The following is a 46,527-nucleotide window of genomic DNA, read 5'->3' on the forward strand; positions in this document are numbered from 1 at the left end:
ATCGGCACCGGAAAGCGCGTCAGGCCGTCCCAGCAAGGCCGCCGCGAGGTCGACGTTCTCATCGAGCTGGGCCACGACGTTCTCGTACGTGGACACGTCCGCGCTCAGCAGGACATCGGTCAGAGGTCCCACCTCGGGCAGGAGCTCGGCGGCGATGTGGCGATCCGCGAACATCCGCAGGATCAGGTCCGGACGCGACCGGAACGCCACGACGAGCCTGGGGTACCGGAGCATGCCGGGCCGGATTGCGGGATCGGTCTCCAGCGCCTGTAGCAAGGCCGGGCTCGAGGAGATCACCGCGACCATGTCCGCGGATTCGCTCAGTCTCGTCGCGACGATCGTGTACTGCGGGTCCCCCACAGCGCGCAGCAGATCGGGGTAGGAGGAGAGCGTCTCGATCAGTCCGGGGGAGGTGGCCATCAACCGGGCGGCCACGGGGGACCCTGACACCGCGACGAGCACGTCGCGGTGCCGCATGAGGGACTCGATCGTCGATGCGGGGGGTGTGGGAGCACCGCTCGCGTGCAGGGCTACCAGATAGTCGGCGAGATCCACGTCCGGAGCGACGGACAGCGTCTGGTCGTAGGTGAGCAGCCGGCGGGCCAGTTGGTCGACGACTTGTTCGGAGCGATCGCCGATGACGTCTGTCGTCGTGTGCTCTTCCGTCCAGCGCTGAAGGGCGAGAGTGACCAGGTGCCGCGCGTCCGTGCGGCCCAGGCGCGGCCGGCTCGCGGTGAGCTGCCCACTGGAGCTGGAGGGTGCTGCGGCGCGCGAGGTCGAGGGTCCCGGCCGGCTCTCCGTCGAGGGGCCCGGCTGGGCGTCCGTCGACGGGCCCGCCTGGCTCACCGTCGAGGGGCCCGCCTGGTTGTCCGTCGCGGAGCCTGTCGGCGCGGTCGCGTCGTTGCCGCCACCGCCCTTGCGGCGCTTCCTGGTGTTCTTGGGCGCGCCGCCCGGCATCCTGTCCCGGGCAGGCGGCATCTGTGCCACCAGCCGCTCGGCCAGGGCCTGGGCGCCCTCGGTGTCGTTCGCCTGCGTGTACAGGTGGTAGGCGACCCGGCGGACCGCCTTGTCCTCCGGCGTCAGGCGGTCGTACGGATCCTCGTGAGGATTGATCGAGGGCGGGAGCGTGCGCAGGGGACCCACGAGAGACCGTGCGCTGTCGATCGCGGCCGGCAGCGCGTCTCCGGTGGCCCGGGACCACGCACTGGACCAGAGCTGATCGAAGACGGCCTCGTCGAAGTCCGCTTCGTCGGTCGCCGACGGCCGGACCTCGCTGCGGTCCTCGCTGGTCACCAGCGGCCGGATCTCGCCGCGCTCCTCGCTCTCGGCGATCACCCGAGCGGCCACGCCGTCCACGTCGGAGAGGTCGCCCGGATGCCGGAGCAGCTGAGCCGTGACGCGCTGGACCAGCGCGATACGGCGGTCACGGAACACCGTGTCACGGGGCGCGAGCAGCCTGTCGACGGCGGCGGCCGCACGCTGGGTGATGGCCACCGTGCCGCTGAGCGAGTTCCCCGGCGTCGCCGCGGACTCGTCCCCGGTCCCGGACTGCCAGGCGGCGACGTACCCCTCGTCCCATTCCGGGCGGGGATTGGACCAGGCGTCCACCGCGTCGACCACGGAGAGATGCCACGGATTACGGAACGGGGGAATTTCCGACGACATGCGGGCCAGGTATTTGGCCAGGCCGCTCCGAGGGCGCGTGCGCGTCAGGCCCTGCCAGTCGACCCCGTGTGCGGCCGCGACAGCGATCAGCCAACCCCTGCCACGACGGTTCCGGCCGGCCCCCGGGTGGAGGCTGCCGAGTGTCGACGCCACCGTGTTGCGCAGCTGGCCGGCGCGCTCCGGGCCACCGGTGAGCAGCTCCTGGCCGAGGACGACGGCGACGTGCGCGGGGTCGGCACCCAGCTCACGGGAGAGTCTGAGCAGGCTGACCGGCTCGACCCCCAGGTTGGCGGCGATCTCGGGCAGGTCCGTCGGCACACGGCCGATGTCCTCGGCCAGATCGAGAATCGCGTTGGCGCTCTTGAGCTTCAGCACGGTACGCAGCCGATCGACCTCGGACGCGTCGAACCACTCCTGCCGGTTCACGCGCACGAGCTTGTGCCGATCCACGCCCAGGCGCCTCGCGAGTTGCTTGCCCTTGAGCCAGCTGATCTTCCGGCGGTCGTACCCAGGGGCACGCTCCCCATCGTCGTGTTGCGGAAGTGGTCCCTCCTCATAGACCGGAGGTTCTTCCACCACGGACGGGTCGGTCACGGTTTCCGGCACGACGGACGGGTCGGTCACGGTTTCCGGCACGACGGACGGGTCGGTCACGGTCGCCGGCACGACGGACGGGTCGGTCACGGTCGCCGGCGATGCGGCACCCGGATCCGCCGTGGCATCGGCGTCGGGTTCCGCCGTGGCATCGGCGTCGGGTTCCGCCGTGGCATCGGCGTCGGGTTCCGCCGCGGCATGCTCGGCGGAACTCGCGGAGCCGGCGTCCGGGAAGGCGTCCGGACCGAGCAGGGAGACGAGCTGCGGGGCGGGGGCGTCCGCCTCGTCCGCGTCCGCCTCGATGTCACGGAAGGGCAGGTCCCTGGAGCTCAACGGGCTGGCGGGACGGCTGGAGCCGTTGTCCACGGCCACCGTCGCCAGCGGATCCTCCAGCAGCTGGGCCGCCAGGGCGTGCGCCTCGTCCGCCCGCTCCGGGTCGGTGAGACCCGGCGTGGTGTAGAGCAGGTGCGTGAGACGTCGCGCGGCCTGCTCGTCCTGGCCGAGGCCGGCGAAGTCCCGGTCGCTGTGACCGAGGGGATCGGTGACCCGCCCGAACTTCGAGAGCAGGTCCTGCGCACTGGCAGCGGCCCGCGCGACCTCGGGGTTGTCGAGTCCCGTCTTCTCCCAACGGCGTTGGAAGGCGCGGGCCGAGAGCCTGTCCGGCTCCTCGCTCTCGTCGTCCACCGACGGCTGGATCGTCCGCTCGACGTCGTCGGCCGCCGCGATCCACTGGTCGCGGTGTGCGCTGACGCGCTTGCCGGCAGCCGGCCACGGCTTCCGGGCGATGACGACCGGACGGCCGTCGGGTGCGCCCACGACCACGGTCGTCCCGTTCGGCTGCACCACGGTGAGAGTGACGCCGTGGACGTGACCTGCCACCAGCGGCAGGATGTCGTCGGTCGCGTCACCGGCGGTCGTGAACGTCCGCATGGCCTCCGCGAGGGAGCGCCGGTGGTCGTCGCCCCAGCCGCGGTAGACCCGGCGGAGTTCCTGCATGTAGATCTCGGGCCGCTTCTTGTCCTTGCTTCTGCGCAGCAGGTCGTCGGTGCGGTCGTGGGCCACCGCCGCCTGGGCCTGCACGTCGATGGCGTCCCACAGCGGACGGGAAGCGCCCGGCTCGGAGTCGAGTTCGGCGAGGAGTGCGTCCGCGAGGTGGGCACGGATCTCGGCGGGGGTGCCGGACACGAGATCGGGCGCGGCGGTGCTCAGCGCGAGGACGAGACTGTCCGCACTGCCCTTACTGTCCGTAGCTGCCTCGGGCTCCTTCGGGGTGAGCCCGTGCCGCTCCAGGTACGTGTTCTGACGCTCGGACAGGCCGCCCTCGGTCTGCGGCGCCGAGGCTTCCTTCGCCGAGGCTTCCTTCGCCGAGGCTTCCTTCGCCGAGGCGTCCTGTGCCGAGGCGTCCTGTGCCGTCCCGTCGTCCTGCACCGTCGAGGAGGCCTTCGTCGTACCGGCGTCCTTCGCCGCCGTGGCGTCCTGCGTCTTCGGGTCGGCGGATTCGGCCGGAGGGGCCGAGACCTTAGGTGCGGCCTGCGCCGCGTCCGCCGTCGCCTGCTCCGCGTCCGCCGCCGTCTGCTCCGCGGGCGCGTCCGGGACATCGACTTCGACGATGCTCGCGCCACCCAGCAACCTGCCCCGGGCAGGCGGCATCTGTGCCACCAGCCGCTCGGCCAGGGTCTTGGCGCCCTCGGTGTCGTTCGCGTGCGTGTACAGGTGGTAGGCGACCCGGCGGACCGCCTTGTCCTCCGGCGTCAGGCGGTCGTACGGATCCTCGTGGGGATTGATCGAGGGCGGGAGCGTGCGCAGGGGACCGACGAGAGACCGTGCGCTGTCGATCGCGGCGGGCAGCGCGTCTCCGGTGGCCCGGGTCCACGCACTGGACCAGAGCTGATCGAAGACGGCCTCGTCGACGGGCGCTTCGTCGGTCGCCGGCGGCCGGACCTCGCTGCGGTCCTCGCTGGTCACCAGCGGCCGGATCTCGCCGCGCTCCTCGCTCTCGGCGATCACCCGAGCGGCCACGCCGTCCACGTCGGAGCGGCGGTCCGGGTGCTCGAACAGCTGAGCCGTGACGCGCTGTACCAGCGCGATACGGCGGTCACGGGACACCGTGTCACGGGGCGCGAGCTGCCTGTCGACGGCGGCGGCCGCACGCTGGGTGATGGCCACCGTGTCGCTGAGCGAGTCCTGCGGCGTCGTCGCGAACCCGGTCTCGGACCGCCGGGCGTTCCCCTCCCAGGCGGCGACGTACCCGCCCCATCCCTGGCGGGGAGTGGCCCAGGCGTCCACGGCGTCGATCATGGAGAGATGCCACGGACTCCGGAACGGGGGAATCCCCGACGACCCGCGGGCCAGGAACTTGGCGAAGCCGTTCGTGGGGTGCGTCAGGCCCTGCCAGTCGATCCCGTGCGCGGCCGCGACAGCGATCAGCCAACCCCTGCCGCGACTCTGCCGGCCGGCCCCCGGGTGGAGGCTGCCGAGTATCGACGCCACCGTGTTGCGCAGCTGGCCGGCGCGCTCCGGGCCACCGGTGAGCAGCTCCTGGCCGAGGACGACGGCGACGTTCGCCGGGTCGGCACCCAGCTCACGGGAGAGTTTGAGCAGGCTGACCGGCTCGACCCCCAGATCGGCGGCGATCTCGGGCAGGTCCGTCGGCACACGGCCGATGTCCTCGGCCAGATCGAGAATCGCGTCGGCGCTCTTGAGCTTCAGCGTGGTACGCAGCCGATCGGCCTCGGACGCGTCGAACCACTCGTACCGGTTCACGCGCTCGAGCTTGTGCCGATCCACGCCCAGGCGCTTCGCGAGTTCCCTGCCCTTGAGCCAGCTGATCTTCCGGCCGTCGTACCGAGGGGCGCGCTCCCCCTCGGCGAACGCCGGGAGTGCTCCCTCGTCGTAGGCCGGAGGTGCTTCCTCGCCGTAGGCCGGGGGTACTTCCTCGGCGGACGGGTGCTGCGACACCACGGCGTCGGACGTCAGCAGAGCGGGCGTGGGTGTGGGCGTGGGATCGGGCTGCGCTGTGGCGTGGACGGTGGAGGTCGCGGCATCGGCGTCCGGGAGGACGTCCGCCGTGAGCGTGGAGGTGAGGGAGTCCACGTCGGAGGTGAGGGAGTCCTCGTCGGAGGTGAAGGGGTCCCCCTCTGAGGCGAAGAGGTCCTCGTCGGAGGCGAAGGGGTCCCCGTCGGAGGTGAGGGAGTCGCTGTCCAGCGGCGGCCTGAAGATCAGGTCGTCGGGGCCCGACGACAGGGTGGCGAAGCGGCCGGGGCCGTCGTCCACGGACACCGTCGCCAGCGGATCCGCCAGCAGGTCACCCGCCAGGGCGCGCGCCTCGTCCTCCCGGCTCGCGTCGGTGAGACCCGGCGTGGTGTAGAGCGTGTACGTGAGACGCCGTGCGGCCTGCTCGTCCCGGTCCAGGCCGGAGAAGTCCCGGTTGCCCAGGCCCAGGGGATCGGTGATCCGCCCGAACTGAGCGAGCAGCTTCTGCGCACTGGCGGCGGCTCGCGCGATCTCGGGGGTGTCGAGCGGCACGCCGTCCCAACGCTGCTGGAAGTCGCGGTCCGACAGCGCCTGTGGCGTCTCGTCCGCCGCGATCCACTGGTCGCGGCGGCCTCGGGCGACGACGACCGGACGGCCATGGGGAGAACCGACGACCGCGGTCGTCCCGTTCGGCTGCACGACGGTGAGCGTGACGCCGTAGACGTGACCTGCCACCAGCGGCAGGATGTCGTCGGCCGGGTCGCCGGTGGTCGTGGACGTGCGCATGGCCTGCGCGAGGGAGCGCCGGTGGTCGTCGCTCCAGTCGCGGTGGACCTTGCGGAGTTCCTCGGTGTAGATCTCGGACCGGTTCTGGTGCGTGCCCTCGCGCACGAGGTCGTCGGTGCGGCCGTGGGCCACCGCCGTCTGAGCATGCGCGTCGATGGCGTCCCACAGCGGACGGGAAGCGCCCGGCTCGGAGTCGAGTTCGGCGAGGAGCGTGTCCGAGAGGTGGGAACGGATCTCGGTGGGGGTGCCCGTCACGAGATCGGGCGCGGCGGTGCTCAGCGCGCGTACGAGGCTGTCCTGACCCGTCTCGGACACTCTCGGAGTGAGCCCGTGCCGCTCCAGGTAGGTGTTCTGACGGTCGGACAGGCCGTCGACGGCGACGGCGTGCTGGGTCGTGGCGGCATGCGCCGACGAGGGGGTGGGCGACGCCTGACCGGTCATGGCGGTCGTGGCGGCATGACCGTTCGCGGCGACCGGTGCGGCCTGGACGCCAGGCGCGGGCTGTGCCACGGACGGGTCCGGGACGTGGAGGGCGCCGGGCCCCGTGCCGTCGGACACGAGACCGTTCAGTCCGTTCACGTGCGTCGGCGACGCGGAACCGAGGCCGGTGCCGAGGTCGCCGTGCGCCTGTCCGGGGTGCGCCGTGCCGTCCGGGGCCGGGCCGACCGCGCCCGCGCCGTTCACACCGGGGCCGGTGGCCGGCACCGGGTCGGCGTGCCGGGCGAAGCTGTCGCCCTGGCCGGTGACGGTCGCGTCCGCGCCGGGCACGGGAGACGCCGTCGTGTGGTCGGGTCCGGAGACGAAGTTCTGCGTCATCGTGGGGTCGGAGGTGACCGCGTCCGGCACGTCCTGGGCGGATGTGACGGTCGTGGGGACCGGGTCGAAGCCGTTGTCACTCGACGTGAACGGCTGCGACGCGAGCTGGTTGTCAAAGGGCCGCTGCACATCGCCGTTACGGCCCGAGGGGCCGGAGGACGCGGCCGACGCACCCGCGCCGTTGGACACCAGGCGGGAGGTGTCGCCGCCCGGCCCGTGGGAGGAACCGTCCGGCGCGGCCGAGACGCGTGGCCCCGCGCCCTGCACGGTCTGCGGCTGTGCGTGATTGCCCGAACCGGCCGGACCGTTAAGCACATTGGCGTTCCCGCCCGGACCGGCCACCACGTCGGCCTGCCCGATCGGCCCCGCCGACATGGTGACCTGCGGCCCGGGACCGGCCGCCGCGTCGGCGTGTCCGCCTGGGCCCGTCACCACATGGGCGTTCGCGTTCGGGCCCTCCGACACGGTCGGGCCGTTCACCTGCGCGGCCGGACCGTCCGGGCCGTTCGACACGAGGAACTTCTCGTCGAAACCGGTGGCGTTGTCGGCCTTCGAGTCCGGGCCGGCGGACAGCGGTGCCTTGAAGTCCGGACCCGCCGACGCGTCCACCGACTTGCCGGTCTTGGCGTCGTCCCAGCCGTTGAACTGGGACTTGTAGTCCTGCGTGGCGGAGTCCGGTCCCGGGCCCACCGGGTCCTTCGTGCCCCAGGTGTTGACACCGTCCTTCCCGGTGTCCGGTCTGTTGACGAACTTGCTCCGGAGCCACGTCGCGCCGGCCACGACGCCCCTGGTGGCGTGGTGCTCCGTGACGCCGCTGAGACCGGCGGTCCAAAAGGTTCCCACGGTGAACCCCGGGCCGCCGAAGAAAACCGACAGCGCCGCGGCGCCGAGGGCTTCGCCCATGCCCTCGGACACGAACGCGTTCGTGTTCTCGCCGAATTCGTGGGTCATGCGGTTCAGGAACGTTCTCGAGTTGTTCCCCAGGTTCCCTATGCCCAGGTCGTCGAAGCCCCCCGACCGGTTCACCTTCGTCACGAGGTTCTTCAGGTTGTCGAAGCCGTGGCTGAACGTTTCGCCGATGGCACCGGCGAAGACGCCGTAAAGGGCGTCCTGGCCGACCTGCTTCCAGTCGAACGAGGTACGCCGGAACTGCGCCGAGCCCCAGAGCTTGTTCGCCAGCTGGGTGGCGAACGAGATGAGTGCCTCTTCGAAGCCCTCGAAGACGCCCGGAGCGAGCTTGATGCGCTGAAGAAACTTCAAGAAAACGGACAGAATGGCCACACGGGCGCGATTGAAGATCGCGCCCTGAAGGGCCCCGAGACCGCCGAAGCCGAAAAGAGCCAGCGCCGCGACCCAGGCCAGCAGCGCGAGCATCTCGATGACGGCAGCCAGGAGCTGCCAGTTCATGTCATAGATGTCCCGGGCTTTTTGCTGGAGGTCCTTGTTGACACTGACCAGCTGGTCCTGGAAGCCCCGCAGGTAGGTCCTGCCGCGCCCGGACGTGAAGCTGTCGATGGTCGACTGGAACTGCTGCCGGGCCGCCTCCGGCATGCCGTCACCGACGCGCTGCAACAACTGGCGCGCCGAATCCATGATCTTGTCGAAGTGCTTGTTGGCTTGGTCGTAGACGCCAGCCGCGTTGAGTGCCATCTGGGCGTTGGCCGTCGGCGGCTTCTCACCGGTGAGCGCAAAGATCAGATTCTTGACCCATTGAGGCAGAGATCCCAGGTCGAGATTACCGCTCACGAACGGTTACCGGTCTGGTTCTGGTGGTGCTTGATCGAGTCGACCACTTCGCCCTGCTTGCGCACGTATTCGTCGGCGTTCTTCATGGTGCCGTCGGCCAGCGCTTCGAACGTGTCCGTCAGGGCGACGAGGGTGTTACGGGTGTTCTCCACCGTCTTCTTGTAGATGGGCCCTTCCGCGTTGGCGAAGTCGTCGGCGCCGTCCTGCCCGTACCAGTGCATCGTGTCGGCCACGCCGCTGTCGAAGCTGGTGACGACTTCGTGCACGGCCTGCTTGAAGGCGCGCAGAGCCTTCGAAGCGTCGTAGACCCTATCGGCTGACGACTCAAAGCTCTCAGGCATGACGACTCCAAGGAATGCCGGCACCCGGTGCGGGTGGTGGAGAGGAACAGAGTGCACCAGGGCGCCGGTGGAGCGCCCCCGTTACATGACGTAAGACTTGATTGATTCCGAAACTAAGTCACCCATGGGTGTCACCGTCCGTCTCCCCCTCGACCTCGTCGTACAGGGCCTTGCCGCGTCCCTTGCGACGGCCCCCGTTCGTGCCGCCGCGCTCCGGCTCGGGAGGCGCCGCGGGTCCCAGGAACCGGCCTATCAGGGCCCCCCAGTCGGCCTCCGAGCCGGGAATGGACGGCGTGTCCGGCGCTGCCACATTCATGTCGTTCTGCAGCTGGTTCACCGTCTGGGTGAGTGGCTTGACCACCTCGGCGACGTCCCTGGACGCCTTGGCTCGTGCCTGCCCCATGGCTTCCATGAGGGAGGCCGCCAGTTGCGGAGCCGCCATCTGCCGGTACCGGTTCGCCAGGAAGCTGACCCCCGTGACCTCTCCCGTGCCGCTCACCGTCACCTTGACGGCACCATCGCGGGAGGTGGCCGAGACGCTCACCTGAAGGATGCGCTCCTGGGCCTGTGCGGCGGCTCGCTCCGACGCCTCGAGGTCCGCGATCGCCATGGCGAGGCGCTCCTCCAGGTCTCCGAACGGTGAACTCATCAGTTGTCCCCTGTCATGAAGGCGTTGCGCTGTGCTCCCGTGTCGGCGGCGTCATCGCGCCCGAGCACCGCGGGATTGCCGGCGTCCTCTGTACCCCAGACGTCTTCTTCCTCGGCGAGCCAGTTGGCGCGCTCACGCTCCGAGCTCTGCGTCTGCTGGCCTGCGCCCTGGCCGCCGCCCGGCGGCATGAAGGGCATGCCGGAGCCTGCCTGGCCGGCGCCCTGGCCGGCGCGGGCGGCCGTGGCCGTGGGTTCGGCGGCGACGAAGTCACGGACGCGGTCGGTGCCCGCACCGGCGCCGGCACCGCCGCCCATGCCACCCATACCGCCCATGCCCGCGCCGCCCATCCCGGGCATCATGCCCGGGGCCGGCCCGCCGGCCCCGGTGGCGGTGGGACCGCCGAGCCCGACGCCGGCCCCTCCGGCGAGGGAGTCCGCGCCGTAGCCGGGGAAGTCGGTCGAGACGTCGTACCCGGACTCCTCGTACGCCGGGTTCGACAGCCCGCTCCCGGACAGATGGCTCCCGGACAGGCTGCTCGGCAGATCGCTCCCGGACAGTCCGGCGTGCGCCCCCGAGAGCGCGCCGCCGGCGTGGTATCCGTCGGCTCCCGAGATGCCCGGCAGGTCGTAGCCCGGCGCGTTGAGGGAGGGAGCCGGTGTGTTGACCAGCGTGCTGTGGGGCAGGCCTGGGAGGGTCTTGCCGTCCGGACCGATGTACGACGTGTGGCCTTCCGGATCGGTCAGCGTCATCGTGCCGCCCGGACTCAGCACGCTCTTGCTGCCGTCGGGGTTGAGCGTGGTCGTCGTCCCGTCGGGCTGAGCGGTGATCTCGGTGCCGTCGGGGTTGAGCGTGACCGTGGTGCCGTCGGGGCTGCGGGTGATCTTGGTGCCGTCGGCGCTGGTGGTGACGACGCTGCCGTCGGGAAGGACGGAGCGCGTACTGCCGTCGGGGTAGGTGACCGTGGAGGCGTCGTTCCGGCCCTGCAGCGAGGGCGTGGGGAGGGGGATCTTCGTCGTGCCGGTGCCGGTGCCGGTTCCGGGTCCGCCGAGGCCAGGGAGCACGACTCCGGGGCCGCCGGTCCCGGTGTCGGTGGAGCCGGGGCCTCCCAGACCGGAGTCACCGCCGAGGCCCAGGCCGTCGACGCCCGGCAGGCCGGCAGCGTTCAGCTGGGGTGTGGGAATCGGGTGGGTGAGTGCGGTGGTGGGTCCGTTGGTCGTCGTATTGCCCGAGGTGTCGGTGCCGAGCGGCCCGTTGGTACCGGTACCGGTATCCGCACCGTTGAGGCCGGGAAGATTCAGGCCGCTCGCGTCCAGGCCGCTGTTGCCGGTTCCGCTGCCCCCGTTGAGCTGCGGGGCGGGCACCGGCATGGTCAGCGCTCGCGTGTCGGGACCCTTCCCGTCCTTGCTCGTGCCGTCCTGGCCGGTGCCGTTCTGGCCCGTGCCGTCAAGACCGGACCCGTCAAGACCGGGCCCGTTCAGCCCGTTGTTGCCGGCACCGTTCTTGCCGTTGAGCGTGGGGGGCGGGAGGTCCTTGATGTTGGGGCCGTCCTTGCCGGTACCGTCCTTGCCGGTGCCGTCCTTGCCGTTGAGGCCGTCGTTCCCCCCGTCCGCGCCGTTGTTCCCGTCGAGGCCGTTCTTCTTGAGGTAGTCCTCGAACGCCTTGTTCGGGTCCGTCTTGTCGTTGGAGCCGTCCTTCTGGTTGGTGCCGAGCGCAGAGGTGTCCTTGGTGGTCAGTGGTGACGTGACGATGGCCGCCGCGTCGATGAACGCGTTGTTCACTATGCTGAGCTGCGCGTTGCCGGCCGGGGCCAGCATGGCCTCGACCGCGTCGTTCCACCGCTGGACGGCCAGCTTGCCGATGTTGCCCCAGGTGTCTATCTGCGACAGATCGCCCCACGTGGGGTGCGCCGACTGGTAGGAGCCTGTCGCGAACACGCTGTACTGGGACGGCGCGTCGCCGTACACCGGCGTGATGCTGCCGCTCACCTGGCTCAGGTTGTAGGACTGGATCCAGCTTGCGATGTCGTAGATGATGTTGTCCAGGGCCAGCATGGGGTTGGAGGCCGGGTTGTTCCCCCACTGGTGCCAGGCCGTGATGAGGTCGTAGCTCGACTGGTGGACGGCGTTGGCCGCGCCGATGAGACCGTCGCCCTGCTTGGTCAGGGACGCCCCGTTCCCGTTGACGGGAAGCAGGGCGAAGTTCTTCGCGGAGAATCCGGACGGGCTCAACTGGTCCTTGTAGCCCTGATAGTTCTCCCGCATCCGCTTGATCAGCGCGGCGAACGCGTCGGCGGCGTTGCCCTGCATCTTCGCGTCGTCGGCGTGGAGCGAGTCCTCCCACTGCTTGAGGATGACCTCCTGGTCGCTGAAGTAGCGGGAGGCCCGGTCGAAAGCGCCGGCGATGTCGGAGAAGGTCCGCAGGTTGACGGAGTTCTGGGGGTCCACCACCAGCCCGCCGTAGGATTGGCCCTGCGACGAGAACGGGGCGTTGATGAGCGAGTTCAGCAGAGCGCGTGACCCGAATATGTAGTTGTCGAGGGGCGTGCCCGGCCGGGCCGGCCGGGAGTGCGGGTCCCAGAGGAAGTCAATCGAGATCTTGTTGAGATTGACGCTGTCTCCGGAACCCGTGTAATAGCCAAGGACGTAGGAATGTCCGTCCACGTTCGCGCCGACATTCGACCCGATCGCATCGGTCGCGGCCACGTTGCCCCGCGACTCGATCTTGACATTCATCAACGGCGTCTTGCCGTCACTCCCGGAGAGGTCCTCGAACAGTGTGGTGCGATCGGGCATGGGATAGCCCGTCAGCAACTGGACTGCTGAGGCCCACTGGTCGGCAGGCATGGATCGCCCCTCCGCCCCTTCCGTGTCAGGTGGTGGTGGTCTGGCTCGGGTTCGGCAGACCGTTCGGGCCGTTGGTCCCCGTGCCGGTGGCCGACTTGATCAGGTTCAGGAAGTCCGCGGCCTTGATGTCGCTCAGGGTGTCCCCCTGCTTCTTCAGGAACTCGTTCACCATCTTGGTGAGGCTGTCCTTGACTTCCTGAGAGAGGTCCGTCAGGCCCTGGATGATCTGGTCGATGCTCTGGGTGAACTTGAGCGTCGTGGTGTTCAGGGTCGATCCGTGCACCGTGTCCCCGCCGGCCATCAGGCCGATGCCGAGCGGCTTGGTCAGGGGAAAGGTGTCCGGGTTCGTGTAGCCGCGGGCGATGGATCGCGGGGAAAGGGTTCCGTTGGAGTCGATCCCCAAGTCGTGCAGGGCCGCGATGAATTCCGCGAGCGGCCCGTTCATGAACGCGTTGACTCCGTCGGAGTCGAGTTTCGTGAGGCGTGCCTGGGTAGCCACGGTATTCCTCTCAGGAGCCGGTTACTTGACCGAGAGGTCGCCCCAGTTCTGGGCGAGGGTGCGGTCGAGGACGTTGTAGTCGTCGGCGATGTTGTGGAGCAGGCTTCCGTGGCTCTGGACGGCCTGGGCCGCGTGGTCCATGTAGCCGTGCCACTCGGTGAACTTCTCGTTGAAGACACCCTTGTGGACACCGACACAGCTCGGCTCCCAGCGGCGCACGGCCTGCTGGAGGTTGTTCAGGACGGTGTCGATCGCCTCGCTCGCGTTGATCAGCTGAGCGGTGACACCATCGGTCGAGCCGTAGTTGATGTCGATTTGTCCGTGATCATAACTTGCCTCAGGCATGAGGCACCTCCTTGGTTTCGGGTGTCAGATCCGGGAAGTCCCCTGGATCAGACGGGTGTTGAACGCGACTGTCGTCAGCGGCCGGAAGGACCCTGCAGGCCGGAGAAGGCACTCTGCTGGCGCTGGACGGCCTCGAGCTGCTCCTCCTGCTTCGTCTGCTGGTGACCGGAAGTCGCGATCATCTGCTCCTTGACGTTCAGGAGGCCCTGCTCGACCTGGCGCACGTCGGCGTCCCAACTCGAGAGCAGGCCGTAGAACGCCTGTCCGTCCGCGCCCTTGTAACCCGTCTCCAGGTCGTTCTGGGAGTTCTCGACGATTCGCCGGATGCGCAGGACGTCCTCGTAGGCGTTCTGCATCAGCTTGGCGACCTCAAGGTTCGCGACATATGTCGCCTTGAGTCCGGGGGCGGCTCCGCTCATCATTCCGCCGTCGGCCACTTGGTTCACCTGTTTCCATCTCGTCGGATACTGCTGCTGTCTGGTCGAGAATGCGGGGTGGCGGCCCCGCTGCGGATGCGTCGCGTGACGTACGTTCGGCCTGCGTCCCGCAGTTACGTCACCTCGGGCTGCCGGCCCGCAGGGAGGCGGCCTTGACCCGTGTGACCTGGGCCGATGAGCCCTGAGTCGCTGTGCCCGGGGCCGATGTGGCCCGTGCCGACGTGGCCTTCCCCGCACCGTTGCCCGAACCGCCCGAGCCGTCCGTGCCGTCCACCCCGGGGCAGGTGCCGCTGGGCTGGTCCCCGCCGTCGGGCGGCGACAGCGCGGCCGCACCGGGGTCGAGCGTCGCTCCTGTCGGCAGGGTCATCAGCAGCGCCGCGGGCACGCCCCGCACGTCGGCGGGCGTGTAACCGAGCGCGGTGAGGGTGTCCTCCGACGCGATGGGATAGCGCACGCCGGAGTCGGTCACCAGATAGCGGGTGTCCCCCATCTCGGTGCCGGCGCTGCTGAGCGCCTGGACCACCGCGCCCCGGCCGGGCCGTATCTCCACCCGGTCGACGGGGAGACAGGCCGCGGCGACGTGGTCGGTGGGCGGCTGCGTGACGTAGTCGGCGGGTACGGCGGCCGGAACCAGGGCCACGCTGACCGCGATGCCCTTGCCCGTGCTGGGCCGCACCACGATGCACGGCTGGGTTCCCGCGGGGATGTCCGCGAGGCGCGGCGGCGAGGGAGGCAGTGCCTCGGCGGAGGGCCGGGACGCGGTGGGCGCCTGGTGCGAGCGGGCGGTGTCCGCCCCGATCGGGCGCGCGAGGGGTGCCGTGCCCGCGTACGCCTTGTCGCGGGTGCGCGGATCGCCGAGCACGAGTGCGGTCTGCATGGTGTCGAGGGGGACGAGTCCGTCCTGGAGCAGGAGCTGGAACTGTGCGGGACTGCCGGGCACCCGCAGCTCGAAGACCTGTCCGATGCGGGTCGGTGTGCCGTCGAGTTCGGGTCCCGCGGAGCCTCGTCCGGTCACCGAAGGTGCGGCGATGTCCGGTCCCGCGGGCAGCGCCGCGAGGTACGCCGCCGAGACGGGGTGGGCGACCGCGGAGCCGTAGCCGAGGGAGGCGCGCGCGCCGGACGTGTCGTCGAGCAGGAACCGCTGCCCCGACCAGACCAGCGACTGGCGGCCGTCGGGGCCCTGGACGAGGAGTGCTTCGCCGCCACCGAGCGGACGGCCCCTGTGCGTGGCGCCGATGGCGAGCCGGGTGTGCACGTCGGCCTCCCCGGACGTCTTCTGGCTGCTGGCCGCGCACATCTGCCACGGTGACGTGACGAGCCGGTCGGGCCCCGGGAGGCTGTCGGGTGCTCCGGGGATGCCCACGGCGGGACCGCGCGGGACGTCACCGATCGCGGAACTGGCCAGGTTCGCGGTGGAGGAGTTCGGTCCCATCAGCAGGCGCGCCGAGGAGTAGTTGAGGATGGACCGCAGCCGGCCCTGTGCGTAGATGTAGCGGTTGCCCGTGTCCTCCTCCATGACGAGCGTCCCCTCCTTGCGCCATGTGGAGGGGGTGCCCGGGGAGAACACGCCCCACAGCAGCGCGACGACGACCGCCAGGGCCGCGACGATCGTCCCGAACACCATGCCGCGGTTGGTGCGTCGGCCCGGCGCCTCCAGTTGGTCGGGGTTCGCGCGCAGCATGCCGGAGGTGAGGCGGCTCATCAAAAAGAGATGGGCCTGCACCTGATCACGCTTGGACTGCACGGTACTCCTCCGGGATGGCTGTGGCGGTTGCCGGTGGTGCGTGGGGGTGGCAGGGCAGAAGGGCCCGGTTCAGCTGGTCGGTCGACGTGTGCTCAGCTGGTCAGTTGGCGTGCCTTGGCGTAGACGCCGACCACCCACAGAGCGAGGGGCGGCAGCGCCAGCGCCATGACGAGGTGCAGGATCTCGGCGGCGCGTCCCCAGTACGGCACGAGGCGCCTGCCGGGTACGGTCCACACGGCGATGGTGAGGGCGATCGCGAGGGTGACGAGGGCGAGGACCAGCGCGAACCGCCCGACGTTGCCGAGCGAGTGGGCGAGGGCCAGTGAGAGGACCCCGACACCCCAGACGCCGGGCAGCAGGATCGACAGGCGCTGCCGGGTGCTGCCGAGGTTGCGGCCGTGCAGGAGCAGCAGGGCGGTGAGGACGGCGCCGGTGGCCGCTTCGGCGACGCCGAAGTGCTGGGCGAGCACGGTGACGCAGATCGTGCAGACGAGGCCGGTCGCGGCGTACAGCGCGGTCATCCAGGCGTTGGCGCTCTCGGCCCTGGTCGCCACGTCGCCGCTCGGATGGGGTTCGATGCTCTCCTGCAGTTCGCCCGGCGTCGTGGGCAGCGGTCGCATCTGCATCCCGGCCAGCCGGAAGGACAGGGCCGGGACGAATCCGCCGAGGATCACGGCGAGCACGCTGATCAGCGCCGCGATGTCGGACGCGGGGGAATCCATGAGCATGCTGAGGCCGCCGGCCACGGCCGCGAAGGCCGCGACGAGCGCGACGGAGAGGAACACGGCCGCCGAGCTGCCGACCACCGCGAGGGCGAGCACGGCGCAGCCCGCCGCGGCGGCGCCCGCCGACAGCAGGTGGGAGGCCATCAGTCCCCCGTCGGACGGGCCTCCGGGCACCAGCCAGCCCGCCATGCCCAGGAAGGGGACGGCGAGGCAGCCCAGCATGACCGCGGTGAAGGAGTCGCCGACGGCCCGGCTGGCGGTCGCCGCTCCGGCGAGCACGAGCACCCCGCACAGTGCGGCGGCGATGCCCCGGTCGACGCCGGAGGGGCCCGGCAGGGTGAGGACGAGGGCGACGGCCGCGAGCAGCAGGGCCGCGACGCCCCGGGCGAAGAACCTGCTGGTCGACTCGGTCCAGTCGCCGCCGAGCCGGCCCATCACCGTGGCGACGCCGTCGACGATGTCGTCGAAGTGGGCCTCGGGCAGGGCTTCGGCGCGCGACCTCAGGTAGAGCGTCTCGCCGTCGCGGATGCCGAGCGAGGCGAGGGTGGCCTCCTCGTCCAGGGGCGCCTCGCCCAGACGCTGCAGCCCCCAGCCCTGTCCCTCGACCGAGGTCTCCTCGGCCTCGGTGCCGGCGAACCCGAGCAGCGCCGGCAGGAGATCGGCCAGGGGGATGTCGGCTGGGACGGCCAACTCCACCTTCTGCGTCGTGAGTTGGATGGTAAGTCGGCACATGCCCGCGAGGGAGCTTTCACTCATGAGGCGCACCTTACGCATGCGACACTCCGTAGCCCCTCGGACGGATGACGCAATTGCGCGTGCGGATGACGGAATTTGCGTCCCTGATGCATCCACGCGCGCGTGAGGCGCCTAAGTTGCGAAAACCAAGACGTTGCGAAGGAGCTGTCCGTTGAGCGTGGTCCTTTACCGCAGACCGCCCCGCCGTCGCGGGCCGGACATGCCGGACGGCGAAGTGAGCCTGCAGGAGCCGCCCGCGCTGGCGGAGGTCCAGCCGAACGCGGGCGCCGTCTGGACCTTCCTGCCCATGGGCATGATGTCGATGTCCATGATGATGATGTACCTGCGGCCCGGCACGCAGGGCCCCATGATGTACACCTCGGTCGGCATGATGGTGAGCGGCCTTGTCGCGATGCTGCTCGGCCAGTCCATGCAGCGCCGCGGTGAGCGCAAGACCAAGATGAACGGCGAACGCCGGGACTATCTGCGTTACTTGTCGCAGGTACGTCGCCAGGTGCGCCGGGCGATCGGGGAGCAGACCGAGGCACTCGCGTGGCGCCATCCGCATCCCGCCGCTCTGTGGTCGCTGGTGGGCACCGGCCGCATGTGGGAGCGGCGCGTGGCCGACGAGGACTTCGGCGAGATACGTATCGCGGTCGGCTCGCAGCGTCTTGGACTACGTCTCGCGCCGGTGAGCACCCGGCCCGTGGAGGATCTGGAGCCGCTGACGGCCCACGCCCTGCGCTGTTTCGTGGAGGCCTACACACAGGTGCCCGAGCAGCCGATCGCGGTGTATCTGCGGGCCTGGTCACGGGTGCTGATGCAAGGGGAGCCGGAGGAGATGCGCGCGCTGATACGCGCGATCATCGGGCAGTTGGCGACGCTGCACAGCCCGGACGACGTATGGATCACGCTGTGTGTGTCGGACGAGGCCAAGCCGGAGTGGGACTGGTCGAAGTGGCTGCCCCACGCGCTGCACCCGCAGGCCACCGACGGTGCCGGGCCGACCCGGATGGCGGCGGCCGGTGTGAGCGAGCTGATCGATCTGATCGGTGCCGAGTTCTCGGAGCGGCCGCCCTTCGACCCGACCGCGTCGCCGACCCGGGACGAGCCGCTCGTCATCGTGGTGATCGACGGCGGCGGTGTTCCCGCCGAGCACCGCTTCGACGGCGCCGGCTACCGCAACTGCGTGGTGTTCGACCTTTCCGGAGCACTGCGCTGGCGTCCGGGCCGCACCACGCTGCGGCTGCGGCTCGCCGACGGCAACGCCGAGCTGGTGCGCACCGACCGCAACCGGCGTGAGCAGTCGACCGTTCTGGGCCGGCCGGACTCCCTGGGGCCGGTCGCGGCGAGGGCGCTCGCGAAGGCACTGGCTCCCTACCGGGCCACGACCGGCGGGGAGTCGGCGGAGCCCCTCGTCACGGACATCGAGCTGACCGGACTGCTCGGCATCGGCGACCTCAGGCGCTTCGAGCCGGCGACCCTGTGGCAGCGGCGCACGTCCGGGCAGCATCTGCGGGTCCCGATCGCCCGCGCGGCGAACGGCGCGTCGGTCGACCTGGATCTCAAGGAGTCGGCGCAGGGGGGCATGGGCCCGCACGGCATGCTGATCGGGGCCACCGGTTCCGGCAAGAGCGAGCTGCTGCGGACGCTGGTGCTCGGACTGGCGCTGACCCATTCCTCGGAGCGCCTCAACTTCGTGCTGGTCGACTTCAAGGGTGGTGCGACCTTCCTCGGCCTGGACACCCTGCCCCACGTCTCGGCGGTCATCACCAACCTGTCGGAGGAAGCGGCGCTGGTCGACCGTATGCAGGACGCGCTGCACGGTGAACTCATGCGGCGCCAGGAGCTGCTGCGTCAGGCGGGCAACTACGCGTCGGCGCTGGACTACGAGAACGCGCGGGCCGCCGGTACGCCGCTCGCCCCGCTGCCCAGCCTGGTGGTCGTCGTGGACGAGTTCAGTGAACTCCTGTCCGCGCACCGAGACTTCATGGATCTGTTCGTCATGATCGGCCGGCTCGGCCGGTCCCTGGGTGTGCATCTGCTGCTCGCCTCGCAGCGGCTCGACGAGGGCCGTGTGCACCAGCTGGAGAGCCACCTGTCGTACCGGATCGGTCTGCGCACGTTCTCCGCGATGGAGAGCCGTGGTGTGCTGGGCGTTCCGGACGCCTACACGCTGCCGCCCGAGCCGGGCAACGGATATCTCAAGACGGGCGTGGAAGAACTCGTACGCTTCCGTGCCGCCTATGTGTCCGGGAACTACCGGGCCGCCGCGGGGTCGGTGTCGGTGAGCCGCGTCGCCAACCAGATCGTGCCCTGGACGACCACCTGGGTGGTGCCCCGGCAGCCGGTGGCGGCGCCGGAGGAGGAAGAGCAGACGGCGGAGGAGGAGAAGGAGTCGCTGCTCGGGGTGGCGGTGGACCGGCTGCTCGGATCCGGTCCCGCGGCCCACCAGGTGTGGCTTCCGCCGCTGGACGCCTCTCCCTCGCTCGACCTGCTGCTGCCCCCGCTGGAGCCCGATCACGAACGCGGTCTGACGGTGTCGGACCCGGCGGCCCGTGCGCAACTGCGGGTGCCGGTCGGTGTGGTCGACCGCCCCTTCGACCAGCTCCGGGACCTGATGACGATCGACCTGTCGGCGGCCGGCGGCCATGTCGGCATCGCGGGCGGCCCGCAGAGCGGCAAGTCCACGATGGTCCGTACGCTCATCGCGTCGCTGTGCCTGACCCACACCCCCCGCGAAGTGCAGTTCTACTGCCTGGACTTCGGTGGCGGCACCCTGTCGGGCCTGTCCGGCCTGCCGCACGTCGGCGGGGTGACGGGACGCCTGGACGAGGACCGGGTCGGGCGGACGGTCAGCGAGGTCGCCACGCTCCTCAACCGGCGTGAGCGGATGTTCCTCGAGCACTCGGTGGACACCATCGCGACCTACCGGCGCCGCAGGGCCGCCGGGGAGTTCGCCGACGAGCCCTTCGGCGACGTCTTCCTCGTCATCGACGGCTGGCCCACCGTCCGCCAGGACTTCGACCACCTGATCGACGACATCAACAAGATCGCGCAGCGCGGGCTGAACTACGGCATCCACGTCATCCTCTCCACGGCCCGCTGGATGGAACTGACTCCGGTGCTGCGTGAGGCGATCGGCACCAAGCTCGAACTGCGCATGGGCGATCCGATGGACTCCACGATCGACATGCGCAAGGCGGCGACGGTCCCGACGAACACCCCCGGCCGGGGTCTGACCGCGCAGACGAAGCTCCACTACCTCACGGCGCTGCCGCGGATCGACAGCGTGGAGTCCGCGGACGATCTCGCGGACGGGGTCAGCGGACTGGTGTCGGCGGTGTCCGACGGCTGGGCCGGGCGCGCGGGCGCGCCGCCGGTGCGGATGCTGCCCGCGGAGCTCGCCTACTCCCAGCTGCCCCGGCCGGAGGGGGACCGCCTCTCCCTCGGCATCGAGGAGAACGAGCTCCAGCCGGTGTACCACGACATCGCGGAGAGCCCGCACCTGGTGATCTACGGCGACACCGAGTGCGGCAAGACGAACCTGCTGCGGGTGCTGGCCAGGTCGATCACCGAGAAGTACACGCCCGACCAGGCCAAGATCCTCGTCGCCGACTTCCGGCGCGAGCTGATCGACGCGGTCCCGGAGGAGTACCGTCTCGGGCACGCGGTGAGCGTCGACGCGCTGCGGGAGTTCGCACAGGGCGTCGGCCAGGCCATGACGGCGAGGACACCGGACGAGAACATCCCGCCGGCCCGGATGCGCCTGTGCGACTGGTGGGACGGTCCCCGGCTGTTCGTCCTCGTGGACGACTACGAGATGGTGAGCAGCGGCGCCTTCAACTCGCCGCTGGAAGCCCTTGTGCCCCATGTCGTCCTGGGCTACGAGGTGGGCCTGCACATGATCGTGGCGCGGGCCGCGACGGGCGCGGGCCGCAGCGCGTCGGACCCGATAGTGAGGTCACTGCTGGACGCCAACAGCACGACGCTGCTGATGTCCTGCCCGCCGAACGAGGGCCCGCTCCTCCCCGGCGTGAAGCCGAAGCTGCTGCCGCCCGGCCGGGCCATCCGTATCGCCCGGCGCCGCCAGCTGCTCGTGCAGACCGCCCTGCTGGACAGCTGAGCGCGGGACCGGGCGCGGGGCCCGGTGCCCGTCGGCGCCCGGCACACGACGCAAGGGGGGCCACCCGTCACCGGGTGGCCCCCCTTGCGTCGTCGCCCTGCCGTGCGGCCGTCAGCCGGCCCGCCAGCGGCGGGCGCGCGCCCTGGGGACGACCCAGCCGAGCACCCCGACGAACAGCGCGACGCCGGCTCCGGCGGCGGCGACGAGGAAGCTGCGTGCCCGGGTGTTCCCCTGGTGCACCTCGGGCGGGAGCCGGACCGGCGCGGCCAGGGCGGGCGCGGAGTCCGCCGGGGACGGCACCACCCCGGAGACGGCCGCGTAGGGGTCGAGGCGGGGAACCGCGGCCGGGTAGGAGCCGCCCAGCAGACGGGTCCGGGTCTGCTGCGCGCTCAGGTCCGGCCGGTACGCGCGGACCAGGGCGGCGGCTCCCGCCACGAAGCCCACGGCGAGGGAGGACCCCGAGCCGGTGAACGCGCCGTCGCCTCCCGGACCCACGCTCACCACACGGTCTCCGGGCGCCGCCAGGTCCGCGTGCCGTGGCACCGCCGCGCCCTGCGGCCGGGACCCGTCGGCGCCGAAGTCCAGCACCGACAGCACTCCCGGCTCGGCGGCCGGCCAGAAGTCGTGCGGCTTCCCCGCCTCCCCGGAACCCATGAAGCCGGCCTTGTCGGGGACCGCGGGCGCGACCACCAGGACGTCGTGCGCATTCGCGTAGCGCACCGCCTCCGTCAGCTTCGCGTCCTTCTTGTCCAGTGCCCACGGCACCGCGACGACCTTCGCTCCGGCGGCCACCACGGCCTTGATCCCGCGGGCCAGCCCGGGGCCGGTGGCGGCGCCGCGCGGAGCGGTGGCGCGCACGGCCAGGATGCGCGCGTCCGGCGCGACACCCGTGAAGCCCGACCCCGCGTAGGGCCCGGCGGCGATCAGCCCCGCGACGAAGCTGCCGTGGCCGACGCAGTCCTGGCCGCCCGTCGCGCCGAGGGCGGTCACCCGCCCGGACAGCGCCGGAATCGTCTTGCCCACTCCGCTGCCCACCACCCCCACCGCGACACCGGCGCCACGGCTCAGGCGCCACACCCGGTCGAGGGCGAGCATGTCCTGCGTCCACGGCGACTGCGGCGCGCGCTTCGCGGAGGCCGGGCGGCAGGGGGCGTTGTCCGCCAGGACCTGCACGACGACAGGGAGCGTGGCGCCGCTCGCGGCGGCGGCGACGCCAGGAGCCGCCGTGGACGCCACGAGCGCCACGGCGGGGATCAGGGGGACGACTCGGCGTCGGTTGACTCGCATGTCCGCAGCCTAGAAGCACCCGAGGGCCAACGTGCCTCACCTGGTCGGGAGTTCGGCAACGTGACGGAGCAGCGCACCGGCCCGTGCGCGCCGGCTACGTCATTCGTCGTGGCGGCTCAGTAGGAACCTCAGTCATCCGCCGGTGTCCCGGGACGCGGTGGCGGGCGACGATGCGAGCCTGCGCCATTGGCGTCACGCATCACCAGGGAGGCTACGGTCGTGGTACGCCAGGTACTCACCGTCGATCACAACGGCTCCGGGGAGTACCGGACCATCACCGACGCACTCGCGCGAGCCCGCACGGGAGCCGTGATCAGCGTCCGGCCCGGCCGGTACGTCGAGAACATGATGGTGACCACACAGGTCACCATCGCCGCTGACGGGCCGAAGGGCAGCGTGGAGATCGTGCCGCGCCGCGGCACGGCCCTCACCCTCGCCTCCGAGGCGGTGATGCTCACGGACCTGCTCCTGCGCGGCGGCGAGAGCGACGTACCGGTCGTGCACGCGGCCCGGGGTCAGCTCGCCATGCAGGACTGCGAGATCGTCGGCAAGGGCTGGACGGCGGTGTCCGCGTCCGACACGGGCTCGCTGGCCCTGCGCGACTGCCGTATCACCAACCCCGAGGGCGCCGGGATCGTCGTCAGTTCCTCGCAGCCCAGCGCGGTGGAGGACTCGGTGATCGAGCACCTCGGCACGTCGGCGATCGTCGCCATCAACCAGGGACGGCTGAGCGTCCGGGGCTGCCGTCTGCGCAACGCCCGGGGCAACGGCGTCCTGGCCAACGGCGAGGCCCGCGGCTCCGTGGAGAACTGCGAGATCTCCTCCACGGACAAGCCCGCCCTCGCCCTGGAAGGGGCCAGCAGCGTCATCGTCCAGGACGTCACGGTGACCGGAGTGACCGTCGGTGTCTACGTCACCAGCACCTCGCACACGGTGCTGGAGAACGTCCAGGTCACCGACACCACGGGCCATGGCATGGTCGTGGCCGCCGGTTCCAACCCGCTGCTGCGCCGCTGCGGCACCGCCGACACCCGCGGCAGCGGACTGCTGGTCACCGGCAAGTCCCGGGGCACGTACGAGGACTGTGTCTTCCGTACCTCGGCGCAGGCCGCGATCCGGGTCACGGAGTCCAGCAGCCCGGTCCTCACCGGCACCGTCGTGAAGGACTCCGAGGGTGTCGCCGTCGCGCTGACGGACGAGTCGGCGGCGGAGATCGACCGGATGGACGTGCAGGACGCCGGCGGGCACGGTCTGTCGGTGCGTTCGGGTGCCAACCCGCTGCTGCGCCGGGTCCGCATCGGCGGCACCAAGGGGTTCGGCGTCGAGGTCGCCGAGGACGGCCGCGGCCGTCTTGAGCACTGCGAGATCGAGAACACCGGGGCCGCGGCGCTGCGCATCGAGGGACACGGCAATCCGCACGTCGGCAACACCACGATCCGCCACTCCAAGCAGGCCGGTGTGTCGGTGGGTTCGCTCGGCCGGGGCTCCCTGCGCGACTGCGAGATCACGGGCACCGGCACCGAGGGGATCTCGGTCGAGGACGGCGGGGAGCCGTCCCTGACCCGGGTGCAGGTCAAGGAGCCGGGATCGCACGGCATCCTGATCGCCGCGGGCGGCCGGGCCGGCCTCAACGCCTGTGAGTTCACCGACAGCAAGGGCGACGGAATCCGCATCGACAGCGCCGAGCAGATCTCGGTCACCGGGTGCACGGTGCGCGGCAACAGGGGCGCCGGGCTGCGCCATTCCCGCCCCGGGCCCCGGCTCACCGTGGACGGCCTGGTCAGCTCCTCGAACGGGGCGGCCGACGTGTGGGAAGGAGCGCCGCGGCAGGAGCCGGCGCCCGGCCTGGCACGCGGGGGCGCGGACTCCTCCGACGTCGGCGTGGACGGGACACCGGCAGCGCCCCAGGGTCCGCTCGCCGAACTCGACGCGCTGGTCGGCCTGGAGGGCGTCAAGCACCAGGTCACCACGCTCGTCAACCTCAACCGGCTGGCGCAGCACCGGGCCAGACTCGGCATGCCGGCGCCGCCCACCAGCCGCCACCTGGTCTTCGCGGGCCCTCCCGGCACCGGCAAGACGACGGTCGCCCGGCTGTACGGCAGCATCCTCGCGGAGCTGGGTTCGCTGCCCTCCGGACACATCGTGGAGGTCTCCCGGGCCGACCTGGTCGCGCAGATCATCGGCGGTACGGCCATCAAGACCACCGAGACGTTCCAACGTGCCCTCGGCGGTGTGCTGTTCATCGACGAGGCCTACACCCTGCTGTCGGACAGCAAGGGTTCAGGCGCCGACTTCGGTCAGGAGGCCATCGACACCCTCGTGAAGCTGATGGAGGACCACCGGGACGAGGTCGTGGTGATCGTCGCCGGTTACTCCAAGGAGATGCAGGGGTTCCTGGCCGCCAACCCCGGTCTCGCCTCCCGCTTCACCCGGAGCATCGAGTTCGTCAACTACACGGTGGACGAACTCGTCACGATCGTCGAGAACATGTGCACGGCGCACAGCTACCAGCTGGCCACCGAGGCCCGCGAGGCCCTCGCCCTGCACTTCACCCGCATGCCGCGGGACGCCACGTTCGGCAACGGCCGTGCGGCGCGCAAGGTCTTCGAGCAGATGGTGGACCGGCAGGCGTTCCGGCTCGCCTCCCAGGCCGAGGTGAGCCAGGCGGATCTGACGCTGCTGGTCGCGGAGGACGTGGGTGAGGAGGAAGCGGCTCTGGTCAACGCCGGCGGCGAGGCCGAGCCCGCGGACTCGGCCGCGCTCGCCGAACTCAACGGCATGATCGGCCTGTCCGCCGTGAAGGACGAGGTGCGAGGCATCGTCGACCTGCTCGCGGCGTCGCGGCAGCGTGCGGCGGCCGGACTGCCAACCCCCCGCATCAGCCACCACCTGGTCTTCGCGGGCCCGCCCGGCACCGGCAAGACGACGGTCGCCCGGCTCTACGCCGATCTGCTGCGCTCCTTCGGCGTCCTGCCGCGCGGCCAGCTGGTGGAAGTGGCACGAGCCGACCTCGTCGGCCGCTACATCGGACACACCGCGCAGCTCACCAAGGAGGCCTTCGAACGCGCCCTGGGCGGTGTGCTGTTCATCGACGAGGCCTACACCCTCACACCGGCCGACGCACCGTCCGACTTCGGGCGGGAAGCGGTCGACACCCTGCTGAAGCTGATGGAGGACCACCGCGACGAAGTCGTGGTGATCGTCGCCGGCTACACGCAGGAGATGGGGCGCTTCCTGGACTCCAACCCGGGCCTGGCCTCCCGGTTCTCCCGGCACGTGGGCTTCGAGGACTACACCACCGACGAACTGCTGGCCATCATGGAGCAGCAGACGGTGAGCCTCGGGTACCACCTCGCGCCCGAGACGACCGTGGCCATGCGTCACCACCTCGAGACCCTGCCGCGCGGACGCTCCTTCGGCAACGCCCGCCTGGCCCGCCAGTTGGTGGAGCAGATGATGACCCGGCAGGCCGGCCGGCTCAGCGGTCTCACCCAGCCGGACGTGGAGGCGCTGAGCCTGCTGACGCCGGACGACCTGCCCTTCGCGCCCGCGGCCCTCCCGGACGCGGCCGCCCAGATCCTCCAGCATGACAGGAGTCTTCGGCCATGAAACTGTGGCAGAGTTTTCTGGGTCGCAGGACGTCGGCCCGCCCGGCCGGGGAAGACGCGGGCCGGGTCAGCGACCCGGCGGCGGGTGTCTACCTCTTCCACCCCTCCGAGCACGCTCCGGACCACCTGGCCGACGCGGCGCACTCGCTCCAGCACTCGGCCCAGGACCGGGTCATTCTGCTGGTCGACAGCGAAGTCCCGGCGGACGACACGCTGTTGGAGCAGTTCACCGGGATCCTCACCAAGGCCGTACGGCACCGGGTGGAGGGCGTGACCCTGGTGATGGCCGACGGCGCCGCGTCCGGCCTCGCGGGCCGGATCACCGAGGCATGGCCGCTGGAGGTCGTGGCGTGCGACGGAACGCCGGTGATCGGCCCCGGCGGCACGCTGTTCAGCCCGTACCGCTGGCTCCGGTTCGTCCCCGGGCTCGCGCCCGAGATCATCGGACAGCGGTTCCCTCCCCCGTCCTGGCAGCCCGCCTGCTCCCGGCTGACCGCCGACATCGCGGACGGGCATCGCATCGACCAGATTCCCGCCGGTCTGCTGCTGCGTCCCGGGCACTGGGGGACACCGCCCGTGCCGCCGCTCGCGCACACCCTGCCGATGGACATCAACAGCGCGATCCTCCTGGTGGGCGGCCCCGGAGTGGGCGCGCCCACCGCGGACGCGGTGGCCAGCGTCCTGGCCGCGCTCCCCGCGCAGGTGCGTACGGCGACACGGCTGGTGCCCTGGTCGGGCGACCTGCTGCCCGTGGCCGTCGAGGTGGCGGACCTGCTCGGCACGGAGGTGGAGGTCTCCAGCGGACTGCCCCTGCTGGTGGACTCCCCCGACTCCGACATCCTCGAGTCCCGCACCGTCCTCGTACGGCCCGACGGGGAGCCCACCTGGGAGCCGTACGTCGAGTCGGTCATCTGCGGACCGCCGAGCGGCCCGGCGCCCCGGCTCAAGCGCTGGCGTCCCCCGATGCACGGGATCGCGCCGGGCATCGCCGACGGCACGTACCGGCTCTCCGACGAGTGGGAGGTGGCGGTCACCCGGGCCGGGCTGTGGATCGGCCCCTCGGGTGAGTGGCCCGGGACGTGGGAGCGTCCCATCGAGGCGGATGTGCTCGCCATCGATCTCGGCCTGCCCACGAGCCGTATGACGGACTCGCTGGTGCCGGTGCTCGACCGGCTGCTGGCCCGTCTGGAACCCGGGGGCCGCGAGCGCGCGTTGCTGCAGGTGCACGCGCAGTGCTCCGGCGACCAGGTCAAGCAGCTGCGCCGGCTCGCCGTGCGGCACGAGATCGGCATCGCGCCGCGCGGCTGGATCCCCGGTGTCCCGACACCCGCCGCGGTTCCGGCCGCGGTCGCCGCCTCGGCGGCCGGGCAGCGGACGGCGCCCGCGCTCCCGGAGCCCGCGGGCCTTCCGGCCGCCGCCGTCGCGGCACCGCCCTCGCTGATGTCGTCCACCGAGCCGTCGCTGGCACCTGCCGAGGTGACGCACGACACCGCCGCCCGCCCCGCCCCCGCCCCCGCCCCCGCCCCCGCCGAGACCACACAGATGCTGGCGCTGCCTCAGGTGAACGTGGCCGAGCCCAGCGGCGGCGCGGCCTCGGCGGCGGCACTGCCCGGCTGGCTCACGACCGGCGGTTCCCAGACCGGTGCTCCTTCGACCGGCGCTCCTCAGGCCGGCGGTCCTTCGACCGGCGCGCCCGGTCTGGGCTCGGCGGCGCCGGACGGGGTACCGGTACGCAACGGCGGCATGCCGGGGCCGACTCAGGCCACTACGTCATCTCCGTCACCGTCTCCGTCATCTGACGTAGGTGGCGATTCCGCGGCGGCGGGTTCTTCGCGCGTGACGGCGGAGTCCGCCCTGCCGACGGCCACGCCGAACGTCCCGGACCCGGTGCGAGCGCCGGAACCCGTGCGGCCGACGGCACTGGCACCGGCACCGTCCAAGGTCGCGGGACCCGCGGCTCCGGCCGCCCCTGCCGCGCCCGTGGCGCCCGCGTCTCCCGTCGCGCCCGCGCCGGCGCGGCCGGCTCCCGTGCCGGTGAACGGCCAGGGGGAGGTGCAGAACATCCGTACCGCGCTGGGCGACAGCTGGCAGCTCCACCACCAGGCGGTCCAGCGTGCTGTGACGCGGCTGCCCTCCGTGCGCAACCGTGTCGACGACGCGATGCGCAATGATCTCGCGGTCGTGCACGCGTACGTCACGGACGAGGCGGCCCGGCTGCCGTACGACCTGCGACGCCCCGCCCTCGCCGCGGGCCTGCGGCTGCTGCCCTCGTACCGGGGTCCGGCCGTCCGCAGCGCCGGCCCCGAGGGCGCCTCGGTGGAGTCGCTCGTGCCCGGCGTCGAGCTGAGCGCGGCCGACCCGATCAGCGCGCTCGCCGGAGAACGACCGCTGCCCGAGGCGGGGGGCGACCGGTACCTGATCTGGTCGGCGACCGCCCGGCGTATTCGTCCGCTGCTCGACGACACCTCGGCGGAGGGCCCCGAAGAGGTGGTCTTCGCCCCGCAAACGCGACTGCGCGTCCTCGGTACCCGCGAGGGGCCCGGTGGCCGGATGGTTCTGCTGAGGGAGCTCTCTCAGTCCGCACCTGCGGCCGGCGCCGGTCAACTCGACCCCCAGGATGCACTGTTCGAGGAACGACTGCTGGCCTGGCTGGCGTTGCCCGCCACGCAGTGGGATCCGGCGACCGCCTGGCCTGAGCGTTGTGCGGGCCGGCTGACCGAACGGCCGGCGGGCGACCCCGTCGGTGCACCCGCCGCGCCGGCTCTGTCCTGAGCGACGCGAGCCACCAGGCCGGCACCACCTTTCGACAAGGAGATCACCATGGCACGAGCACGACGAACGGAAAGCGAGAGTCCGCCGAGCCCTGAGCTGGAGACCAGGGACCGGCTGCGGATCCGCCAGGCCGTCGCGCTGCAGGACAGCACCTCGGCGGCCGGCTCGGGCCGCACGGCCGTCTACGTGTCGCAGCCCGGCTCGCCCGCCCGGTCCCAGACCGCCCCTGTGACGGAGCCGGCTCCGGACGCCGACAGCACGCCGGCCGCCTCGCGCACCCGTCGGCAGTCGGGTTCCGACGCCTCCGCCGCACCAGAGCCCGCGGGGGCCGCCGCACCCCAGGCGGTGATCGCCAACGACGAGGGCACCGCCCCCGACGCGGACGGGACCGTCGCGTCCGTGACTCCCCTGCTCGACACCTCGGCCACCGCCGCCTCCGGAAACCCGGGGCGTCCGGCGCGTCAGACGTCGTCGGGACCCGGTGGGCGTCCGCTCATGGCGGCGGCGGCCATCGCGGGCGCGGTCCTGGTGTCCGTGCCGCTCGTCGTCCAGCACGAGAGTTCGAGCTCGCGCGAGACCCGGGTGCTCGGCGATCCGAGCGCCGTGCCCGCCGCCACGCTCGGCGACCCCGGCACGGCCTGGCCCAGCCCGCAGGGCGCGGCAGGCAAGCAGGAGAGCGACGGCCGGACCGGCACCGGTACTGGCACCGCGACCGGTACTGGCACCGGGCAGAACAGTGTGGCGGACACGACGGACACGGGGCACGACTCCGCGAACCCCTCGGACGCCACGGACGCCTCGGCTGACCCGGACGCGGCGGACACGTCGCACTACACGCCTCCGAAGGTGCCCGGGGAGGACGAGCACGGCGCCGACGCGAAGGGCGCCGACGCTCAGGGCCGGCAGGACAAGCACGCCGACCACGGGAACAACGCGAACAACGGCAACAACGCCAACAACACGGACAGCACGGTCAACGGCCCCGACGGGCAGCAGCCGAGCACCGGCATCCTGCCTGGACGGGTGGTGTTCGGGGCGAACGTGCCGGAGGAGCGTCAGGGTCCGGCCTCGGCCTCTGTCGCCGACGACGAGGGCAAGCAGTCCGACTCGACGGCCACGACGCACGACGCGCCCAAGAAGCACCACGCGACCAGGACGCACGAGGCGCGGGACACCAGCAACGCCAGCGACACCACCGACACCGCCGACACCGGGCCCCGGTCGAGCACGCGCACGACCAGTGCGACGAGCGCCTCGGTCGAGAAGCCCGCGGCGCAGAAGGCTGTCGCCGAGAAGCCGGCCGCGCGGAAGCCGGCAGCCGCCAAGCCTGCGGCCGCGAAGCCGGCCACCCGGCAGCCGGCCGCCGCGAAGCCTGCGGCTGCCAAGCCGGCGGTGCACCGGCAGAGCGCGCCCGCGAAGAAGAAGGCCGCGGTCGTCGCCCAGCCCACGCGTCCGCGCACCACCCGGATGGCCGCCAAGCCGGCGGCCGAGCCGGGCCAGACCCGGGTCATCCAGGGGACGTACGTGCTCCACCCGGGCCAGTCCGTGTCCACCAACCGGCTGTCCCTGTCCATGCAGGGCAACGGCAATCTCGTGATCATCGACGAGAGGGGCAAGGTGCGCTGGTCCGCGGGAAGCGCGGGCCGCGGTGTCCGCGCCGTCTTCCAGGACGACGGTAACTTCGTCGTGTACGGCGCGAACGACCAGACCGTCTGGTCGTCCAACACCCCTGGGAACCCGGGCGCCAAGCTCGTCATGCAGAACGACGGCAACCTGACGATCCTGGCGACGGACGGCCGTGTGCTGTGGGCGAGCGGTACGCAGCACTGACGTACCCGCGACCCTGACACAGGGACATGACGGAGGGGGCCCGGATGATCCGGGCCCCCTCTGCTGTGCCGGTCCGCTGTGCCGATCTGCCGTTCCGGCCTGTCGTTCCGTGCCGTCGTTTCGTGCCGTCGTTCCGTTCCGTCGTTCCGTTCCGTCGTTCCGTGCCGTCGTTCCGGTCCCCCGTGCCGGTCTGACGCGCCCCTCTGCCGTGCCGGTCGGCGCGCGCTCAGAGCAGGTTGCGGCGCAGCGCGTAGGCCACCGCATGGGGGCGGTTGCGCAGGCCGCGGCGTTCGAGCATCCTCTGGATGATGCTCTTGATGGTGCGCTGGGAGTAGTTGAGGCGCGCCGATATCTCAGCCGTGCTGAACCCGTCCGCGAGCAGTCGGAGCACGTCGAGTTCGCGTGGGTGCCCGGCCGGCGCACGGCCCTCCCGCACCGGCCCGGCCGGTCGCGCGCCCGACGTGTGCGCCGCCGCTCCCTCACGGGCGGGCGGACGGCCGGCCCATCCCCTGCCCCTGTCCAGCAGGGCCTGCACCACCGTCTCACCGCGGACGTTGCCGCGGTGCAGCAGATGGGTCAGCCCGTGGGCCCGCGCCCACGCACGATGCGCCTGCGTCATCGATTCCGCCACGATGACCATCCGGACTCCCGGCATGCGGGCTTCGAGCAGGGCCGCCTTGATCCGGGACATCAGAGCGTCGTCCACCTCGAAGGCCAGGGCAAGAATGACCTGGGCCTCCCGGTCGCGCTCCGGGGGGACGATCTCCACCCGGGGATCCTGTTCCAGTAGGACGGTCATGGCGGCATCCGTGATCGGATCTCCGCCGATGACTCGCACGAGTACCGACGCCACGATCGCTCTCATTTCTTTGTCCGGGTAGGGGGGTACGGAGTGTGCCTCCGTGTCTCGCAATGTGCCTCATCACGGCACACCGGGACTTGACCGAGTGAGCACAAGACATCGCTCACCGTGCTGTGTTCGTCTCGCGCCACGGCCCCGTCGTACACCGCGAGGGCCAAAACGTGCGGTCCACGCCCGCAGCGATTGCCGGACGCGGAAGGACATCGATCCAATTGCGGCACCGACCGGCCGTGAGAACAGGAGCCAGGATGGCACCGGAGCAGGCAGTTCCCCGAGCACAGGCGTTTCCCATCGACCCGTTGGGGCGCGACATCCCGGGCGAGGCGGCGGCTCTGCGCGCGGCGGGCGCGTGCGTCCGCGTCGAACTGCCCGGCGGCATCGAGGCGTGGTCGGTGAACAGCCGGCCGCTGCTCCAGCGCCTGCTGACGGATCCCAACGTCTCCAAGGACCCTCGACTGCACTGGCCTGCCTTCCGCCGGGGCGAGATCCCGCAGACGTGGCCGCTGTACACCTGGGTGGCGGTCCAGAACATGTTCACCGCCTACGGAATGGAGCACCAGCGGCTGCGCCGGCTGATCGCCCCGGCGTTCACCGCGCGACGCACGGAGGCCCTGCGCCCCGTGGTCAAGGGCATGGTGGAGGACCTGATCGCCGCTCTGCGGGACGTGGACGGCAGCCGGGGCGTGGAGTTGCGGGAGATGTACACGCACCCGCTGCCCATCCAGGTCATCAGCCAACTGTTCGGTGTGCGGCCCGAGATGCGCCCCGATCTGCGGCGCGCCGTGGACGGCGTCTTCAACACCGCGGCCGACCCGGACGAGGTGATGGCGACCTACACGCTGCTCTACTCGCTGCTCGGGCAACTCGTGGAAGAGAAGCGGGCGCAGCCGGAGGACGACCTCACGAGCGTGCTCATCGCGACCCGTGACGGCGACCTCGGGGGGCTCACCGAACAGGAGCTTCTCGACACCCTGTTGCTGGTGCTGTCCGCGGGGCACGAGACGACGGTCAACCTCATCGGCAATGCCGTGCACGCACTCCTGACCCATCCCGAGCAGCTGGAACTGGTCCGTACGGGACGGGCGTCGTGGGACGACGTGATCGAGGAGACCCTGCGCTGGGCGCCGAGCGTCGCCACCCTTCCCCTGCGGTACGCCGTCGAGGACATCGAGGTGGGCGACGGTGTCGTCATCGGGGCGGGCGAGCCCATCGTCGCCGCCTACGCGGCGGCGGGCCGCGACCCGGAGTACTACGGCCCGACGGCCGACCGGTTCGACATCACCCGCTCCCAGCGGGAGCACCTCGCCTTCGGCTACGGCGCTCACCACTGCCTCGGCGCTCCGCTGGCCCGGATGGAGGCGCAGTTGGCGCTGCCGGCGCTGTTCGAGGCGTTTCCTGATCTGCGGCTCGCCGTGCCCGCGGACGAGCTTTCGCCGATCGATTCGTTCATCTCTCAGGGATTCAAGTCTCTTCCCGTGCGCTGGGGTTGATACGACCGTGCCGACGCGGCGGTCGCAGAGCGTGCGCACGCCGCAGAGCGTCCGAGATGTCTCGGACGCTCTACGAGGTGGCTTGCCTATGGGCCGCATACTTCCAGACCACGTGGTTCAGGGCCGCGTGGTTCAAGGCCCCGTGGTTCAGGGCCGCGTGCCGGTACTTTCAGAGAGCCCCGGTCTTGATGGCGTGCGCGATGGCGTGCGAGCGGTTGCGCAGCCCCAGCCGGTGCATCATCCCGGCGATGACGTTCTTGATGGTGCGCTCCGAGTAGTTGAGCCGGGTCGCGACCTCAGCGGTGTCCAGGCCCTCGGCGAGCAGTCTCAGCACATCGATCTCGCGCGGGGAGAACTCCGTGGGAGCCGACGAGAAGCCACGTGTGGGCACTCCGTCCCGCGGCGGGGTGCGCATCCGGTCGATGAGCGAGCGGACGTAGCTGCCGGGGAGTTCGGTACGGCCGCTGCGGCTGGCGCGCACCGCCTCGAACAACTCCGGCAGTTTCGTCGTGGACCGGATCAGGAAGCACGCGAGCCCGTGGTCGAGGGCGCGGGCCAGCTGCCAGTCCTCCAGGTAGTTGGCGACCAGGACGATCCGCGCGTCGGACCGCTCGCCCGCCTCCCGCATCCGGTCCAGCACGCCCTCGGTCACCTCACCGGCCAGGATGAGCAGGACCTCGGCGTCGGACTCGTCGCCCGGCCCCAGCAGTTCGACGCCGTCACGTGAGCGGAAATAGGCTTCGACGCCTGTGCCCGTGATGATGTCCGTCGCATGGATCGCCAAGGTGAGCGTGCTGGAGGTGGTTCTCTCTCGGGTGAGCATCATCACCGTCTCCTTCCCCGGGTGCGTGGCCGCTGCCTCACCGGTCGTGCCCACAGTAGGTATGCCAAAGCCGATCGTCATGTTTCGTACCGATGAACGCCACTGTCAGGCATGCATAGCGCACATACAGTCAATTGCTGGTGTGACGAAAGGGCCTACCGTATATGCCTGTTAGGTATGTTCCGGAGTCAACACCCAGCCAACGACGCGCACCTGAGTCCCTGCAACACGTACGTGTTGGGTACTTCGGCCGGGTCGGACCACCGCACGATGCACCATCGGCCACAGCTGGTGTGCGGAGGGACACCTCGCTGTCCCCCGTGAACTCGCTGTATACGCATCCCGTGCTGTTCTGAGACGACTTCGGGGGAACGAAGAACAAGGGAGCGATCACCATGCGTTCTGACCACTCGGCGCCATCGCCCGAGAGCATCGCACGCGCCCCCTGGCCACTGACCGGCCGAGAGCGGGAGACGGCGCGCCTCGACGCACTCGTCGACGCACTGATGCACGAAGGGGAAGGCGGGTCACTGCTGCATGAGGGGCACGGCCGGGCGCTCGTACTGCGGGGCCGGCCGGGGACGGGACGGACCGCGCTGCTGAACGGCTGTGCGGAGCGGGCCCGCGCCGCGGGAGCACAGGTCCTCACGGCCACCGGTGTCCGTTCGGAGTCCTCCCTTCCGCTCGCGGCACTCCATCAGACGCTGTGCGGGGTCCGCGACCGCCTGGACGACCTGCCGGCCGAACCTGCCGCGCTCCTCGGAGCCGTCCTGCACGCCGGGCAGACGACGGTGGCCGAACCGTTCCTCCTCTCGACGGCCGTTCTCACCCTGCTCGAATCGGTGGCCCGTGACAAGCCCGTCCTCCTCGCGCTGGACGACAGCCACTGGTTCGACGAGGAGAGCCGGCGTGTCTTCGGCTTCCTCGCCCGCCGCCTCCAGGGCGCTCCCCTCGCGCTCGTCGCGACGGCGGACGGTCACACGGGCCCTTTCTTCCAGGACGAGGGCATCCCGGAGTACTCCATCGGGTCCCTGCCCGAGCCTGACGCCGTCGCCCTGCTGGCGACGCGTCACCCGACAGCCGCCCCAGGCACGTTGCGCAGGCTGCTCGCGGAGGCCGGCGGCAATCCCCTGGGGCTGACCGAACTGCCCACGCTGCTCTCCGACGCGCAGATCGAGGGCCGTCAGCCGCTGCCCTCGCCCCTCCCGCTGAGCAGCCGCCTGGAGCGGACCTTCCAGACGCAGGTGCGTGAACTGCCCGCCGAGGTCCGCGAACTCCTGCTGCTCGCGGCCCTTGAGCAGTCGGGCAGCGCACGCACCATCTGGGCCGCCTACGAGCACGGCTGGGCCGGCGCACGGGAGGCACTGGTCGCCGCCGAGAACGCTGGTGTCCTGCGCTTCAGCGGCGAGGACGGCGTCATGACCTTCACCGAACCGCTGCTGCGGACGGCGGCCGTGGCCGAAGCCCCCGCTGACCGTCGTCGCGCCGCCCATCTGGCACTGGCCGCGGCCCTGGACCACGACCCGGAGCAGCAGGTGAGGCACCTCGCGGCGGCGGGCGTCGGTCTCGATCCGGCCGTGGCGGACGCGCTGGCGGCCAGCGCGGAGACGGCGGCCGAACGCGGCCTGGAGTCCGTCGCGCTGCGGGCGCGCAGCCGGGCGGCGGACCTCAGCGGGCACGGTGAACGCCGGGCCGAACTGCTGGCGCTCGCCGCCCACAGCTCGGGGCGCGGCGGACAACTGGGGCGTGCGGAAAGCCTGCTGGCCCGTGCCGCCGAGGAGTCCTCCCAGGAGACCTCCGCCCTCGCCCTGGCCCGCGCTCTGCTGCTGGCCGAGCGCGACGACGACGGCAAGGCCGCGATCGAGCTGCTGCTGCGGGCGTTCGACGCCTGCGGGGACCCGGCCCGGGGCTCCGGAACCGGCGACAACGGCCACGACGCACTCCTGACCCGCATGTTCTCCCTCGCTCTCGTCGCCGGCGGTGGGGAACAGTGGCACGCCGTGACGTCCCGGCTCAGCACGGGTCCCGCCTGGGCCCGGCTGATGCGCGACGCGTCCCTGCCCCTGGTCGGCGAGGACCAGAAGGCGTCGGCACGCCTGGACGCGGCCGTCAGGGAACTCCCCCAACGCCCCGGCAACGACGCGGTGCTGCGCCTCGCGTGGGCCGCGCTCTCGATCGGCGAACTGGGGCCCGCACTCCAGGGGCGGCTGCGTCAGGTGATCACCGCGGCCCGTGCGGGCGACGCGGTCACGGACTGCGCCGACGCGCTCGGTCTGCTCGGGTTCGACCTGCTTCTGCACGGCGAGTGGGCCTACGCCGAGGAAGCGGTCGAGGAGATGGCCGCGATCGCCGACGCGCACGGCCTGCGCCTGACGGCGCGACGCGCCAAGGCGCAGCTGGCGCTGATCGCCGCCGCCCGCGGTGACAGCACCGCCGCGCGTGAGGCGACCCGGAGCCTGGCCGAGGACGGCGCCGCCCCGGGACTGGTCAGCGTCATGATCCATCAGGCCAACGCCTGGGCCGCACTCACCGACGAGGCGTACGAGGAGGCGTACACGCACGCGTTGCGCGCCTCCGCCGCCTCGGCGGACTGCACGGCTCTGTCCCCGGTGCACTCCCTGCTCCTGCTCGACCTGGTGGAGAGCGCCGCTCTCACGGGGCGGGGGCACGAGGCGCGGATGCACCTCGCGGCGGCGCAGGCCGCCGGGTTCCACCACAAGTCGGAGCGGCGCCGTTTCCTCCTCGCCGCCGCGCAGGCCGTGCTCGCGTCCGGGGACAAGGCCGAGGCGCTCTTCGCCGAGGCGCTCGAACTGCCGGGCAGCCGGCCCGGATCGCTGGAGTACGACCGTCTGCGGTCGGCGTTCCTGCGCCGGCGGACGACCCACGACGCCACGGGCCCGACGCCCCTGGCCGCCGCTCCCCGGCCCCGGCTCAGCGTGACGGGCAGGCTGCCCGAGGAACACAGCCGAACGGGCGAGCCGCAGCTCGGACCCGTGCCGCTCGCGGCGGCGAAGGCGATGCCGGTCCAGATGCCGGTGCCGGGCAACCCGGCTGACCTCACGCCGCAGGAACTGCAGGTCGCGCGTCTGGCGGCGTCGGGGTTGTCCAACAAGGACATAGGGGTGCGGTTGTTCCTGTCGCCGCGGACGGTGAGCACACATCTGTACAACCTCTTCCCGAAGCTGCACATCCACTCCAGGGCCGCACTGCACGAGAGGCTGCTCCAACTCGGTTACGAGGAACGCTCGCCGCGTGCCTCCGAGGCGCTCTGACGGGTCGTCCCCTTCCGTTCGTCCGCGCACACACAGGTCCGGCCCGGCGATGTACGGTCTCCCGCACATCGCCGGGCTCGGCCGGCCGGCGTTCAGGCCACACGTGAAGCGGCGGCGGCGACGGACACACTCGCCGCCGGCGACTGCGCCGGCAGGTCCCACCACCAGCCGATCACCCGGGACTCCACGGGCATACCGGCCGCGTACGCCTCCTGCGGCGGCTGCTCGTTGATCCTCGCCCGGTCCGCGACGGGCCCCGCGTAACGCTTGGTGGACAGGCTGAAGTCGAGGTTCGCGCGCACCCACTGGCCGAGGTCGATCAGGTGGGACAGGAGCGCGGGACTCGCGGACTCGGCCACCTCGTCGCGCAGGCGGACGAACAGCCCCATGATCGAGTTGCGGATCCGGACCGCGTCCTCGAGCACGGCCTCGGGCGTGGCGTGCGGCTGTTGCCAGGCCAGCACGTCCAGCAGACTCGCCTCGCCACAGGAGGCGGACGCCTCCTTGTGGTGGGAGAAGATGTCGTTGTCGAGTGCGACCAGGGTGGCCGTCATCTCGCTGAGGGCGCGGACGGCGGGTGCGCTCTGTTCCTCGGGTGCGACGCTGTACCCGTTGACGTACCCCAGCAGGACCAGGCTCGACTGCATCCCGCCGTTGCGCAGCCGCAGCAGCAGGTACTCGTCGAGGGTCTGCGGCCTCTCTCCGTCCTGCCGGGTGGCGCGTTCCCACACGAGGGCCGAGAAGTGCGAGCGCAGCGCTTCGACCCACTCGCCACGCTGCGCGAGCGTGGCCGTCTCCGACAGCCGGGCACCGATGTCCCGGAGGGCCACGGCGTAGGGATTGCCGGGCAGGGGCCGTATGTCACCGGTCTCGGCCACGCGGTGCATCGCGGCGAGGAAGTTCGCCCACTCCGCCACCGACTGCCGGGGGGCGAGGTCGCAGTAGGCGTCGTCGAAGGTGAACAGCCAGCTGTGGTGGTCGGCGAACACGAGCAGTTCGCGTTCGCGTCCGCGAGGAGCCACGCGCGCCACGAGCTGACCGGGGTGCATCGCCTGGAATGCCGTGCGGAGTTCGGCACCGTCGGGAATGTTGTGGCGGAAGGCCCAGCGGACGGTTTCCTCGTCGAGAAGGTCGGCCATCGGGTGAACAGCCGGTAGGACCGGGCAGTAGAAATTCAACTGGGGCAGCCGTCTGAAGGGAACACGCATGGCGCACCGCCTCGTCTCGATCGAAGTGTTGCCGGTCCATTCCGGCCATCCTGCGTGCCGATCGGCAAGGCGGTTCCTTTGTCGGCCGTGAACAGCCCCAAAGGGCAGGAGAACACGGCACGAAGTGCAGATTTCTCCGTGCACGACACCCGTCAGCGGTGCTGCCCGGCGAGTTCGGCGGTGTCGAGAAGGGCTTCGACATCGATGGTGTCGGCCCCGTACCGCACGGACCGCAGGCAGCGTACGCCGTGCCGCGTCAGATACGGCTCCAGCCGCTCGATCCGTGCGCGCAGCGCGCGAAGTGTCATGGGCTGTGCGGGAGTTCCCAGAAGCATACGGATGTCGTGGCAGCAGACGGGCCCGCGCAGCGAGCAGAGGACGTCGAGCAGCAGGGCCTGCGTCCGGAACGCGGGCGCCTGCACCGCCAGGCGAGGAGCCCCTGTCGCACATCGCCGGTCGCCGACGGCTCCCGTGCGTCGCAGCCACCGCAGATCGGCCTCGATGCGGGCCATCAGGACGCCCGGCGGGGCGTTGCGGTCCAGAACGTTGAGGGCGCCGGCCATCAGCAGCCGGGAGGCGTTCTCGGCCCCTTCCGCCGATACGACGACGGGCGTGACGATCTTCAACGACCGGACACAGGCGACGAGTTCCCCGAGGGGACGTGCGCCCCCGCTGTCCAGCAGCAGCACGGGGCTGCGCACGCCGGCGGGGTGATCCCCGCTCACGGCCTGCTCCCAGCCCCGGAAGACCAGGTCGAGACAGGACGCACGCCTGAGTCTGGCCTCCCATTCCGTGTCACGGTCGAGCGGTACGACCACCACGTCAGGCCCACGACCGTGCCCCTCGAAGGGACGTGCCTTGCTCGCCCAGTTGACCGCGCGAACCGCCGGCATCCGAAACCTCCCCCCGATCGCTGCTTTCCTCTCCGGTGAAAGCACCCGAGCCGAAGGCATGTTACGCACGGATATAAACCTTTCCATCCCACCGCGGCACGACATCGGCCGTTCAACTGGCGGGTTGCCCGAATGGTCGATGCGAAAGGGAAAAAGGGGAAGTCGGCACCGGGGTTTCAGTTCGGGGTCCCTTCGCCGAGTATCGTCCGGGCCACCGCGTCGATCCGTGCGTGCCGTCGCCATTCGCTGGGTTTGATTCCGTACGCCGTCTGGAACCGCCGGGTGAAGTGGCTGGAGCTGCTGAATCCGCACTGGGCGGCGACGGCCGCGATGGTCAGTCCCTGATGCTTCGGCGAGGCGAGGAGCGTGCGGGCCGCCTCCAGTCGCTGCTCGATGAGCCACTGCTCAAGGCCGATGCCGGCCCGGCTGAGGACGACGTAGAGCTGACGCTGGGAGATCGCGTGGGCCTGGGCGACGCGCTCGGGGGTCAGGTCGGCTTCGCCCAGATGCCTGCGGAGGTACGCGAGGACGCGCGCGACGAGGGTCTCCTCCATCGCCGCCGCCACCTGCGGTTCGCTCACGTCGCACGAGGCGGACAGGAGCAGGGCCCGTATCAGCTCTGTCGTGGCGTTGGCCAGGGCGGGCCCTCCCGGATCGACCTCCAGCCGGGCCGGGTCCGTCCACAGGCCCCGCAGATGTGTGAGCACCGTGCCGTACAGCGGACTGGACTGGAGCCGGAAGCAGACACCGGCCACGACGTCGACGGGGAGCCCCAGGCGGTCGGCGTCCATGGTGACGAGCTGCATTCCGCCCATTCCGGACCATCCGAAGGTGCGGGCGGAGGCCTGGTGCATCACACAGATGTCGTCGGGGCCCACGAACCCCTGGCGTCCGGCCAGTTCCAGGCGCCCCACGCTCCGCGTCTGCAGACCGACGGCGACGACGGGCCGCTCCCGCATCTGGCGCAGGTGTTTCTCCGTGCGCCGGACGGAGAACCCGGTGCTGCTCGACCGGAACAGGTGCAGACCACCGACCCGCCACATCTCGAACCGCGCCCTGACCTCCGCCGCCGGGTCCTCGTGCGTCACGTCGTTCGGCACGAAGGTGTCCATCGCGGCCTGGAACGCGTCGACACGCTCTTCTCTCGCAACCGTGTCGAGATCCAGCAGAAGCACGGCAACCCCTAGCTCACACGCCTGAGCGGGAATTGTGCACCGCTATCGGCGCCGGCTGAAGTGGATGATCGTATGTGGTCGGGTTTGCGCACGTGCGGGGAGTACGGCGTACGGAACGCGGAACAGAGCGAGCGGAGCACGGCGCGCGGGTAGTGGAATATTCAATAACCCCGGTGGGTTCTACCCGGCGAAGGAGGCCAGAGTGGAAATCTCGTACTACGACCACGGAACCGAGGCGGAGCGCTGGGAGCGGGCGCAGCGGTTCTTCGAGGACAAGGACTACGCGAGCGCGGCCCGGGTGCTCGTCAACCTGGTCGAGGAGGTGCCGGAGCAGACCGGACCGCGGCTGCTGCTGGCCCGCTCCTACTACCACTCGGCCCAGCTGCGCCGTGCGGAGGCCGAGCTGCGGATCATCGTGGAGCGCGACCCGGTGGAGCAGTACGCCCGGCTGATGCTGGGCCGCACGCTCGAACGGCAGGCGCGGCACGACGAGGCGGAGCAGCACCTGCGCATCGCCTCGGCCCTCGCGGGTGACTTCGCGCAGGCGTGAGCGCAAGTCATCGGGCCCGGTCCCCGTCAGGGGGCCGGGCCCTTCGTACGCGCCGGGCCGGTGCGCGCCGGGAGCCGTGCCGTGTCCCGCGCCTGCGCCCGCGCCCGCGTCAACCGCGCGGAGCGTCACATGGGCGTGGCATCCTGACGCGATGGCACCCAGTGATCACGCGCCCCTCGCCGAGCGGGTCGAGGAACTCCTCGCCGCCGGTGGCCCCTTGCCCATCGTCGCCGCCGGGCAGCCGGTACTCCGGCAGGTCACCGAGCCGTACGACGGCGAACTCGCCCCCGCCCTGCTGGCCCGCTTCGTCGAGGCCATGCGCGCCACCATGCACGCGGCGCCCGGCGTCGGCCTGGCCGCCCCGCAGGTCGGTGTGCCGCTGCGGATCGCGGTGATCGAGGACCCGGCGCCGGTGCCCGAGGAGGTGGCGGTGGCCCGGGGCCGGGTGCCGCTGCCGCTCCGGGTCCTGGTCAACCCGTCGTACGAGCCCGTCGGCACCGCTCGGGCCGCGTTCTTCGAGGGGTGCCTGAGCGTCCCCGGCTGGCAGGCGGTCGTGGCCCGGCACGCCGAGGTGCGGCTGCGCGCCGAGGACGAGCACGGCGCCGCCGTGGACGAGGTGTTCACCGGCTGGCCCGCCCGGATCGTGCAGCACGAGACGGACCACCTGGACGGTGTGCTGTACCTCGACCGCGCCGAACCGCGTTCCCTGTCGACCAACGAGGCAGTCGCGGCCCGCTGGACACAGCCGACCCCACGGGCCGCCGCCGAGGCACTCGGCTTCGAGCTGCCGTGACAGCGCTCAGGACGCCGAACTGCCGGGACGACGAACCGCCTCGACAGCTCCGGACGCCGAACCTCCGCGGCCGGGAGGTCACTTGCCCCGGTTGGCCTCCAGCAGGCGCAGCCAGACCTCGCTGAGTGTCGGGTAGGACGCGACCGCGTGCCAGAGGCGGTCCACGGGGACCCGGCCGGCGACGGCCACGGTCGCGGAGTGGATCAGCTCGCCCACCCCGGGGCCGACGAAGGTGACACCGCGCAGGATCTGCTCGTCGAGGTCGACGATCATGCGGGCGCGGCCCTTGTAGCCCTCGGCGTACAGACCCGCGCCGGCGACCGAGCTGAACTCGACGTCCACGGCGCGGACTCGGTGGCCGTCCTCCTCCGCCTCGGCGAGGGAGAGCCCGACGGCGGCGGCCTCGGGATCGGTGAAGACGACCTGGGGTACGGCGTAGTGGTCGGCGGTGGCCACGTGGGCGCCCCAGGGCTCGTCCCGCAGGGGGCTGCCCGTGGCACGGGCGCCGATGGCGTCGCCGGCGATACGGGCCTGGTACTTGCCCTGGTGGGTGAGGAGGGCGCGGTGGTTGACGTCGCCGCACGCGTACAGCCAGTCGGTGCCGGGGACGCGCAGGGTGTCGTCGACCTCGATCCAGGAACCGGGTTCCAGGCCGACGGTGTCCAGGCCGATGTCCTGGGTGTGCGGGACGCGTCCGGTGGCGAAGAGGATCTCGTCGGCCTCGATGCGCTCGCCGGTGCTGGTCACGGCCACGACGGTGCCGTTCTGCCTGCTGACGGACTCGACCGTGACGCCGGTGCGGACGTCGGTGCCCGCCTCCGCGAGGGCCTCGGCGACCAGCTCGCCGGCGAACGGCTCCATGCGGTTGAGCAGTCCCTTGCCCCGGACCAGCAGGGTGACCCGGGAGCCGAGTGCCCCCCAGGCCGTGGCCATCTCGGCGGCGACGACACCGCCGCCGACCACGATGAGCCGGCCGGGAGCCGCCTTGGCGCTGGTGGCCTCGCGGCTGGTCCAGGGCTTGACCTCGGCGAGGCCGGGCAGGTCGGGAAGCTGGGCCTGGGTACCGGTGCAGACGGCGACGGCGTGCCGGGCGGTGAGGGTCGTCACGGTGCCGTCGGGGGCGGTCACGGTGACCGCGCGGGGGCCGGCGAGGCGCCCGTGGCCGCGGTACAGGTCGGCGGAGATGCCGTCCAGCCAGGCGACCTGGCCGTCGTCCTTCCAGTGGGAGGTGTACTCGTCCCGGCGGGCGAGGACGGCGGGCGTGTCGAGGGGGCCCTGGACCGCCTGGGCCAGGCCGGGCAGGCGGCGGCCGTCCGCCTGGGCGATGACCGGCCGCAGGAGCGCCTTGCTGGGCATGCAGGCCCAGTACGAGCACTCGCCGCCGACCAGTTCGCTCTCCACCACGGCGGTGGTGAGCCCCGCGGCGCGGGTCCGGTCTGCGACGTTCTCCCCCACGGGCCCGGCGCCGAGCACCACGACGTCGTACGCGATCGATTCCGTTTCCGTCATGGGGTCAGTCTGATGGGTGACGGGCGCGGAGGCCACACGGGTTCACGCGCGGGACGTTACCGTGCACGCGTGGAACAGAGGCGGCCCCCGCCACCGGAATAGACGGCCGGGCGGTCGCGTTTGCGCCCGTGGCACAACACCACACCCGGAAGAGGGAATCACGCCATGAGCAGCACTGTGGAGCTGACCAAGGAGAACTTCGACCAGACGGTGACGGACAACGAGTTCGTCCTCATCGACTTCTGGGCGTCCTGGTGCGGTCCGTGCCGTCAGTTCGCGCCCGTGTACGAGAAGGCCGCCAAGGACAACCCGGACCTGGTGTTCGCCAAGGTTGACACCGAGGCCCAGCCGGAACTTGCGCAGGCGTTCGAGATCCAGTCGATCCCGACGCTGATGATCGTCCGGGACCAGGTGGCGATCTTCGCCCAGCCGGGCGCGCTGCCGGAGGCCGCTCTCGCGGACGTCATCGGGCAGGCGCGGAAGCTGGACATGGACGAGGTGCGCAAGAGCATCGCCGCCCAGCAGGGGCAGGCCGAGTAGTTCACGGTTAGTTCACGGTCACAGGCCGAGTAGTTCCCGGTCACAGGCCGGGCGGCCGGGCGCTCCCCGGTCGCGGGAAGAGCTGTTCGCACCTTCGCGTACGACGCGGCAGCCTCGCGTGTCGGGCGGCGCCCCCGCGTCTCGGGCGGCACCTTCGCGTACGACGCGGCGCCCTCGCGTCTCGGGTGGCGCCCCCGCATGTCGGGAGCCGCGTCAGCTGGATGCGCGGTGGACCAGCGACGCGCCCAGCACCGTGCGGATCTCGGGCTCCCCGCCTGGGTCGTGAACGGCGCGGTCGACGAGTTCCGCGAGGTCGCGCCCGGAGGGCAGTTCGATGCGGACGGTGCTGAGCCGGGGGCGCAACAGCCGGCCGAGCATGAGGTCGTCGGCGCCGACGACGGCCACGTCCTCGGGGACGCGCAGTCCCTCGTCCTGCAGGGCGCGCATCAGCAGCATCGCGTACTCGTCGTTGTACGCGAACACCGCGTCGAGGCCCGACTCCCGCCAGCGGGCGGCGAGTTCGGCGGCGGACTCCTCGGTGGAGGCGAGCGGCAGCTCGGTCACCGTCGCGTCCGTGCCGCGCAGGGCCTGGCGCACCCCGGTGAGCCGGGGTGCGGAGAAGGCCCGCAGGCCGGGCTCCTCGGGCACGACCACGCCGATGCGGCGCCGACTGCGGGCGTACAGGTGCGTGCCCGCGCGGTGGCCGACGATGTCGTGGTCCATGAGCAGGGCGTGCGCGCCGTCGACGCGTTCGGGTCCGAGGGTCACCACGGCCCGCGCGCCGGCCCGTTGGAGGACCGAGACGCCCCGCGGGCCGAGTCCCGAGCCGGGCACCAGAACGGCGACGGGTCGCAACTCGGCCCAGGCGCGGGCGGCTTCGTCACCGTGGAGGCCGACGGTGCCGTACTGCACGACGGTGTAGTCGAGGCGGCCGAGGGCCGACTGGAGTTCTTCGACGCAGCGGCGGTAGAGGGGGCCCACCGGGAACGCCGGGGCCGGCATCAGGACCATACGGCTGTGCCCGGCACGCAGGCTACGGGCGGCCGCGTGCGGCACGTACCCGAGTTCACGCGCGGCGTCGTGGACGCGGCGGCGCGTGGGCTCGCTGATCCGTACGGCGCTGGTGTTGTTGAGGACGTAGGAGACGGTCGCGCGGGAGACTCCGGCCAGGCGTGCCACGTCGGCACTCGTGGGCGTGTTCGGTATCTGCACCATGACACTGCGCATCCTGGCAGAGGGGCCGATACGGGGCGCGGTCGGGGCGACGTCGTTCAATACTGGACGAAACCGGGCCGCGCACCTGTCACGCGCGGCGAAACTCCCGTCACGCGCGCGATCACGCGTGCGACGAGACCCCCGTCACGCGCGCGACCAGATCGAGCCACCCGTTCTCCAGCCGCTCCATCGGCATGCCGCACTGCCGGGTCAGGTGGTGGACGACGGCGGGGTCGAGGTAGGCCAGCAGTGTCTGGGCGAGCAGGTCGGTGTCGCCGTCGGGGACGAGCCGGCGGAGCAGCATCGTGACGTGCGTGCGCAGCGCCAGGACCGAGGGGTGGGAGAAGCGCCGGCTCGGCTCCGGCTGCGCGGCCAGCTGGAGGTCCAGCTGCTCGGCGGAGCGGTAGAGCACGGCCACGCCGAACGCCCGCAGCCGCTCCAGGGGCGGTGCTCCGGGGCCCAGTGGCGGCGGGCCGGTGAGGAAGTCGGACTGGAGCTGCGTGGCCGAGTGGTCGAGCAGGGCCGTCAGCAGGCCGGTGCGGTCGCCGAAGCGGCGGAAGACCGTCCCCTTGCCGACCTGGGCGGCCGCGGCCACCGCGTCCATCGTGACGCCCGCCGCGCCGTGCTCCGCGATCAGCCGGGCGGCGGCCTCCAGCAGCCGGGCCCGGTTGCGGGCCGCGTCGGCGCGCAGGCACGGCTCCTCGGGCCCTGGACCGACCTCCAGCAGCTGGGGTACGTCAAGGGGTTCCTGAGGCTCGGGGCAGGGCGGCAGGACGCTGGACATGACGCCAGCGTAAAGCATCGGGAACAAAACTGGACTACGGTCCGGTTAGCCTGCTAGAAAGTTAAACGGACCCCGGTCCGGATCCCGACGCCAGTGTTTTCCCCCTTTTGGAGTCACCTCATGTCTGTTCGCATCCTCGCGCTCGTCGGCAGCCTTCGCGCCGGTTCGCACAACCGTCAGCTCGCCGAGGCGGCCGTCAAGCTCGCCCCCGAGGGCGCCGAGGTCTCGGTCTACGAGGGCCTGGCCGAGATCCCCTTCTACAACGAGGACATCGACGTCGAGGGCAGCGTCCCGGCCGCCGCCGCGAAGCTGCGTGAGACCGCGCAGGCCGCCGACGCGTTCCTGCTCTTCTCCCCCGAGTACAACGGCACCATCCCGGCCGTCCTGAAGAACGCCATCGACTGGCTGTCCCGCCCGTTCGGCGCCGGCGCCTTCACCGGCAAGCCCGTCGCCGTGATCGGCACCGCCTTCGGCCAGTACGGCGGCGTGTGGGCCCAGGACGACGCCCGCAAGGCCGTGGGCATCGCCGGCGGCAAGGTGATCGAGGACATCAAGCTGTCGATCCCGGGCTCCGTGACCCGCTTCGCCGAGACCCACCCGGTCAACGACGCCGAGGTCGCCGCCCAGCTGACCGAGGTCGTCGCCCGCCTGCACGGCAACGTGGGCGAGGTCACGGCCGCCTGAGCCGTCCGCACCCGCAAGAGGGCCGGAGCCCGTGTGGACGCTGTTGGGTAATCCCGGCCTTCGTGTGACGTCGGCTCCCGAGACCTTGTTGTGGTCTTGGGAGCCGACGTTGTCGTATGGGGAGGGTGTCGATGTCGATGCAGCCGCGGGAGCCGGGGGAGATCCCGGTGGAGACGGTGCGGGTGGCCCGGGCGGCTTTCCCGAAGGG

28 protein-coding genes are annotated in these 46,527 nt (G+C 71.4%); 10 read left to right on the forward strand and 18 right to left on the reverse strand.

The features are described 5' to 3' along the window. The 9 genes from ACGFYV_RS34750 to eccD all read right to left on the reverse strand — a co-directional run. The coding region (locus ACGFYV_RS34750; RefSeq protein ID WP_393882524.1) for a hypothetical protein at positions 1–8,580 on the reverse strand (8,580 nt) is incomplete at its 3' end. Beyond that, a complete protein-coding gene (locus ACGFYV_RS34755) occupies positions 8,577–8,921 on the reverse strand; it encodes a hypothetical protein (RefSeq protein WP_393882525.1) in 345 nt (114 codons plus the stop codon). The genes ACGFYV_RS34755 and ACGFYV_RS34750, both read right to left, overlap by 4 nt. A 118-nt stretch (positions 8,922–9,039) precedes the next feature. After that, a complete protein-coding gene (locus tag ACGFYV_RS34760; RefSeq protein ID WP_393882526.1) occupies positions 9,040–9,570 on the reverse strand; it encodes a YbaB/EbfC family nucleoid-associated protein in 531 nt (176 codons plus the stop codon). Beyond that, positions 9,570–12,413, reverse strand: a complete 2,844-nt coding sequence (locus ACGFYV_RS34765; RefSeq protein ID WP_393882527.1) for an AAWKG family protein — start codon at positions 12,411–12,413, stop codon at positions 9,570–9,572. The genes ACGFYV_RS34760 and ACGFYV_RS34765 overlap by 1 nt, the downstream gene beginning before the upstream one ends. 25 nt (positions 12,414–12,438) lie before the next feature. After that, positions 12,439–12,912: a type VII secretion system-associated protein gene (locus tag ACGFYV_RS34770; protein ID WP_393882528.1), complete on the reverse strand. Its 474-nt coding sequence runs from the start codon at positions 12,910–12,912 to the stop codon at positions 12,439–12,441. Between the two features lie 21 nt (positions 12,913–12,933). After that, positions 12,934–13,257, reverse strand: a complete 324-nt coding sequence (locus tag ACGFYV_RS34775) for a WXG100 family type VII secretion target (RefSeq protein ID WP_393882529.1) — start codon at positions 13,255–13,257, stop codon at positions 12,934–12,936. 74 nt (positions 13,258–13,331) lie between these two features. Next, entirely contained in the window at positions 13,332–13,694 is a 363-nt protein-coding gene (locus tag ACGFYV_RS34780) for a hypothetical protein (RefSeq protein WP_393882530.1), read from the reverse strand. Between the two features lie 118 nt (positions 13,695–13,812). Further along, the gene (gene eccB / locus ACGFYV_RS34785; protein WP_393882531.1) at positions 13,813–15,438 is read right to left on the reverse strand and encodes a type VII secretion protein EccB; all 1,626 of its coding nucleotides are present in this window, start codon (positions 15,436–15,438) and stop codon (positions 13,813–13,815) included. Positions 15,439–15,530: 92 nt separating this feature from the next. Then, positions 15,531–16,919 (reverse strand): type VII secretion integral membrane protein EccD, encoded by a 1,389-nt coding sequence (eccD, locus tag ACGFYV_RS34790; protein WP_393882532.1) that lies wholly within the window; start codon positions 16,917–16,919, stop codon positions 15,531–15,533. Positions 16,920–17,070: 151 nt separating this feature from the next. On the opposite strand from eccD, the gene eccCa reads away from it, so the two are divergent. Beyond that, a complete protein-coding gene (gene eccCa / locus ACGFYV_RS34795) occupies positions 17,071–21,024 on the forward strand; it encodes a type VII secretion protein EccCa (RefSeq protein ID WP_393882533.1) in 3,954 nt (1,317 codons plus the stop codon). Positions 21,025–21,135: 111 nt separating this feature from the next. Here eccCa and ACGFYV_RS34800 read toward each other — a convergent pair whose 3' ends face one another. Continuing rightward, positions 21,136–22,311, reverse strand: coding sequence for a S8 family serine peptidase (locus tag ACGFYV_RS34800; protein WP_393882534.1), 1,176 nt, complete (start codon positions 22,309–22,311; stop codon positions 21,136–21,138). Between the two features lie 219 nt (positions 22,312–22,530). On the opposite strand from ACGFYV_RS34800, the gene ACGFYV_RS34805 reads away from it, so the two are divergent. The 3 genes from ACGFYV_RS34805 to ACGFYV_RS34815 are packed head-to-tail and all read left to right on the forward strand — an operon-like array spanning position 22,531 to position 30,521. After that, positions 22,531–25,920 (forward strand): right-handed parallel beta-helix repeat-containing protein, encoded by a 3,390-nt coding sequence (locus ACGFYV_RS34805; protein ID WP_393882535.1) that lies wholly within the window; start codon positions 22,531–22,533, stop codon positions 25,918–25,920. After that, positions 25,917–28,691 (forward strand): hypothetical protein, encoded by a 2,775-nt coding sequence (locus tag ACGFYV_RS34810; protein ID WP_393882536.1) that lies wholly within the window; start codon positions 25,917–25,919, stop codon positions 28,689–28,691. Before ACGFYV_RS34805 ends, ACGFYV_RS34810 begins: the two co-directional genes overlap by 4 nt. Positions 28,692–28,739: 48 nt before the next feature. Further along, a complete protein-coding gene (locus tag ACGFYV_RS34815; RefSeq protein ID WP_393882537.1) occupies positions 28,740–30,521 on the forward strand; it encodes a hypothetical protein in 1,782 nt (593 codons plus the stop codon). Between the two features lie 226 nt (positions 30,522–30,747). Here ACGFYV_RS34815 and ACGFYV_RS34820 read toward each other — a convergent pair whose 3' ends face one another. Further along, positions 30,748–31,320, reverse strand: a complete 573-nt coding sequence (locus ACGFYV_RS34820) for a response regulator transcription factor (protein ID WP_393882538.1) — start codon at positions 31,318–31,320, stop codon at positions 30,748–30,750. A 311-nt stretch (positions 31,321–31,631) separates the two neighbouring features. Between ACGFYV_RS34820 and ACGFYV_RS34825 the strand changes: the two genes are divergently transcribed. Beyond that, entirely contained in the window at positions 31,632–32,873 is a 1,242-nt protein-coding gene (locus tag ACGFYV_RS34825; RefSeq protein WP_393882539.1) for a cytochrome P450, read from the forward strand. Between the two features lie 169 nt (positions 32,874–33,042). Here the strand turns inward: ACGFYV_RS34825 and ACGFYV_RS34830 are convergent, their stop codons facing one another. Next, positions 33,043–33,699: a LuxR C-terminal-related transcriptional regulator gene (locus ACGFYV_RS34830; protein WP_393882540.1), complete on the reverse strand. Its 657-nt coding sequence runs from the start codon at positions 33,697–33,699 to the stop codon at positions 33,043–33,045. 392 nt (positions 33,700–34,091) lie between these two features. Here ACGFYV_RS34830 and ACGFYV_RS34835 point away from each other — a divergent pair, with 392 nt between their 5' ends. Beyond that, the gene (locus tag ACGFYV_RS34835; RefSeq protein ID WP_393882541.1) at positions 34,092–36,968 is read left to right on the forward strand and encodes a LuxR C-terminal-related transcriptional regulator; all 2,877 of its coding nucleotides are present in this window, start codon (positions 34,092–34,094) and stop codon (positions 36,966–36,968) included. Positions 36,969–37,060: 92 nt separating this feature from the next. Here ACGFYV_RS34835 and ACGFYV_RS34840 read toward each other — a convergent pair whose 3' ends face one another. From ACGFYV_RS34840 to ACGFYV_RS34850, 3 genes are all read right to left on the reverse strand, one after another. Then, on the reverse strand, positions 37,061–38,107 hold the full coding sequence (locus tag ACGFYV_RS34840; RefSeq protein ID WP_393882542.1) for a terpene synthase family protein: 1,047 nt from the start codon (positions 38,105–38,107) through the stop codon (positions 37,061–37,063). Between the two features lie 221 nt (positions 38,108–38,328). Continuing rightward, positions 38,329–39,069 carry a hypothetical protein gene (locus tag ACGFYV_RS34845; RefSeq protein ID WP_393882543.1) on the reverse strand — a complete coding sequence of 247 codons (741 nt, stop codon included), beginning with the start codon at positions 39,067–39,069 and terminating at the stop codon, positions 38,329–38,331. Between the two features lie 176 nt (positions 39,070–39,245). Next, complete coding sequence (locus tag ACGFYV_RS34850) at positions 39,246–40,244, reverse strand: AraC family transcriptional regulator (RefSeq protein ID WP_393882544.1); 999 nt, start codon at positions 40,242–40,244, stop codon at positions 39,246–39,248. A gap of 202 nt (positions 40,245–40,446) precedes the next feature. Between ACGFYV_RS34850 and ACGFYV_RS34855 the strand changes: the two genes are divergently transcribed. Continuing rightward, the gene (locus ACGFYV_RS34855) at positions 40,447–40,794 is read left to right on the forward strand and encodes a tetratricopeptide repeat protein (RefSeq protein WP_393882545.1); all 348 of its coding nucleotides are present in this window, start codon (positions 40,447–40,449) and stop codon (positions 40,792–40,794) included. Positions 40,795–40,945: 151 nt separating this feature from the next. Then, on the forward strand, positions 40,946–41,587 hold the full coding sequence (locus ACGFYV_RS34860) for a peptide deformylase (RefSeq protein WP_393882546.1): 642 nt from the start codon (positions 40,946–40,948) through the stop codon (positions 41,585–41,587). A gap of 78 nt (positions 41,588–41,665) precedes the next feature. Here the strand turns inward: ACGFYV_RS34860 and ACGFYV_RS34865 are convergent, their stop codons facing one another. Then, positions 41,666–43,096 carry a dihydrolipoyl dehydrogenase family protein gene (locus ACGFYV_RS34865; RefSeq protein WP_393882547.1) on the reverse strand — a complete coding sequence of 477 codons (1,431 nt, stop codon included), beginning with the start codon at positions 43,094–43,096 and terminating at the stop codon, positions 41,666–41,668. A 165-nt stretch (positions 43,097–43,261) separates the two neighbouring features. On the opposite strand from ACGFYV_RS34865, the gene trxA reads away from it, so the two are divergent. After that, a complete protein-coding gene (gene trxA / locus ACGFYV_RS34870; protein ID WP_393882548.1) occupies positions 43,262–43,636 on the forward strand; it encodes a thioredoxin in 375 nt (124 codons plus the stop codon). Between the two features lie 213 nt (positions 43,637–43,849). On the opposite strand, the gene ACGFYV_RS34875 is transcribed toward trxA, so the two are convergent. Further along, a complete protein-coding gene (locus ACGFYV_RS34875; RefSeq protein ID WP_393882549.1) occupies positions 43,850–44,863 on the reverse strand; it encodes a LacI family DNA-binding transcriptional regulator in 1,014 nt (337 codons plus the stop codon). Positions 44,864–44,972: 109 nt separating this feature from the next. After that, complete coding sequence (locus ACGFYV_RS34880) at positions 44,973–45,653, reverse strand: TetR/AcrR family transcriptional regulator (protein ID WP_393882550.1); 681 nt, start codon at positions 45,651–45,653, stop codon at positions 44,973–44,975. Positions 45,654–45,755: 102 nt separating this feature from the next. Here ACGFYV_RS34880 and ACGFYV_RS34885 point away from each other — a divergent pair, with 102 nt between their 5' ends. After that, positions 45,756–46,319, forward strand: a complete 564-nt coding sequence (locus ACGFYV_RS34885; RefSeq protein WP_393882551.1) for an NADPH-dependent FMN reductase — start codon at positions 45,756–45,758, stop codon at positions 46,317–46,319. Positions 46,320–46,527 lie beyond the last annotated feature (208 nt).

The organism is Streptomyces sp. NPDC048297 (assembly GCF_043201585.1).
Taxonomy (GTDB): Bacteria; Actinomycetota; Actinomycetes; order Streptomycetales; family Streptomycetaceae; genus Streptomyces.

What these genes read in the sequence shown, in the direction of transcription:
- ACGFYV_RS34755 (WP_393882525.1), bottom strand. Translation starts at nt 8,921, where the DNA reads ATGCCTGAGAGCTTTGAGTCGTCAGCCGATAGGGTCTACGACGCTTCG.
- ACGFYV_RS34760 (WP_393882526.1), bottom strand. Translation starts at nt 9,570, where the DNA reads ATGAGTTCACCGTTCGGAGACCTGGAGGAGCGCCTCGCCATGGCGATC.
- ACGFYV_RS34765 (WP_393882527.1), bottom strand. Translation starts at nt 12,413, where the DNA reads ATGCCTGCCGACCAGTGGGCCTCAGCAGTCCAGTTGCTGACGGGCTAT.
- ACGFYV_RS34775 (WP_393882529.1), bottom strand. Translation starts at nt 13,257, where the DNA reads ATGCCTGAGGCAAGTTATGATCACGGACAAATCGACATCAACTACGGC.
- eccD (WP_393882532.1), bottom strand. Translation starts at nt 16,919, where the DNA reads ATGAGTGAAAGCTCCCTCGCGGGCATGTGCCGACTTACCATCCAACTC.
- ACGFYV_RS34800 (WP_393882534.1), bottom strand. Translation starts at nt 22,311, where the DNA reads ATGCGAGTCAACCGACGCCGAGTCGTCCCCCTGATCCCCGCCGTGGCG.
- ACGFYV_RS34810 (WP_393882536.1), top strand. Translation starts at nt 25,917, where the DNA reads ATGAAACTGTGGCAGAGTTTTCTGGGTCGCAGGACGTCGGCCCGCCCG.
- ACGFYV_RS34815 (WP_393882537.1), top strand. Translation starts at nt 28,740, where the DNA reads ATGGCACGAGCACGACGAACGGAAAGCGAGAGTCCGCCGAGCCCTGAG.
- ACGFYV_RS34820 (WP_393882538.1), bottom strand. Translation starts at nt 31,320, where the DNA reads ATGACCGTCCTACTGGAACAGGATCCCCGGGTGGAGATCGTCCCCCCG.
- ACGFYV_RS34825 (WP_393882539.1), top strand. Translation starts at nt 31,632, where the DNA reads ATGGCACCGGAGCAGGCAGTTCCCCGAGCACAGGCGTTTCCCATCGAC.
- ACGFYV_RS34830 (WP_393882540.1), bottom strand. Translation starts at nt 33,699, where the DNA reads ATGATGCTCACCCGAGAGAGAACCACCTCCAGCACGCTCACCTTGGCG.
- ACGFYV_RS34835 (WP_393882541.1), top strand. Translation starts at nt 34,092, where the DNA reads ATGCGTTCTGACCACTCGGCGCCATCGCCCGAGAGCATCGCACGCGCC.
- ACGFYV_RS34840 (WP_393882542.1), bottom strand. Translation starts at nt 38,107, where the DNA reads ATGGCCGACCTTCTCGACGAGGAAACCGTCCGCTGGGCCTTCCGCCAC.
- ACGFYV_RS34845 (WP_393882543.1), bottom strand. Translation starts at nt 39,069, where the DNA reads ATGCCGGCGGTTCGCGCGGTCAACTGGGCGAGCAAGGCACGTCCCTTC.
- ACGFYV_RS34860 (WP_393882546.1), top strand. Translation starts at nt 40,946, where the DNA reads ATGGCACCCAGTGATCACGCGCCCCTCGCCGAGCGGGTCGAGGAACTC.
- ACGFYV_RS34865 (WP_393882547.1), bottom strand. Translation starts at nt 43,096, where the DNA reads ATGACGGAAACGGAATCGATCGCGTACGACGTCGTGGTGCTCGGCGCC.
- trxA (WP_393882548.1), top strand. Translation starts at nt 43,262, where the DNA reads ATGAGCAGCACTGTGGAGCTGACCAAGGAGAACTTCGACCAGACGGTG.
- ACGFYV_RS34875 (WP_393882549.1), bottom strand. Translation starts at nt 44,863, where the DNA reads ATGCGCAGTGTCATGGTGCAGATACCGAACACGCCCACGAGTGCCGAC.
- ACGFYV_RS34880 (WP_393882550.1), bottom strand. Translation starts at nt 45,653, where the DNA reads ATGCTTTACGCTGGCGTCATGTCCAGCGTCCTGCCGCCCTGCCCCGAG.
- ACGFYV_RS34885 (WP_393882551.1), top strand. Translation starts at nt 45,756, where the DNA reads ATGTCTGTTCGCATCCTCGCGCTCGTCGGCAGCCTTCGCGCCGGTTCG.